General features: G+C 66.9%; 53 protein-coding genes and 2 tRNA genes. 18 read left to right on the top strand and 37 right to left on the bottom strand.

Annotation, left to right across the window (positions count from 1 at the left end; translation table 11 throughout):
* Positions 1 to 576 precede the first annotated feature (576 nt).
* Positions 577 to 1,212: an outer membrane protein gene (locus ASE91_RS06955; RefSeq protein ID WP_056624245.1), complete on the bottom strand. Its 636-nt coding sequence runs from the start codon at positions 1,210 to 1,212 to the stop codon at positions 577 to 579.
* Between the two features lie 316 nt (positions 1,213 to 1,528).
* Here ASE91_RS06955 and ASE91_RS06950 point away from each other — a divergent pair, with 316 nt between their 5' ends.
* Positions 1,529 to 2,839 carry an NAD(P)/FAD-dependent oxidoreductase gene (locus tag ASE91_RS06950; RefSeq protein WP_082453871.1) on the top strand — a complete coding sequence of 437 codons (1,311 nt, stop codon included), beginning with the start codon at positions 1,529 to 1,531 and terminating at the stop codon, positions 2,837 to 2,839.
* A gap of 297 nt (positions 2,840 to 3,136) precedes the next feature.
* Here the strand turns inward: ASE91_RS06950 and ASE91_RS06945 are convergent, their stop codons facing one another.
* Positions 3,137 to 3,439 carry a hypothetical protein gene (locus tag ASE91_RS06945; protein ID WP_055995881.1) on the bottom strand — a complete coding sequence of 101 codons (303 nt, stop codon included), beginning with the start codon at positions 3,437 to 3,439 and terminating at the stop codon, positions 3,137 to 3,139.
* Between the two features lie 11 nt (positions 3,440 to 3,450).
* Positions 3,451 to 6,315, bottom strand: a complete 2,865-nt coding sequence (locus ASE91_RS06940; RefSeq protein WP_056624242.1) for a M16 family metallopeptidase — start codon at positions 6,313 to 6,315, stop codon at positions 3,451 to 3,453.
* 185 nt (positions 6,316 to 6,500) lie between these two features.
* Here ASE91_RS06940 and ASE91_RS19250 point away from each other — a divergent pair, with 185 nt between their 5' ends.
* Both ASE91_RS19250 and ASE91_RS06935 read left to right on the top strand, forming a co-directional pair.
* Positions 6,501 to 6,656 carry a hypothetical protein gene (locus ASE91_RS19250; RefSeq protein WP_156357711.1) on the top strand — a complete coding sequence of 52 codons (156 nt, stop codon included), beginning with the start codon at positions 6,501 to 6,503 and terminating at the stop codon, positions 6,654 to 6,656.
* 78 nt (positions 6,657 to 6,734) lie between these two features.
* Complete coding sequence (locus ASE91_RS06935) at positions 6,735 to 7,190, top strand: hypothetical protein (RefSeq protein WP_156357710.1); 456 nt, start codon at positions 6,735 to 6,737, stop codon at positions 7,188 to 7,190.
* A 3-nt stretch (positions 7,191 to 7,193) separates the two neighbouring features.
* On the opposite strand, the gene ASE91_RS06930 is transcribed toward ASE91_RS06935, so the two are convergent.
* On the bottom strand, positions 7,194 to 8,192 hold the full coding sequence (locus ASE91_RS06930; protein WP_056624234.1) for a hypothetical protein: 999 nt from the start codon (positions 8,190 to 8,192) through the stop codon (positions 7,194 to 7,196).
* Positions 8,189 to 8,965, bottom strand: a complete 777-nt coding sequence (locus tag ASE91_RS06925) for a glycosyltransferase family A protein (protein WP_055995893.1) — start codon at positions 8,963 to 8,965, stop codon at positions 8,189 to 8,191. Before ASE91_RS06925 ends, ASE91_RS06930 begins: the two co-directional genes overlap by 4 nt.
* Before the next feature lie 77 nt (positions 8,966 to 9,042).
* Here ASE91_RS06925 and ASE91_RS06920 point away from each other — a divergent pair, with 77 nt between their 5' ends.
* Entirely contained in the window at positions 9,043 to 10,098 is a 1,056-nt protein-coding gene (locus ASE91_RS06920; protein WP_056624231.1) for a glycosyltransferase, read from the top strand.
* A complete protein-coding gene (locus ASE91_RS06915; RefSeq protein ID WP_056624227.1) occupies positions 10,095 to 10,865 on the top strand; it encodes a glycosyltransferase family 2 protein in 771 nt (256 codons plus the stop codon). The genes ASE91_RS06920 and ASE91_RS06915 overlap by 4 nt, the downstream gene beginning before the upstream one ends.
* Before the next feature lie 275 nt (positions 10,866 to 11,140).
* Here the strand turns inward: ASE91_RS06915 and ASE91_RS06910 are convergent, their stop codons facing one another.
* From ASE91_RS06910 to ASE91_RS06875, 8 genes are all read right to left on the bottom strand, one after another.
* Positions 11,141 to 11,338 carry a sulfurtransferase TusA family protein gene (locus ASE91_RS06910; protein ID WP_056624224.1) on the bottom strand — a complete coding sequence of 66 codons (198 nt, stop codon included), beginning with the start codon at positions 11,336 to 11,338 and terminating at the stop codon, positions 11,141 to 11,143.
* The gene (gene der / locus ASE91_RS06905; RefSeq protein WP_055995905.1) at positions 11,335 to 12,708 is read right to left on the bottom strand and encodes a ribosome biogenesis GTPase Der; all 1,374 of its coding nucleotides are present in this window, start codon (positions 12,706 to 12,708) and stop codon (positions 11,335 to 11,337) included. Before der ends, ASE91_RS06910 begins: the two co-directional genes overlap by 4 nt.
* Before the next feature lie 199 nt (positions 12,709 to 12,907).
* Positions 12,908 to 14,239: an outer membrane protein assembly factor BamB family protein gene (locus tag ASE91_RS06900; RefSeq protein WP_056624221.1), complete on the bottom strand. Its 1,332-nt coding sequence runs from the start codon at positions 14,237 to 14,239 to the stop codon at positions 12,908 to 12,910.
* A gap of 28 nt (positions 14,240 to 14,267) precedes the next feature.
* Positions 14,268 to 14,972, bottom strand: a complete 705-nt coding sequence (locus ASE91_RS06895; protein WP_056624218.1) for a tetratricopeptide repeat protein — start codon at positions 14,970 to 14,972, stop codon at positions 14,268 to 14,270.
* Positions 14,973 to 15,219: 247 nt separating this feature from the next.
* A complete protein-coding gene (gene panB / locus ASE91_RS06890) occupies positions 15,220 to 16,080 on the bottom strand; it encodes a 3-methyl-2-oxobutanoate hydroxymethyltransferase (protein ID WP_056624215.1) in 861 nt (286 codons plus the stop codon).
* Between the two features lie 24 nt (positions 16,081 to 16,104).
* Positions 16,105 to 16,545, bottom strand: a complete 441-nt coding sequence (locus ASE91_RS06885; RefSeq protein WP_056624211.1) for a hypothetical protein — start codon at positions 16,543 to 16,545, stop codon at positions 16,105 to 16,107.
* Positions 16,546 to 16,612: 67 nt separating this feature from the next.
* Positions 16,613 to 16,969, bottom strand: a complete 357-nt coding sequence (locus ASE91_RS06880) for an ArsC family reductase (RefSeq protein WP_056624209.1) — start codon at positions 16,967 to 16,969, stop codon at positions 16,613 to 16,615.
* Positions 16,970 to 17,027: 58 nt separating this feature from the next.
* Positions 17,028 to 18,776 (bottom strand): methyl-accepting chemotaxis protein, encoded by a 1,749-nt coding sequence (locus ASE91_RS06875; protein WP_056624205.1) that lies wholly within the window; start codon positions 18,774 to 18,776, stop codon positions 17,028 to 17,030.
* 192 nt (positions 18,777 to 18,968) lie between these two features.
* Between ASE91_RS06875 and ASE91_RS19910 the strand changes: the two genes are divergently transcribed.
* The gene (locus tag ASE91_RS19910) at positions 18,969 to 19,397 is read left to right on the top strand and encodes a hypothetical protein (RefSeq protein ID WP_055995928.1); all 429 of its coding nucleotides are present in this window, start codon (positions 18,969 to 18,971) and stop codon (positions 19,395 to 19,397) included.
* Between the two features lie 9 nt (positions 19,398 to 19,406).
* A complete protein-coding gene (locus tag ASE91_RS06865) occupies positions 19,407 to 20,225 on the top strand; it encodes a ferredoxin--NADP reductase (protein ID WP_056624202.1) in 819 nt (272 codons plus the stop codon).
* 98 nt (positions 20,226 to 20,323) lie between these two features.
* Here the strand turns inward: ASE91_RS06865 and ASE91_RS06860 are convergent, their stop codons facing one another.
* From ASE91_RS06860 to ASE91_RS06835, 6 genes are all read right to left on the bottom strand, one after another.
* Entirely contained in the window at positions 20,324 to 22,435 is a 2,112-nt protein-coding gene (locus ASE91_RS06860; RefSeq protein ID WP_056624199.1) for a TonB-dependent siderophore receptor, read from the bottom strand.
* Between the two features lie 78 nt (positions 22,436 to 22,513).
* On the bottom strand, positions 22,514 to 22,936 hold the full coding sequence (locus ASE91_RS06855; protein WP_235530367.1) for a GNAT family acetyltransferase: 423 nt from the start codon (positions 22,934 to 22,936) through the stop codon (positions 22,514 to 22,516).
* Positions 22,933 to 23,817 carry a hypothetical protein gene (locus ASE91_RS06850; protein ID WP_056624192.1) on the bottom strand — a complete coding sequence of 295 codons (885 nt, stop codon included), beginning with the start codon at positions 23,815 to 23,817 and terminating at the stop codon, positions 22,933 to 22,935. The genes ASE91_RS06855 and ASE91_RS06850 overlap by 4 nt, the downstream gene beginning before the upstream one ends.
* 63 nt (positions 23,818 to 23,880) lie before the next feature.
* The gene (locus tag ASE91_RS06845; RefSeq protein WP_056624190.1) at positions 23,881 to 24,492 is read right to left on the bottom strand and encodes a hypothetical protein; all 612 of its coding nucleotides are present in this window, start codon (positions 24,490 to 24,492) and stop codon (positions 23,881 to 23,883) included.
* Between the two features lie 74 nt (positions 24,493 to 24,566).
* A complete protein-coding gene (locus ASE91_RS06840) occupies positions 24,567 to 24,878 on the bottom strand; it encodes a hypothetical protein (RefSeq protein WP_056624187.1) in 312 nt (103 codons plus the stop codon).
* Positions 24,879 to 24,989: 111 nt separating this feature from the next.
* Complete coding sequence (locus tag ASE91_RS06835; RefSeq protein WP_056624184.1) at positions 24,990 to 25,730, bottom strand: Bax inhibitor-1/YccA family protein; 741 nt, start codon at positions 25,728 to 25,730, stop codon at positions 24,990 to 24,992.
* Between the two features lie 116 nt (positions 25,731 to 25,846).
* Between ASE91_RS06835 and thpR the strand changes: the two genes are divergently transcribed.
* The 4 genes from thpR (at position 25,847) to ASE91_RS06815 (ending at position 28,609) form a co-directional block, all read left to right on the top strand.
* The gene (gene thpR, locus ASE91_RS06830) at positions 25,847 to 26,398 is read left to right on the top strand and encodes an RNA 2',3'-cyclic phosphodiesterase (RefSeq protein WP_056624182.1); all 552 of its coding nucleotides are present in this window, start codon (positions 25,847 to 25,849) and stop codon (positions 26,396 to 26,398) included.
* A gap of 111 nt (positions 26,399 to 26,509) precedes the next feature.
* Positions 26,510 to 26,842, top strand: a complete 333-nt coding sequence (locus ASE91_RS06825) for a glycine zipper 2TM domain-containing protein (RefSeq protein ID WP_056624180.1) — start codon at positions 26,510 to 26,512, stop codon at positions 26,840 to 26,842.
* A 77-nt stretch (positions 26,843 to 26,919) separates the two neighbouring features.
* The gene (locus ASE91_RS06820; protein ID WP_056624178.1) at positions 26,920 to 27,345 is read left to right on the top strand and encodes an OsmC family protein; all 426 of its coding nucleotides are present in this window, start codon (positions 26,920 to 26,922) and stop codon (positions 27,343 to 27,345) included.
* 94 nt (positions 27,346 to 27,439) lie between these two features.
* The gene (locus ASE91_RS06815; RefSeq protein ID WP_056624176.1) at positions 27,440 to 28,609 is read left to right on the top strand and encodes a glycosyltransferase; all 1,170 of its coding nucleotides are present in this window, start codon (positions 27,440 to 27,442) and stop codon (positions 28,607 to 28,609) included.
* Here the strand turns inward: ASE91_RS06815 and ASE91_RS06810 are convergent.
* The 4 genes from ASE91_RS06810 to yajC are packed head-to-tail and all read right to left on the bottom strand — an operon-like array spanning position 28,597 to position 31,870.
* A complete protein-coding gene (locus ASE91_RS06810; RefSeq protein WP_056624174.1) occupies positions 28,597 to 28,968 on the bottom strand; it encodes an Mth938-like domain-containing protein in 372 nt (123 codons plus the stop codon). The two genes, ASE91_RS06815 and ASE91_RS06810, sit on opposite strands and share 13 nt — an antisense overlap.
* Positions 28,965 to 29,921: a protein translocase subunit SecF gene (gene secF, locus ASE91_RS06805; protein WP_056624171.1), complete on the bottom strand. Its 957-nt coding sequence runs from the start codon at positions 29,919 to 29,921 to the stop codon at positions 28,965 to 28,967. Before secF ends, ASE91_RS06810 begins: the two co-directional genes overlap by 4 nt.
* Positions 29,922 to 29,933: 12 nt before the next feature.
* The gene (gene secD, locus ASE91_RS06800; protein ID WP_056624169.1) at positions 29,934 to 31,526 is read right to left on the bottom strand and encodes a protein translocase subunit SecD; all 1,593 of its coding nucleotides are present in this window, start codon (positions 31,524 to 31,526) and stop codon (positions 29,934 to 29,936) included.
* Positions 31,526 to 31,870 (bottom strand): preprotein translocase subunit YajC, encoded by a 345-nt coding sequence (gene yajC, locus ASE91_RS06795; RefSeq protein WP_055995974.1) that lies wholly within the window; start codon positions 31,868 to 31,870, stop codon positions 31,526 to 31,528. Before yajC ends, secD begins: the two co-directional genes overlap by 1 nt.
* A gap of 159 nt (positions 31,871 to 32,029) precedes the next feature.
* Between yajC and ASE91_RS06790 the strand changes: the two genes are divergently transcribed.
* Positions 32,030 to 32,106: transfer RNA gene (locus ASE91_RS06790), tRNA-Pro, on the top strand.
* 31 nt (positions 32,107 to 32,137) lie between these two features.
* Here ASE91_RS06790 and ASE91_RS06785 read toward each other — a convergent pair.
* The 7 genes from ASE91_RS06785 to glmM all read right to left on the bottom strand — a co-directional run bounded on the left by ASE91_RS06785 (position 32,138) and on the right by glmM (position 40,309).
* Positions 32,138 to 34,486 carry a hypothetical protein gene (locus tag ASE91_RS06785; RefSeq protein WP_056624166.1) on the bottom strand — a complete coding sequence of 783 codons (2,349 nt, stop codon included), beginning with the start codon at positions 34,484 to 34,486 and terminating at the stop codon, positions 32,138 to 32,140.
* 22 nt (positions 34,487 to 34,508) lie between these two features.
* On the bottom strand, positions 34,509 to 35,609 hold the full coding sequence (gene folP / locus ASE91_RS06780) for a dihydropteroate synthase (RefSeq protein WP_235530366.1): 1,101 nt from the start codon (positions 35,607 to 35,609) through the stop codon (positions 34,509 to 34,511).
* Complete coding sequence (locus ASE91_RS06775; protein ID WP_082453864.1) at positions 35,585 to 36,730, bottom strand: site-specific DNA-methyltransferase; 1,146 nt, start codon at positions 36,728 to 36,730, stop codon at positions 35,585 to 35,587. The genes folP and ASE91_RS06775 overlap by 25 nt, the downstream gene beginning before the upstream one ends.
* A 177-nt stretch (positions 36,731 to 36,907) precedes the next feature.
* Positions 36,908 to 37,501: a ribonuclease HII gene (locus tag ASE91_RS06770; protein ID WP_056624160.1), complete on the bottom strand. Its 594-nt coding sequence runs from the start codon at positions 37,499 to 37,501 to the stop codon at positions 36,908 to 36,910.
* Positions 37,494 to 38,648 carry a bifunctional hydroxymethylpyrimidine kinase/phosphomethylpyrimidine kinase gene (thiD, locus tag ASE91_RS06765; RefSeq protein ID WP_056624157.1) on the bottom strand — a complete coding sequence of 385 codons (1,155 nt, stop codon included), beginning with the start codon at positions 38,646 to 38,648 and terminating at the stop codon, positions 37,494 to 37,496. The genes ASE91_RS06770 and thiD overlap by 8 nt, the downstream gene beginning before the upstream one ends.
* A gap of 141 nt (positions 38,649 to 38,789) precedes the next feature.
* Positions 38,790 to 38,966 carry a DUF1272 domain-containing protein gene (locus ASE91_RS18710; RefSeq protein ID WP_082449364.1) on the bottom strand — a complete coding sequence of 59 codons (177 nt, stop codon included), beginning with the start codon at positions 38,964 to 38,966 and terminating at the stop codon, positions 38,790 to 38,792.
* Complete coding sequence (gene glmM / locus ASE91_RS06760) at positions 38,966 to 40,309, bottom strand: phosphoglucosamine mutase (protein ID WP_056624154.1); 1,344 nt, start codon at positions 40,307 to 40,309, stop codon at positions 38,966 to 38,968. The genes ASE91_RS18710 and glmM overlap by 1 nt, the downstream gene beginning before the upstream one ends.
* 71 nt (positions 40,310 to 40,380) lie before the next feature.
* On the opposite strand from glmM, the gene ASE91_RS06755 reads away from it, so the two are divergent.
* On the top strand, positions 40,381 to 41,646 hold the full coding sequence (locus ASE91_RS06755) for a dicarboxylate/amino acid:cation symporter (protein ID WP_056624152.1): 1,266 nt from the start codon (positions 40,381 to 40,383) through the stop codon (positions 41,644 to 41,646).
* A gap of 161 nt (positions 41,647 to 41,807) precedes the next feature.
* Here ASE91_RS06755 and gorA read toward each other — a convergent pair whose 3' ends face one another.
* Together gorA and pgi are read right to left on the bottom strand one after the other, a co-directional pair.
* Positions 41,808 to 43,157 (bottom strand): glutathione-disulfide reductase, encoded by a 1,350-nt coding sequence (gene gorA, locus ASE91_RS06750; RefSeq protein WP_055995992.1) that lies wholly within the window; start codon positions 43,155 to 43,157, stop codon positions 41,808 to 41,810.
* A complete protein-coding gene (gene pgi / locus ASE91_RS06745) occupies positions 43,154 to 44,662 on the bottom strand; it encodes a glucose-6-phosphate isomerase (RefSeq protein ID WP_235530365.1) in 1,509 nt (502 codons plus the stop codon). Before pgi ends, gorA begins: the two co-directional genes overlap by 4 nt.
* 114 nt (positions 44,663 to 44,776) lie before the next feature.
* On the opposite strand from pgi, the gene lepB reads away from it, so the two are divergent.
* Together lepB and rnc are read left to right on the top strand one after the other, a co-directional pair.
* The gene (lepB, locus tag ASE91_RS06740; RefSeq protein ID WP_056624149.1) at positions 44,777 to 45,598 is read left to right on the top strand and encodes a signal peptidase I; all 822 of its coding nucleotides are present in this window, start codon (positions 44,777 to 44,779) and stop codon (positions 45,596 to 45,598) included.
* Positions 45,553 to 46,263, top strand: coding sequence for a ribonuclease III (rnc, locus tag ASE91_RS06735; protein ID WP_082453863.1), 711 nt, complete (start codon positions 45,553 to 45,555; stop codon positions 46,261 to 46,263). The genes lepB and rnc overlap by 46 nt, the downstream gene beginning before the upstream one ends.
* Before the next feature lie 45 nt (positions 46,264 to 46,308).
* On the opposite strand, the gene ASE91_RS06730 is transcribed toward rnc, so the two are convergent.
* The 3 genes from ASE91_RS06730 to ASE91_RS06720 form a co-directional block, all read right to left on the bottom strand.
* Positions 46,309 to 46,758 (bottom strand): hypothetical protein, encoded by a 450-nt coding sequence (locus ASE91_RS06730; protein WP_156357708.1) that lies wholly within the window; start codon positions 46,756 to 46,758, stop codon positions 46,309 to 46,311.
* 86 nt (positions 46,759 to 46,844) lie between these two features.
* On the bottom strand, positions 46,845 to 47,528 hold the full coding sequence (locus ASE91_RS06725) for a phosphatase PAP2 family protein (protein ID WP_056624146.1): 684 nt from the start codon (positions 47,526 to 47,528) through the stop codon (positions 46,845 to 46,847).
* A 55-nt stretch (positions 47,529 to 47,583) separates the two neighbouring features.
* Positions 47,584 to 49,410 carry a methyl-accepting chemotaxis protein gene (locus tag ASE91_RS06720; RefSeq protein WP_056624142.1) on the bottom strand — a complete coding sequence of 609 codons (1,827 nt, stop codon included), beginning with the start codon at positions 49,408 to 49,410 and terminating at the stop codon, positions 47,584 to 47,586.
* Between the two features lie 284 nt (positions 49,411 to 49,694).
* On the opposite strand from ASE91_RS06720, the gene ASE91_RS06715 reads away from it, so the two are divergent.
* Positions 49,695 to 52,139 (top strand): TonB-dependent receptor domain-containing protein, encoded by a 2,445-nt coding sequence (locus ASE91_RS06715; protein WP_056624251.1) that lies wholly within the window; start codon positions 49,695 to 49,697, stop codon positions 52,137 to 52,139.
* Positions 52,140 to 52,147: 8 nt separating this feature from the next.
* Here the strand turns inward: ASE91_RS06715 and ASE91_RS06710 are convergent.
* Positions 52,148 to 52,223, bottom strand: a tRNA-Lys gene (locus ASE91_RS06710).
* Between the two features lie 15 nt (positions 52,224 to 52,238).
* On the bottom strand, positions 52,239 to 52,715 hold the full coding sequence (gene folK / locus ASE91_RS06705) for a 2-amino-4-hydroxy-6-hydroxymethyldihydropteridine diphosphokinase (RefSeq protein WP_056624139.1): 477 nt from the start codon (positions 52,713 to 52,715) through the stop codon (positions 52,239 to 52,241).
* Positions 52,716 to 52,737: 22 nt separating this feature from the next.
* On the opposite strand from folK, the gene ASE91_RS06700 reads away from it, so the two are divergent.
* Both ASE91_RS06700 and ASE91_RS06695 read left to right on the top strand, forming a co-directional pair.
* Positions 52,738 to 53,457, top strand: coding sequence for a uracil-DNA glycosylase (locus ASE91_RS06700; RefSeq protein ID WP_082453859.1), 720 nt, complete (start codon positions 52,738 to 52,740; stop codon positions 53,455 to 53,457).
* A 65-nt stretch (positions 53,458 to 53,522) separates the two neighbouring features.
* On the top strand, positions 53,523 to 55,292 hold the full coding sequence (locus ASE91_RS06695) for a DUF885 domain-containing protein (protein ID WP_056624136.1): 1,770 nt from the start codon (positions 53,523 to 53,525) through the stop codon (positions 55,290 to 55,292).
* Positions 55,293 to 55,349: the final 57 nt, after the last annotated feature.

Below are 55,349 nucleotides of genomic sequence, written 5' to 3'. Positions count from 1 at the left end.
ATACGGCTTCCTTCCATTCCAACGAAAGGATCGCACCATCAAACCGTGGGATCAAACACCTAGATCGGTGATTTCACGCGGTGTCAAAAAGCGATCAACGCGATCGGCGACGGCGTTCGCGGCGAATCCTGCCCTCCCCTCCAGCCGATGCGCGATCAAGCGCGGCCGTGGCGGGGTCAGCCCCTCGATCCGAACCGTCACGGCCGGGTGGAATGTCGGGACCGCAGGGCGTCGCCGTCGCCTAGACGCGACCGCTGGTGCAGCGAAGGCTCACCGGCTACGCTGAACGGCTGCTGATACCTGTCCGCGTGGGGCTGGGCGATACCCGTTCCCGCATGCCCCGAAGCGCAACCGAACGCCCGTCGCTCACATTGGCTTGTGAAATAATCCGTTTGCACGGCAATCATGAACAGCAATGCAGTCAGCATCGTCGATCTTACCGGTCAGGTCGATCATGCACCTGGCCAGCAGATACCTCAAAGAAAAAGGCCCCGGACAATAGCCCGGAGCCTTATTCTGTACGCAGATACCGGGGCGGGTCCCGATACGCTGGACCCGCCCGAACCAGTCAGATGCTTAGAAGTGGGTCGTCAGACCCAGCATCGGACGGAAGCTGTGCGCCGAACCGAAGGTCGACACTTCACCGCGCAGGCGGACGCCCGAGTTGCCGGTGATGCCGCCGAGACCGATGTCCTTCGGACCGACTTCGAAACCGGCGCCGTAGGTCATTTCGTGATAGTCGCGGCTGGCGGTGCCGAACCGGTCGAAATTAACCCAGCGATAGCCGACCTTGCCGTAGATCAGGCCCGAGTCACCGGCGCGGAAGCCGAAACGGCCGGCTGCGCCGTAATCCCAATCGATGTCGCCCGACACGCCCTTCGAAACGCTGCCTTCGGCACCGACGAACACCGGGCCCAGCGGCACGTTGAAGCCGACGATACCTTCGACCAGTGCGCCGTTCAGCTTGTCGTTACGCGGAACCTGCGGGATGCCGGCATCGGTACGCTCGGAGTCGAACTGCTCCCAGCCACCCATGACGGCGACATAGGGTTCGAAACCGATGCCATTGGTGCCGTCCGGTGCGGTCACGGCGGGGGCGGGTTCGGTGGTGGTCGTCGTCGTGTCCTGCGTCGTGGTCGACATGTCCTGCGCGAAGGCAGGGACAGCCACGAAAGCGGCAGCGGCTGCAGCGACGGTGAAAAGCTTACGCATACAAAACCTCATCAGCGTTTACGGTCCCGGCATCGAAGTTGTGCCGGTTTGTCCGTGGCCCCTCTGAACCCGGCAGCACCGGCGAGGTTGCATTGCATCGCAACACTGGCGTCATGAAACTGGGATGTGTGGTATAACGGCCACGGTATCTTTCAGCGAGATGAACGAACCATGGCGGCACTGCCCGGACCATGGTGGCAATATGGCGAGGATGGTGCGACGTCGCGGCAACACCCGCAACGATCGCGGACCTGACGGGTTGGTAATCCGGTCGCAGGGTGCGGCCGGACCCGCAAAAATGGCGGATGGAGGCGGTATGCGACCCCAGATCATCATCTTGGGTGCCGGCTTTGGCGGGATCGCCGCGGCACAGGCGCTGCGAGGAACCGACGCCGATGTGACGCTGATCGACCGGACCAACCACCATCTGTTCCAGCCATTGCTGTATCAGGTGGCGGGCGCGGCGCTGTCGCCGGCGGACATCGCAACGGCCAATCGCGCTCTGCTGCGTCGCAATACAAACACGCGCATATTGATGGCGGAGGCATGCGGAGTCGACGCTGCCGCCAACGAACTCTGCCTTGCCGATGGACGGCGAATTCGCTTCGACTACCTGATCCTGGCAACCGGTGCGGGCTACAGCTTCTTCCGGAACGATGGCTGGCGCGACCATGCCTTCGTCCTCAAATCGATCGACGATGCGCTGGCGATCCGGGCAGCATTGCTGGGTGCGTTCGAGCGGGCCGAGCAATGCGACGACCCGGCCGAACTGCGACGCCTGCTGACCTTTGCCGTCGTCGGTGGCGGGCCGACCGGGGTCGAACTGGCCGGCACCATCGCCGAACTGGCGCGCACGACGCTGGCACGCGATTTCAGCCGGGTCGATCCGCGCGCGACGCGGGTGGTGTTGTGCGAGATGGGCGATCATATCCTCGGTGCGTTCGATCCGAAACTGTCGCAGGCGGCCCGTGCGATGCTCGAATCGCTCGGCGTCGAGGTACGGACCGGCGAGAAGGTGCAGGCGATCGACGAACGCGGACTGACGGTCGGCGACCAGCGGATCGATGCGGCGGCGGTGCTATGGGCGGCGGGAACCGAAGCACGCCCGGCGGCCGCATGGCTGTCGGCCGATGCTGCGCGCAACGGTGCGGTGAAGGTGCGGCCGGACTGCTCGGTGCCGGGCCATCCCAACATCTTCGCGATCGGCGATGTCGCCAGCTTCGATACCGGTGACGGCCCCCTGCCCGGCCTCGCGCCCGTCGCCAAGCAGCAGGGGCAGTTCGTCGGCGCGTTGCTGGCGGCGAAGATTGCCGGACGTACGCCGAGCGACACGTTCCGGTATCGCGATTACGGGACGATGGCGGTGATCGGCCGGTCGCGCGCGGTGGCGGAGATTGCCGGGCTGAAGCTGAACGGCTTCATCGCGTGGCTGGCATGGTCGCTGGTCCACCTGATGTTGCTGGTCGATTTCCGCAGCCGCGTATCGGTCTATGTCCACTGGGCGTGGTCGTGGTTCACTTACGGCCGGGGGGCGAGGCTGCTGACCGGCTATGCGCCCGATCCGGGGGATCGCCCGCGCACGGCGGGGTTGCCGGAGATCGAGGCGGAAGCGCGGGCGGCGGAGTAACCGAGACGCTCGTCGTACCCCCGCGCGGGCAAGGGTCCAGACACTGTGACCGGTTGCATGAATGACGGATCAGCCGTACCCCCGCGGAGGCGGGGGTCCAGAGCCAAGGGCGTTCCGCTCCGTTACCCTGGGTCCCCGCCTGCACGGGGATACACCCTGGGCTTAGGGCACAACCAATCGCAAACTGCCTGCCCGCCGTACCTGCGCGGGAATACGGTTTCGGACGCAGACACCACCAAACGCAAACGGCCCGCCCGCATCGAGTGCGGACGGGCCGTTTCCGTTATCGTCGCCCGATCAGCCGGCGCGATTGCCCGCCATCGGGAAGCTGCCGAACGCGCCTGCGCCGACCGTCCCCGAAATGGTGTCGCCCTCGACGGTCGCCTCGCAGTCGAGCGTCATCGGCATCGGCACGACGATCGCGACCTTCCACGACAGCTTGTCGCCATCGACCTTGCCATCGGTGATCTCGGTCGATCCCATCGCCCCGGAATAGCTGCCGGTGAAGCTGCCACCGTCGCTCTTGACGGTCAGCGTCGCCTGCTGGTCGCCCATCGGCGACTTGGTGATCGTGTTCCAGCTGCCATCGACATTCGCCATCTTCGCTCTCCTTACTTTGCCGCGGCGGCCGGAGCGGACGGCGGCGTTGCCGCTACCACCTCCACCGGCAGGCCGAGCGCGTCAAGCTGCGGTCGGACGGTCGCCGCATTGCCGACGACCACGTAAACGAAGCGATTGGGATCGAGTGCCCGCCGTGCCGCAGCGTCAAGCTGCGGGATGGTGAGCGCACGATATTTTTGCGGCAGGGTCGCCTGATAATTGTCGGGTCGGCCGAGGAAGTCGTTGGACTGCATCGCCCCGAGCACCGCACCTGCCGTTTCGTAGGTACCGGCAAGCTGACGGGTTTCGCCGTCGATCGACCGCTGGAACTCGACCCGGGTAACGCCCTGCTTGCCGAGGAAGCCGCTGATCTGTTCGCGCAGCGACGCGATCGCCGGACCGGTCTTGTCGGCCTGCACCGGTGCGTTGATGACATAGGGCACGGCATTCTGCATCAGGCGATAGCCACCGCCCGCGCCATAGGACCAGTGCTTCGCTTCGCGCAGGTCCATGTTGATCCGGCTGAGGAAGCCTGAACCGAGCACGGTGTTGGCGGTGGTGGCCGCCAGCGTGTCGGTCTTTGCCTCAAGGGGCGTCATCTGCGCCGCGACGATCAGCGATTGCGGCGAATCGGGGCGGTCGATCAGCACGATCTTGGGCGTCGTCACCGCTCGCAGCGGCGGGAAGGCCTTGGTCCCCGCCGGGCCGGTCGCGCGCCAGTCGCCAAGACCGGCGTTGAGCGCGGCCTGCACCTCGGCCAGCGGACGGTCGGACACGACGAAGACCTTCGCCTTGTCCGGCCGCAGCCACGCACCGCGCCATGCCATCAGATCGCCGCGGGTTAGCGACGCGACCGCCGCCGGATCACCGACGCCCGCCGCCAGCTTCGCATAAGGCGAATCCGCGCCGTAGAGCAGCGGCGGCAGGGCCATGTCGGCCAGCCCCTGCGGATTGGTCCGCTGCTGGCCGATCTGCGCCAGCACCTGACCGCGCACCCGCTCGATTTCCGCCGGATCGAACGCCGGATTGCGCAGCACATCGGCGAACAGCAGCGCCGAACTGTTCAGATTGGCGCTGGGCGTCGAGAAGCCGATCGTCGTCTGGTCGGCCGAATTGCCGCCATAGATCGACATGCCGAGCGTTTCCTTTACCTCGGCCAGCGCGATCGAATTGCGGGTGGTGGTGCCTTCGTCGAGCACCGCCATCGTCATGCCGGCAGTGCCGAGTTTGCCCGGCACGTCGGCGGCGATCCCGGCGTCGAAGGCCAACGACACCTGTGTGACCGGAACGGCGGTGCGCTGGGCGTAGACCAGTTCCATACCGTTGGCGAGGCGGCTGCGCGTTACGGTGGGGAACTGCAACTGGCCGCCGGCATCGGGCACGGCGGGCATCGCGCCGCGCGTACCCTTTGCCGGACCTTCGGCCGGAGCGGGTGCGCTGTTGTCGGCGACCTTGGGAACCGCCTTCGCCTCTTCATAGCCTTCTCGGGCACCGGGAACGACGACCAGCGTATAGGCCGGGCGCAACATCCACTTTTGCGCGGCGGCACGGGCACGGTCCGGCGTCATCGTCGCCAGCGCGGTCAGCTCCTTCTTATAGAAGCCCGGATCGTTCGAGTAGAGCTGCCCCTGCGCCAGCGCGACCGCCTTGCCGCCGAAGCCGCCGACCGACTCGAGACCGGAAATGGTGCCCGACACGTTGGTGGTGGCGACGCGCGCCACCTCGTCGGCGGTCGGGCCGGTGCGCAGATAGTCGGCGATGATCTGGTCCAGCTTCGCCTCGACCAGCTTCGCATCGACGCCGGGGCGGACCACCGCGCGGACGACGATCATCCCGGCCTGCGACAGCGACTGGACACCGGCCGACACCTGCACCGCCAGCTTGTCGCGCTTGACCAGTTCATTGTCGAGCCGCGACGAGGCAAGCCCGCCGAGCGCGGTCATCGCCACGTCGAGCGCGGGCGCTTCGGGATCGTTCAGGCCCGGCACCGGCCAGACCTTCATGATCATCGTCGCGGCGACGCGGTCCTTCATCTCCTCGCGCACCGGCGCGGCGAGCGTCGGCACGTCGATCCTGGGCAGGACCGATTCCGGCCCCTTCGGAATCGCACCGAAATATTTCTCGACCAGCGGACGAGCCGTCCTGGCGTCGATATCGCCCGCCAGCACCAGCACGGCATTGTTCGGACCGTAATGGCCACGGAACCAGTTCTTCACGTCGTCGAGGCTGGCGGCGTCGAGATCGGCCATCGAACCGATCACCGAATGACGATAGGGATGGCCGACCGGGAAGATACCCTCGGTCATCTTGTAGCGGACGAGGCCGTAGGGCTGGTTGTCGCCCTGCCGCTTTTCGTTCTGCACCACGCCGCGCTGTTCATCGAGCACGCCCTGCGTCACCGCGCCGAGCAGATAGCCCATACGGTCGGATTCGAGGAACAGCGCACGGTCGAGCGCCGGCTTCGGCACCGTTTCGAAATAATTGGTGCGGTCGTAGCTGGTGGTACCGTTCAGGTCGGTCGCACCGATCGAGCGCAGCGGGTCGAAGAAATCGCCCGGTGCGTTTTCCGAACCGTTGAACATCAGATGTTCGAACAAATGCGCGAACCCGGTCTTCCCCGCCGGCTCATGCTTCGACCCGACGTCGTACCATACCGACACCGCGACGATCGGTGCCTTGCGATCGGTGTGGGTGATGACGGTCAGGCCGTTGGGCAGCGTGAATTTTTCGTACGGAATGTTCACCGGCGCGACCAGTGCGGACAACGGCGCGGCCTTGATCGGCGCGGGCGCGGCGGCGGCGGTGGACTGGGCAAACGCACTGGGCCCGACAAGCGCCGTGGACGCGAGCAGGACGGACGCGACGGTACGAAACATGAAACCCCCCAACATTATCGATAAACGGAATGACGGTGTATGGGGTGGTTTTGTGTCGTGCAAGCGGCATCACGTTGCCGGTCGCCCTCTCCATTTTTACGCGCATGTAACTTATGATGTCTTGGGAGCGATCGCGCGGTTTGGCGGTTCTCATCCCGCGATCCGTGATTATGTTGCAACGCGCAATGACCATTCCATTCGAAACGCTTCGCACGACGCTGCCATGGGCCGACAAGGTCGACCGCCTGCTGGCGATCGGTTGGGAAGATATCGGCGGGCTTGTCCTGGCCATGGGGGGCATCGCCTTTCTTACTGCGGTCGGAGCGTTGCGATCACGGTGACCTTTCGCGCGGCAATTGCCGGCGCGTCGCGACATTTTGGCGGACATGTCTTGGTCCCGGTAGAAAGGTAAGTGCTTCATGATCCGAGCGATGACGGCCCTGCTGGGAGGGGCGCTGCTGGCCGCGTGCGGAACGTCGGGGAACAGCGTGCCGTCGACGAACGCGACGGAGCAGGTGGACCTGCGGCATCTGGTCGAGACGGAGATCGCTGGCAACGGGATCGAACGCTATCCGCTGGAGGGCACGGTGATCCCGACGCCATCGGATAAACAGTCGCGCTATGAGCTGTTGCGTCAGCGCAAGACCGCCGTCGGCACGATGATCGCGATCCTGCGCCAGCAGCGCGGCGACCGGTTCGTTTATGCCCGCACCGAAGTGGATTGTGACCGCAACCTGTTCCATGTCGTGGGGGTCGCCGATACGCGTGCGCATGTCGAAACCAACGTCGCCCATGACGGGCCATTGCGCCCGACCGCCGGGCTGCCGCTTCGGCAGGAACTGTCGCGCTTCATCTGCCAGCGGGCGCAGGCATAACGGCTATTCGCCCGCCGGCGGCACCGCCGGCGTGGCGATCTCCGCTTCGAACGCCGGATCGGGATCGGCCACGGGCAGGGTTCCGCGCCGGCGTTCGAAGCTGGTCAGCAGGAAGAACAGCAGGTTGCTGCCCTGCGTCAGCGCCCCGCCCGCCAGCAGCAATCCCGCCATCGCCGCGCGTGGGCCGTCGATGATGTGGCTCATTTCCAATGCCGCCGACAGGAACAGCAGGTCGCGATTGGGCACGATCGGCAGGCGGCTGATGACCATCTGTACGGTCAGGAAGGTGATCCACACGCCCCACGACTGATCGGGCAGCACCACCGCCCATTGCGTCGCCTGCAGCAGCACGACGATGAGGATACGGGCGACATGGATCGCCAACACGGTTCCGGCGACACGCCACGACACCGACAGGATCTGGCTCCGCAACCGCAACAGCAACGGCGTCAGGAACGCCGCGACCAGCAGCCCGGCAAGGATCACGCCCCCCGCCGAATGGAGCCAGTCGGCGATCCATTTCGCGCGACCGGTCGCCATGAAGATGATGAGCAATCCCGAGGTGATCGCCGCCGATGCCAGCGCGGACAGAATCGCATTGTCCTTGATCGCCAGCAGCAGCGTCCTCGACGCGATGCCGAGCCGCTGGCGTGCCCAGACGAACAAATAGAGTTCACCCGAATAGCCGACGAACGCCGAGTTGAAGACCCGCTTGCGCACGAATACCGGCAACGCCCCCGGCAGGGGTCGTCCGAGCAGGCGGCGGAAGATCCCGACCTCCGACACCGGCAGCGCCATGAACATCACGACGAACAGGATGTAGAACCACGGTGTGCGCGGCAGGGCGGCGGCGACGTTGCTCCACCCGATCGCGCGGACCTTCAGCACCAGCCACAACAGCACGCCAACGAAGAACAGCGCGCGGAACACCTTGCCTGCCCAGGCGGCGGCCGGGGTCTGCGACCATAGGTGCAGCCGCTGTCCGTGTTCGGCGAGGGTCAAGCGAACACTCCCGCCGCCCGCGAATCGGCGACGAACGTCTCGAACGCGGCGCGGGTCTCGGGATCGAGCCGGAAGCGCGAATGACGCCACGTGCCGCCGGGAAGCAGCGAACGCAGCGCATATTCGATCGCGGCGGCGGGCGTGTTGCGGACCCGGCGTTCGAAATGGGTCCGCTCCCAAGTGTTCGATCCGTGGAAGGCGCGAACGAACAGGCCGGGCGCGTCGAGCACGCCGATACGGTCGATCGGCCAAGCCCCAAGAAAGTCGGTATCCTCGCCGCGCCGTTTTTCGGGATAGCGTGCCAGCGGATCGGCGCGGTGGACGATGCTGCCGGGGACGCCCGGCTCCAGCGTGCCGACATAGGGGTGATCGAACCAGCCGGGCGCGTCGAGATGCATCAACGTGCCGCGCAGGACGCAGGCATCCTTGCCCTGTTCGAGCACCGCGACCTGACGCGCGAGCCGGTCGGGGTGATACCAGTCGTCATCGTCCCACTGTGCGACGATCAACCCGCGCGCGAGGTCGAGCGTGCGGTTGCGCAGACGTCCGAGCGTCGTCTCCGGCGTCTTGGCGACGCGGTCGTAGATCAGCCGGTCGGCGGGGATGTCGGCGAACAGCGGCGTATAATCCTGATCGCCGTCATCGACGACGACCAGTTCGCGGTTCGCCCAGCGTTGCCGCAGGAAACAGTCGACCGCCCGCCGTGCCAGCGCGGCACGGTTCGCGGTCACCATCACGCAGCTTACCCGCGCGCCGTCATCCGACCAGTTCATCGCCAGCGCCTTAGCCGCAGCATGCGCACTCGACAATCGGGTGGCGCTGTCGACCCCGCACTGGTAGCCGAACGGCGATGCGGATCATCTTCGTCCTGACCTATCCCAGCCATCACGGCGTCGCGGATACCGCCGAATGGCTCCGCTGGGACAATCGCGACAAGCGGATGCCGGGCATCCTGACCGAACTGGGCGTCGAGAGCGAGCTATGGGCACTGGCCCCCGCATCCCTCACTACCGTTGCGGCGCTGGACGGGGTCGCGCCCTACCCGATCCGGCTGTTCGCGCCGTCGAACCCGACGGCCAGGACGCGTGATCAGGTGAGCGATACGATGGTCGCGGCGGCGCGCACCGATCCGGCCGATCTGTTCGTGCTGGTCGGCAGCAATGGCGGGGCGGGGTTCGACCTGTTCGACCGGGTGCTGCGGCCCGATCGGCGGCGGTTCGCGGTCATCATCGGCGGCGATTACTGGAGCCGGATCGTGCCTGATGCCGCGTTCGTCTTTCCCGAAACATCGGTACAGGAGGCGAAGCTGACCCATCCCGGCTGGCGTTTCTGGCGGCGGTCGGTGCCGGCGGCACGGATGCAGCGGCTGCCCAAGACGATCGACACCGATCGCTTCGCGCCCATGGCGGCCGGGAAGCGGTTCGACGTGATCGCGACCAGCCGGTTGAGCCCGTACAAGAAGTTCGACGAGATCGCGGCGCTGGCCGAGACCATGCGGGTGGCGGTGATCGGCGACGGACCGCAGGCGGCGGAACTGCGCGCACGCTTTCCGAAGGTCGCATGGCTGGGGCACGTTCCCAACGGGCAGGTGCCGGCGATGCTGGCGCAGGCGCAGCTGTTCTTCCATGCCGGACGCCGCGACTATTTCCCGCGCGCCATTCCGGAGGCGATGGCGTGCGGTCTGCCGGTAGTGGCGTTCGACGACCGGATCGGAGCGGATGTCATTCCCGAGACGTGCGGGCTGCTGGTTCGGGACAATGACTATCGCGACAAGGTCGCTGCCCTGCTGGCCGACCCGGCGGCGGTCGAGGCGATGGGTGCGGCGGCGCGGGCACATGCGGTCGCGACGCACGGGCCGCGATCGTCGGAGGCGGCGTGTCGGACGCTGATCGAGGTCGCGGCGTGACGCGCTGGACGTTCGTCATCGCCTATTACAACGAAGTCGATTTCCTGCCGGCGACGCTGGCGGCGCTGGCAGGACAGACGGTGCCGTTTCGGCTGGTACTGGTCGATAACGGGTCGACCGACGGATCGGATGCGGTCGCGCGCGGGTTCGCCATGCCGGGGATCGAGGTCATCCATCGGTCCGAAGCGCGGCCGGGCAAGATCCACGCGCTGGAAACGGCGATGGCCGAATTGACCACCGAATTCTGTGCGTTCGGCGATGCCGATACCGATTACCCGCCGCACTATCTGGCCGAGGCCGAACGGGCGTTCGATGCCGACCGGCACGTCGTGGCGGTGATGGCGCTGGGCGTCGATGCGTCGGGGCAGCCGTTGCGGCGGGCGCTCTATTCGGGGATCGTGACGCGGCTGCTATCGAAGCAGACGCATACCGGTGGGTACGGACAGGCGTTTCGGACGCAGGCGCTGGTGGAGGCGGGCGGCTTTTCGGAAGCGCTCTGGCCCTATGTCCTGCTCGACCACGAGGTCATGCAGCGCGTCGCGAAGCTCGGCCGGGTGGTCTATCCCTTCCGCTTCTGGGCAACGCCGTCGCCGCGTCGGTCGGACCGGCGGCGGGTGCGGTGGACGCTGGCCGAGCGGGTCCTGTATCATGCGACGCCGTTTGCGGCGAAGGACTGGTATTTCTACCGGTTCCTCGGGCCGCGGTTGAAGGCGCGGGGGATCACGCATCTGAATTTGCGGGATAAACCCTGGGAAGCGCAGCCGTAGCGGTTTCAAAGGTCACAAAAGTCACACTTGCGAGCGTTTTGTGGTGTCGTGAGATCGTGGCTTTGCGGGCGACGGCTTCGGCGGTGAGAAAGGACGCCGAAGGGTATGGCATGGTAAGACGGTTGTAGGACAGAGTCGTTTCTCGTCACCCGGGATCGCCCTCACCCTTCCCACCCGGCTGCGCCGGACGGGCCCCTTCTCTCTCCCGGTGGGAGAGGGAGGAAGCCGCGCAAGGGTCAGGGTGACGGGTCGGTGGGCGTGATGAGCCGCAGGCGTTACCGCTCTATTCGGAACAAGCCTTCGCGCACGACCTCCAGCCGCGCCCCGACCGCGCTCGCCGCGCTGGTCAGTTCACCGGCTGCCCTTGGGTCGTCGGCTTGGATCTCCACCATCGTCGCCCCGTCGCGCAGCGCCTTGGCCAGCCGGATGGCGGGCCAGGGGCAGCGCATGCCGCGGGCGTCGATATGGGTCACTTGCTGTGGTCGAAGGGGTTTTTCGGGGCGCGCATGTTCAACCGGACCGGGACCGCGCCGAAGCCGAATTCCTTGCGGATGCCGTTGATAAGATAGCGTTTATAGCTTTCGGGCAGCTGATCGACGCGGGTGCCGAACAGGACGAAGCTGGGCGGACGGATGTTGTTCTGCGTGATGTAGCGCATCTTGATGCGCTTGCCGCCGGGGGCGGGCGGCGGGTTGGCCTCCAGCGCGCGGTCGAACCAGCGGTTGAGCTGGCCGGTCGACACGCGGCGGCCCCATGCCTCGCGCGTTTCGAACGCGGCCTGCATCAGTACGTCGAGCCCCTTGCCGGTCGCGGCCGACACGGTCAGCAGCGGTACGCCGCGCGCCTGCGCTAGCCCTTCGTCGAGCGCGCCCTTCACGCCGTTGAACAGCGAAGAGGCATGTTCGGCGATGTCCCATTTGTTGAGCGCGATCACCAGCGCGCGGCCCTCTTGCAGCACGCGGTCGGCGATCTTGATGTCCTGCAGTTCGAGGCCACGCGTGCCGTCGAGCAGCAGCACGACGACCTCGGCAAAGTCGATCGCATGCAGCGCGTCGGCGACGGAGAGCTTTTCGAGCTTTTCCTGAACTCGCGCCTTCTTGCGCATCCCCGCCGTGTCGATCAGCCGGACCGGCCGGACGCGGCCATCGGGGGCGGTCCATTCCCAGTCAACCGCGATCGAATCGCGGGTGATGCCGGCTTCGGGACCGGTAATCAGACGGTCTTCGCCGACGAACCGGTTGATGAGCGTCGACTTGCCGGCATTCGGGCGACCGACGATCGCAAGTTTCAGGACGGCGGTTTCAGGGTCGAACTCGCCTTCATCCTCGGGCTCCGGCTCGTCCTCGCGTTCGACATAGGGGCGCAGCGCGTCGAACAGGTCGGCGACGCCCTCGCCATGTTCGGCCGACATCTGCACCGGATCGCCAAAGCCCAGCGCCAGCGATTCGAGCACGCCGTTCTCGCCCGCGCGACCCTCCGCCTTGTTGGCGACCAGCACGACCGTGCCGTCGGCCGAGCGCAGCCAGCGGGCGATTTCCTCGTCCAGCGGGGTGATGCCGGCGCGGGCGTCGATCATGAACAGCGCGACATCGGCCATTTCGACCGCCGCCTGCGTCTGCATCCGCATCCGCCCCGGCAGGGTCGCGGCGTCCTCATCCTCGAACCCCGCCGTGTCGACGATGGTGAAGTCGAGGCCGAGCAACGACGCCTCCCCCTCGCGCCTGTCGCGGGTCACGCCCGGCTGATCGTCGACCAGCGCCAGCCGCTTGCCGACCAGCCGGTTGAACAGCGTCGACTTGCCGACATTGGGACGGCCGATGATGGCGACGACGGGTAAAGGCATGGGAATTCCTGGGGTGCGGGGTTGCCGCGATAGTAGGGAAATTGGGTCGGGGGGTCGAGGGTGTGGTCGATACAGCCCGACCGTCATTCCGGCGAAGGCCGGAATCCACGGATGGGGTGACGATATCGCATGATCGCCAGCACCCGACACAATGGATTCCGGCCTTCGCCGGAATGACGATTGAGGACGATGGTCGGGCTTACTTCCAGGCGGTCAGCTGCCCCGCATCGTCGAGCAGGTAGAGCGTGCCGTTGGCGACGATCGGCGACAGCGAATAACCGGCCTTCGACCGGGTATCCTGCGTCGTGGTGATGCTGCCATCGGCGGTCGAGACCGACACCAGCTGCCCCTGCGTATTGGCGAGGAGCAGGCGGTTGCCGGCGAGGATCGGGCCGACCCAGCCGATCGGGTTCTTGCGCTTCTTGAGGTTGCGGAAGCCGGGCAGCTGCTGGACCCAGCGCAGCTTGCCGCTGCCGCGCGAGATGCACAGCAGGCGGGCATCGTCGGTGACGACGAAAATCCATTCGCCCGCGACCCATGGCGTCGAGATGCCGGCGAGATTCTGTTCCCACAACCGCTGGCCGGACGTCAGTTCGAGCGCGACCATGCGCCCGCCCTGCCCGACCGCATAGACGCGGCCATTGTCGATCACCGGTTCGGCATCGATATCGGCCAGTGCCGACACCGAGGTCGAGGCCGAGGTGCGCGACAGGCTGTCGCCCCAGACCGACCGGCCGTTTTCGTAGCGATAGGCGTTCAGTTCGCCCGACGAGAAGCCGGCGACGACGGTACCCTGAGCCGAGGCCGGGGCGGCGACGCCGAACACGCCCTGCGATTCGAGGCTGCCCGACTGGGTCCAGACGACCTTGCCATCGGTCTGGTCGAGCGCGAACAACTGGTTATCCTGGCTGACGACATAGACCTGTCCGTTGGTGACGGTCGGTGCGCCGCGCAACGGGCCGCCGGGCTTGGCGCGCCACACTTCCTTGCCATCGGCGGTGTCGAAGGCGACGACATCGCCAAGGCCATCGGTGGCGAAGGCGCGGTTGCCGTCGACCGACACGCCGCCGCCGAAGCGCGCGCGGCGGTTTTCGTCGCCCTTGACGGTGGGGGCGGTCCACACGGTCGCGCCGGTATCAGCGGTCATCGCCGTCACGAGGCCGTTGACGTCGATCACGTACAGCCGGCCATCGGCGACGACCGGCGCGGCGGCAAGGCGCGTACGGGTATCGCCGCCCTCGATCCGCACCGACCAGCGCTGGCTGAGCGTATCGGCCAGCGCGACATGGCCCATCGACTTCGACGGATTGCCGCCGGGCTGCGCCCAGTTGGCGTTGGTTTCGGCGAGCGGCAACACGACCTGAAGATTGGCGAGCGCCGGATCGACCTCCGCCAGATTTTCCGATGCGAGGATCGGCACGCGCTGGCCGACGATCGGGGTGCGCGCCGGGCCCTTGCCCTTCAAGGCGCCGCAACCGCCCAGCAGCGCCAACGCCGCGACCGCCGCCGAGAGTTTGAGATGGGTCTTCATCGAAGGGGTTCCGGAAACTGGAGAAGCGTTATTGCGCGGCGGTCTGGTTGGCCGACGCATCGACCGCGTCGACACCCAGCGACCCGGCCATCTGCACCGCCCGCCCGCGCACCGATTGCGGCACGCCATCGGTCTGCGCGATCAGGGCAAAGGTCTGGCCCGCCTGTTGCAGGTTGTTCTGGCGGAGATAGGCGACCGCCACCATCTCGCCCGCGCTGCCGAGCCACGGGCTGCCCTTGTCGGCGAGGCCGCGCAGCCGGTCGATGACCTGTTGCGGTTGCAGGCTGTCATATTCGACCGCGGTCTGGCGGACGAGCGCCATGTCGCGGAACGGCTGTGCCAGCGAGTCGTCGGCGGCGACCTTGCCAAAGGCGGCGGCCGCCCCCTTCAGGTCGTTCTTGGAGAGTAGCAAGTCGGCCTGCGTCAGCAGCGCGGTGGCGCGGACGGCGTCGCGATCGGACGTCGTCAGCTTCGCGACCTCGGCCGTGCCCTGCGCGACGCGGCCCTGTGCGATCTCGTCGAGCGCGGTGGCGAGCTTCTCCCCCTGTTCGGCGGCGAGGCTGTTCTGATGATGCTGCCACCAGGTCCAGCCGCCGAACGCCGCCAGCGCCGCCAGCACCGCGACGATGATCCACAGGCCGTAGCGGCGACCGATCGCGGTCATCTGCTCGCGACGCATTTCGTCATCGACTTCGCGGATGAAGGCATCGTTGTTCTGCGGGGTCAACGCCAAGGGAACAGCTCCAGAGGATGGGTCAAGCGCGCTCCTTTAGCCGAGCGTCGGCGGAAACGAAAGCGAATGGTCGTAGGGGTGGTGCCGGGGGGAGACCATGGCGGAGGGCGGGTGTTCAGGGGATGAACGGGGGCCTCCTTCGTCACCCCGTGCTTGACCGGGGGTCCCGCTTCCTCATCACGGCCGAGAGAAAGAAGAAGCGGGACCCCGGGTCAAGCCCGGGGTGACGGTTGGGTTGGGGTGCCGCTCAGTCCTTCGGCGCGTAGAGCTGGTCCGGTCCCGGAAAGACTCGCGAGCGGACGTCGTCGGCATAGGTCTGCACCGCTGTCGAAATGCGGCCGGCGATGTCGTCGAACGTCTTCACGAAGCGCGGGGTGCGTTCGAAGAAGCCGAGCATATCCTCGGCGACCAGCACCTGTCCGTCGCACTGCGCCGACGCGCCGATGCCGATCGTCGGCACCGTAATACGGTGGGTGATGTCGATCGCGATCGGTTCGACCACCCCCTCGATCACCACCGCGAAGGCCCCCGCCTCGGCGACGGCGACGGCATCGGCGACGATCTTCGCCGCTTCCTCCGGACTGCGGCCGCGTGCGCCATAGCCGCCGAGCTGGTTCACCGCCTGTGGCGTCAGGCCGACATGGCCCATCACCGGAATCCCGCGCTGCGACAGGAAGGCGACGGTGTCGGCCATCGCCGTGCCGCCCTCCAGCTTCACCGCCGCCGCGCCGGTCGCCTTGAGCAGCATCGCCGCGCTTTCGAATGCCTGTTGCGGACTGGCTTCATAGCTGCCGAAGGGGAGATCGATCACGACCAGCGCATGATAGCTGCCGCGCACGACCGCCGCGCCATGCGCCGCCATCATGTCGAGCGTGACCGGCACGGTCGACGGCAGCCCGTAGATCACCTGCCCCAGGCTGTCGCCGACCAGCAGCATGTCGCACCCCGCGTCCATCAGCTGCGCCATGCGCACGGTATAGGCGGTCAGCATCACCAGCGGGGTCTTGCCCTTGGCGGCGCGGATCGCGGGGATGGTCAGCCGCTTCATCGGCGCGGGGGTCGGCGTCGCGCGGCTGGTCGCGGTGTCGATGGTGAAGGTCGTGGACATGGCGAGCGTCCTAGCGGAACGGCCCTAGCGAAGCCACCCACGGGCGTCGGCATGGCGCGCGACCGCCAGCTGGGCCAGCGCGATGGCGAAGATCACCAGCGGAAACGGCACGACCGCCGCCGCGCCCTTGACCGCGATCAGATCGGTCGCGGCAAAGACCCAGCCGAACTGCACCGCGACCGCCAACAGCGACAGCGCGAGGAAAACGCTCGCGATCCGGCGCCGAAGCATCAGCGCGATCCCGCCGAGCAACCCGCCCCAGGTGGCGATGGCATAGATCCAGACGAACCAGCCGGGCAACGCGAGGAAAAAGCCGCGTTCATAGTCGGGCAACGCCGCCAGCTGCGCCGGCCCGGTCGTCGCATGGCCGTAAAAGGCGAAAACACCCGCCGCACCCCATAACGTCATCAGCAAGGCGACGACGCGAAACCAGAGCGGCGGCAAACGAAAAAGGGTTTCAGCCATGTCTCTCCCACAGGCAAATCGCTGCGGTATCGCCATCGGCCCCCGAGCAGCTGCAATCGTAGCGCAATCAGTTCGCCGAGAGCAATCGTCCGGCGTAGCGATCGGGTTTGAAACCGACCTCGATCCAGTCGTCCGCGACCAGCACCGGCCGGCGGATCATCGACGGTTGCGCCAGCATCAGGTCGATGGCGCGGTCGGCGGTCAGATCGGCCTTGTCGGCATCGGGCAGCTTGCGGAACGTCGTGCCCGACCGGTTGAGCAGCGCTTCCCACCCCAGCGCCACGACCCAGCGTTCGAGCGTCGCGCGGTCGATGCCGGCTTTCTTATAGTCATGGAACCGATGCGCGATGCCCTGCCCGTCGAGCCAGACGCGGGCCTTCTTCATCGTGTCGCAATTGGGGATGCCGTACAGCGTCAGGGTCACGGGTCGCCTCTTCGAAGGGTTGGCGTTCGCGTCTAGAGTGGCGACGCGCTGCCGTCGATCACGCCACCGCGCGCAGGATGCGGGGCTGGTCGCGGCCGGCGGTTTCCGCGACACTGAACCGGGCGACGTGGCGGGTGAGCGCTTCGGCTTCGCTGGCGAGGCTGCGCGCGGCGGCGGTGGCTTCCTCGACCATCGCGGCGTTCTGCTGCGTGACCGCGTCCATCTCGCTGACGGCGATGTTGACCTGTTGCAGCCCGGAGGATTGTTCGTCGGCCCCGCGGGCGATCGTCGCGACCAGATCGGCGATCTCGGCGATGCGCGCGACGATGCGTTCGAGCGCGCTGCCGGTCTGCCCGACCAGCGTGACGCCGATCTCGACCTGGCTGCCGCTGGCATGGATGCGCGACTTGACGTCGTTGGCGGCGTCGGCCGAACGCTGGGCCAGCGCGCGGACTTCGGAGGCGACGACTGCGAAGCCCTTGCCCGCATCGCCGGCGCGCGCGGCCTCGACGCCGGCGTTGAGGGCGAGCAGATTGGTCTGGAAGGCGATGCCGTCGATGACCGAGATGATTTCCGAAATCTCGTCCGATGCGCGCTTGATACCGCTCATCGCCGTCACCGCCTCGCGCACGATGCGAACGCCGTCCTCGGCATCGCCGCGAGTCGCGCTCATGGTCGTATTGGCCTGTGCCGCCCCCGCTGCCGTGCGCCGAACCGTGGCCGTGATCTGGTCGAGCGCGGCGGCGGTTTCCTCAAGGCTGGCCGCCTGTTGTTCGGTACGGCGCGACAGGTCGTCGGACGCGCTGCTGATCTCGGTCGCGCCGGTGCGGATGCCGCCCGCCGAGCGCGTGACCGAGCGCATCGCGTCGGCGACCGACGCCATCGCCGAGTCGAAATCGCTGCCGATCTTGACGAAGGTACCCGACAATTTGCCGCCGATCCGGGTGTCGAGCCGGCCATGGGCCAGCGCGTCGAGCCCCGATCCGACCGTCGCGACCACGCGCTGCTGCTCGGCCTCGCGATCGGCGGCGACGATCGCCGCGTCGCGGAATGTTTCGAGCGCGGCGGCCATTTCGCCCACCTCATCGATGCGGTCGCGGCCGGGAATCGGAGTCGCGGTGTCGCCGGCCGCAAGCGCGCGCATCCGGGCCGACAGTGCCTCGACCGGTTGCGAGATCGAGCGGCCGATGCGGAAGGCGACGAAGGCGACGACCAGCAGCACGGCCAGCGCGAGGGCGCTCTGATACAGCGCCGCGCTCCATACCGCCGCGTTGACGCTGTCGAGATACACACCCGAGCCGATCACCCAGCCCCATGGCTTGAACCCGGCGACATAGGACAGCTTCGGTTCGTCATGCGACTTGTCGGGGGTCTTCCACATATAGCGGACGAAGCCCTCACCCCGGGCCTTCACGACATTCGCCATCTCGACGAAATGTGCCTTGCCGGTGGCGTCGCGGTTGTTGGTCAGGTCGGTATTGTCGAGTTCGGGCTTGGTCGGGTGCATCAGCATCGTCGGATGCAGATCGTTGACCCAGAAATACTCTTTCCCTTCGTACCGCATGTCCTTCAGCGTCGACAGCGCGGCCCGCTGTGCCTCGGCACGGCTCATCCGCCCGGCCAGTTCGGCGTTATGATAATAGGCGACGACCGACCGCGCGGTTTCGACGACCTGTCGTGTATTGCGCTCGATATCGGCGTGCATGATCGCCGACATGCGAAACAGACTGATACACAGCAGCGCGACAAGTCCGATCGCCGCCATTGCACCGATCAAGTTGACGCGACCCCGGACCTTCAACTTCATTGCACCGCCCTTTTCCCTCGTCGGGGCACGATGCGCCGAATTGCTGAATATCTTCTTTACAGGTCGCCGATCCCGTCCGCGCGTCGCCCCTTCGGCCGATTGCGACAAAGTGCCGGTCCGCTGCACGACAGCCATTGACGACCGCAAACCCTGCCGATAGCGTCTGCGAATGAGTATCAATAGCGAGGCTCTATGTACGATCTGATCGACCGGCCGGTATCGATATTGTCGAACGGCGACCGCTTCCTGCTCGAAGCGATCCGGCTTTGGGTGGCGGCGCGCAGTGCGTGCCAGAACCCGTCCGCACTGCTGGCGGCACGCTTTGCACAGGCGGGCGCGCTCGACGCGCTGGGCGATTTCGACGCGTGGATGACGCAGTTGTCGGGCCATGCCCGCGTACCGATCCAGATCAACTGTAAATGCGGGCTTGTGACCGATGATGAATCGGTTCTCTTGACCTTGGCGCGCGATCTCGTAACGGGTCGCGATGCGAAGGCACGGACCACGCTTTCGCTGCTGGTCGCCGACGGGGCGATCGCACCAACCTTTTGCGCGCTGGCCCGGACAGCGGCGATGCTCGGCCAGATCGGGCTGCCGCCGGGGACCAGCGTCAAGACGTAAGGATTATCGATGACCGACCGCACCGCCGTCGTCCACGGCCTCGAACCCACCAACGCGCTCAGCGTCGAGCGCGTGCGTTCGGTGCGTCACTGGAACGAGCATCTGTTCAGCTTCACGATCACCCGCCCGGCGAGCTTCCGCTTCCGTTCGGGCGAATTCGTGATGATCGGCCTGCCCGGCGACAACGGCAAGCCGTTGCTGCGCGCCTATTCGATCGCCAGCCCGGCCTATGCCGAGGAGCTGGAGTTCCTGTCGATCAAGGTGCAGGACGGCCCGCTGACCAGCAGGCTGCAACAGATCGTGCCGGGCGACGAAGTCTATCTGGGCAAGAAGCCGACCGGCACGCTGGTCACCGACGCGCTGAAGCCCGGCAGCCGCCTGTTCATGCTGTCGACCGGTACCGGCCTTGCCCCGTTCCTGTCGCTGATCCGCGACCCCGACGTGTATGAGATGTATTCGTCGATCGTCGTCGTCCATTCGGTGCGCCGCGTGTCCGACCTCGCCTTCCGCACGACGATGGAGGCGAACCTTGCCGGCGATCCGCTGGTCGAGGATCAGGCGGCGCAGCAGTTCACCTATGTTCCGACGGTGACGCGCGAGGAATTCCACACCACCGGCCGCATCGACGCGCTGGTCGAGAACGGGACGCTGTTCAGCGCCCGCATCGGGGGGGCGCAGGCGTTCGACCCGGCGACCGACCGCATCATGCTGTGCGGATCGACCGAGATGATCCGCGACTTTTCGGAATATCTGGAAGGTCTGGGGTTCGAGGAAGGGTCGAACGCGAAGCCCGGCGACTATGTGATCGAACGCGCGTTCGTGGGCTGACCGTTTGATACTCCGTTTGGTTCGAACAGCTTCGAACCAAACGGCAAGATGACAAACGGGACGAAGGGAGGGGGCGGCACCACCGCCCCCTTTCCGCGTCAGTAGCTGACCCGGATCGTTCCCAGCACCGTCCGCGGCGCGTTGAAGAACCCCTGATCGAAGTTGATCGCGTTCAGCACCTTCGCATCGTTGACGTTGCGGACATTGGCGCTGAGTGAGACGCGATCGGTCAGATCGTAACGCGCGAGCAGGTCGAACGTGGCATAGCCATCCTGCGTGATCCGGATCGGCGTGGTGGTGTTCGGCACCAATGCACCCGGTTCGAGGTAGATGCGACTCTGATACTGACCCGATGCGCCCAGCTTCAGCGCCGGCAGCATCGTCGGCGACCACACGATATTGAGCCGCCCGGTATTGCGCGGCACGAACGTGCGCACCGCCTGGTCGTCGTCGCCGCGCACCCGCATCACCGTGTATCCGCCGGTGGCCTGCACGCCCGGCGCGACCTGTCCGCTGAATTCGAACTCGATCCCCTGCGACTTGGCATTGACGCCGCGATAGAGCGTCTGACCGATCGTCGCGTCGAAGCCCGCCGCCTCGGCAGTATTCTTTTGCCGTGCCTGAAACACCGCGATGCTGGCGTTCAGCCGGCCGCCGAGCCATTCGCCCTTCAGCCCGGCTTCCAGATTGTCGCCCTCGATCGGGTCGAGCAACCGGCGGTTCGCGTCGACCTGGGTCTGCGGATTGAAGATCGTCGCGAAGCTGGCATAGGCGCTGATATTGCTCGCCAGATCGAACGTCGCCCCGACGAACGGCAGGAAGCGCGCCCGGTCATAATCGGTCGGCGCGCCATAGGAGATGCCTTCGCTGAACGCGCGGGTCGCGTTGGCGCCGACCATCACCTTGACCCGCTCGGCCGGGTTCAGCCGGATCAGGCCGTACACCGTTTCGCGCCGCTGCCGGGTCGCAAGGCTGGGGTCATACGCGGTCGGGAAATTCGGTTCGGGGAAACTGCCGTCGAACGCCGTCGCCAGCGGCAGCGAAAGATTGATGGCGGCGGTATCGTAGCTCGACCCCTGCTCATAGGCTTGCGCGCTGCGGTTCATGCCGAACATCACGTCATGCGTCCGGCCGAACAGCGTCGCCGTGCCGGCCAGATGCGCGTCGATGGTCAGGTTGCGGGTTTCGGCGCGAAATGCCCCCGGATAGCTGAGGATGCCAAGGCCGGTCGCGCGATCGGGATTGCCAAAGACGTAGAACAGACGGTCGTCCTCGCTGATCGCCCGGCGCAGGACGCTGAGCTTGGCCGTCCAGTCGCCGAAGCGATGGGTCACGTCGCCGAAGATCTGGCGGTCGGTGACGTTCCACTGCGCCCAATCGGGACCGGTGTTGGTCGAGCGGGCATGGTCGATGCGGGTGCCGTCGGTGTAATAGAGCGGCAGCGATCCCCACATCGCCCCGCGCGTGCCGTGATCCTGATGGCCGTATCCGGCGCTGACCACCGTATCGGGGCCGAGATCGGCCTCGACGATCCCATAGCCGGTCCAGCGGCGCAGATGGTAGCGATCGAGATAGCTGTCGCTGTCGACGAACGCGCCGACCGCGCGCGCCCGCACATTGCCTTCCCGGGTCAGCGGCACGCTGACATCGGCGTCGAGGCGCAGCGCATCGAACGATCCGTACTGGACGCTGGCCGATGCCTTCAGATCGCGGGTCGGGCGCTTGCGGACGAAGTTGATGACCGCCGACGGGTTGCCGGTCGACGACAACAAGCCGGGCGCGCCGCGCACGACCTCGATCCGGTCGTAGATCGCGGTATCGACCGATCCGGTCTGCACTTCGAAGGCGAAGGGCAGGCCGATGCCGTCGATCTGGAACGTCTGGATATCGAAGCCGCGCGCCGAATAATAGAAGCGGTCGGTTTCCTGCGCCTGCACCGTCACGCCGGGGACGGTCGTCAGCAGCGCGTTGGCGTCGTTCAGCTGAAAGTCGTCGATCTGGGCCCGCGTCACCACGCTAACCGACTGCGGCGTCTCACGCTGGCTGAGCGACAGGCGGGTGGCGGTGGTCTGCGCCTTGACCGCATAGTCGGCGCTGCCCTCGGTCCGCTGGCCGGTGACGACGATATCGTCACCACGCTGCGGATCCTCGGTCGGCGGCACTTCCGGAACGGCGGTGGCGGCGGCGAGAAGGATGGCGAAAGCGGACATACGAAGCGATTCCCTGAATGTTTCGCGCCGGGTACGCCGCCATACCTGCTTTTGCAAGTGACTATCAGTAGCTGAAGATCAGGTCGATCCGTCCGCCGTCAGGAAGCGGCCGAGAACGATGACGTCCTGCCGCGTCAGCCCTATCGCATGGTAAAAGCCGAGGGCGGCGTCGTTGTCGCTGCGGACCATCAACTGGAGCTTCGGCGTGCCCGCGTCGCGCAGCCAGTCCTCCGCTGCGGTGAACAACGCGCGGCCGATGCCCTGCCCCTGACGATCGGGCGCGACCGCAAGGTAATAGAGCCAGCCACGATGCCCGTCGTGGCCGACCATGACGCTCCCGATCGTGTGGCCTTCCTCGCGGGCGAGCAGGATCGTCGACGTCGCACCCGACAGCGCCCGCGCGACATCGGCATGGGGGTCGTTCCATGGCCGGGTCAGCCCGCACGACTGCCACAATGCGACCACCCGGTCGGCATCGTCGGCGATGGCGGGCGCAATCACCGGGCGATGCAGGTGCTGCCCGCCCATAAAGCGGTGACATTGTCCCTGGCGTCATAGGTGCCCGACAGGCCGCCGCTGGTGAATTCGCGGCCAAGGCTGGTTTCCTCGACCGGCGCGTCGATCGACGAATCGACCGTCGCCCGCTTCGCGCCGATGCCGACGCCGCTCATCGTCGTTAGCCCACGCCCGCGCGCCGACCAACCCACGAAGCGACCTTCCTGAAAATAGACGGCGATCTTCGGATAGGTGGCGATGTCGAGCGGGCCTTCGCCGCATGTCTCGTTGCGCGATCGTTCGGGCAGGCTCTGGGTCGCCGCTTCGACCACACGCAACACGATCTCGCTGGGGCTGCCGAAGGGGAGCGCGCGGCTGCTGGCCCCGGCGACGGTTTGCAGGCCGTCGGGGGCGAGGTTTAGCGCGATCGCGTTGCGCGCCGCTGCCTCCGCCCCGGCCGGCGCATCGCAGCGGACTCGGCGGACCGGTCCACCGTCCGCCATCATGTCGAGCGTACCCCCCTCGCCCAGCGCCAGCCGGTAGCGGCGCTGTTCGGTGATGCCACCACGGTCGCCGACGATATCGATATCGACCGCCCCGGCATCGGCGAGGGTGATGCCGCGCACCGGCAGCTCGCGGTCGCCCATCGTGATCGCGTTCGCCGCGACGACCAGCCGGTTAGCCCCGGCGGGATCGGCGGCACAGGCGGCACCGTAGCTGTCCCATATCCCGACGAACCGGGTCGGGATCGTCACCAGCGTTTCGGGGGTGGGCGACGGCATCGGCAGGATCGGATCGTCCTGCGTCAGATTGACCGACGCATCGGGTTCATCGGCCTGTCCGCATGCCGCCAGCAACGCCAGCATCCCGATCGTCCACCGCCGCATCGCTTGACTCCCGTACCTTTTGGTTCGGCAGGACTGCCGGATTTGCCAGCGCGACGAAAGGGGTCAGCGCGGCGACGGCGCCGATCCGACCGCCACGACCGGCGGCGTGAACGATGCGAAATAGGCCTTGGCCGGCAATTCGATTACCGTCACTCGTCCGGCATTGGCGCGTTCGAGCGACTGGGTGAAGGAGCGCGGCTTCTTCATCAGTTTCCGGTCCTCGACCACGGTCAGGCCCGATCGACGCGCGGCTTCGGCGACGAAATGGACGCAGTTGCGGCGGTTCAGGTTATAGTGCGAATCGCCGTTTTCGCCCCATTCGTCGATCAGCGACCGGACGGCGGCATATTGCGCATCGCTCAGCACGACCGAGAAATGCGCGTTGCTGCGGTCGATATAGGATGGTTTGGGGCGGTCGATCCGCCCGCCGACCGATCCGGTCAACAATGCAGGGGTGATCGCCTTGGCAGTAAAGCCATAGGTGCCATCGGCTGCCGGCCCGCCAGCATCGGGCGTGCCCGAAAAGCTGAAGAACGCATGCGGAAAGCTCTGCCCGAATTCCTGCGACCAGAAGGTGATCGTCACCGCCGCGTGCGCCGGGACGACGGCCTGCACCGCCAGCAGCAGCGCCGCGATGACCCGCAGCACGGGTCGGAACCACCGATCGGTCGTCATGCCCCCTTGCATACCGAACGCGGCGTGCCGGCACCAGCCGACACGCCGCGTCGTTTACAGTCGGTACCGTACGGTCAGTCGGCCTTGCCGTCGCGGGCCAGCTTCGCTTCCTGTTCGGGATCGTATCCCGACGAGGGTGCGGGGCCGTTGTTGTGGATCGGCTGGGTCGAGGCGGGCGGGTCCGACGCGTCCATCGATTCGTCGAGACCGCGGTCGAGCCGCGCCTCGCTATCGCCGGGATCGCTTTCCATCCGCCCGGCGATGCTGTGATCGCCGCCCGCGTCGCCCTGACCCCGCGGGGTGTGCGCTTCGCTTTCGTCGCCGTCGGGGGCGACCGACAGCGACGAAAGCGCCTTGTCGTCGATTCCCATGGTGTCGTTGGTCATATCCCTCACTCCTTCGGGACAAAAACGAAACGATCGCCCGACGCGTTCCCCGCATATGAAAAGACCCGGCGGTTTCCCGCCGGGCCCTTCATGCCGTCATCGGTGACCGGATCAGTCGCGGTTGCCCATGAACGACAGCAGGAACTGGAACATGTTCACGAAGTCGAGGTACAGCGACAACGCACCCATGATCACGGCCTTGCCAGCGAAGTCGGTGCCGGCGACCTGGTAATACAGACCCTTGATCCGCTGCGTATCATAAGCGGTCAGACCCGCGAACAACAGCACGCCGATCGCACTGATGACCATGCTCATCATGCCCGACTGGAAGAACAGGTTCAGCAACGACGCCACGATCAGGCCGACCAGACCCATGATCAGGAACGTACCGAACCCGGTCAGGTCGCGCTTCGTCGTATATCCATAGAGGCTGAGCGACAGGAACGACACCGTGGTCGCGAAGAAGGTCAGCGCGATCGACGCTCCGGTGTAGCGCAGGAAGATCGTCGACATCGACAGACCCATGATCGCCGCGAATGCCCAGAACAGACCCTGTGCCGCACCGGTCGACAGACGGTTGATGCCGAAGCTCAACACCATCACGAAGATCAGCGGCGAGAAGATGATCGCATATTTCAGGATACCGGGCTGGTAGAACACCGCCGCCGCCGGCGAGGTGTCGCCACCCCACGAAAACAACAGCGCGACAATGCCGGTCAACAGCACGCCCGACGCCATGTAGTTATACACCGAAAGCATGTAGGACCGCAGCCCTTCGTCGCGCGCCATGTCACGGTCGCGCGTACGAGTGATCGGTGCGGCCGACGTCCGGGGATCGGACCAGTTCGCCATTGTAAACTCCTCTTCCCGGCACTCATGCCGGCTGTTCGAAATATCGTCCGCCACCGTGGCGATTTCAAGCCAAACGCGGAGAGCAACATTTTGTTACGCTGCCGGGAGAATCCGCCATGCACCGTCTGTTTATCGCCCTTCGCCCGCCCGCCAAGATGCGTGACGCGCTGTTCGACATCCAGGACGGGGTCGAGGCGGCGCGGTGGCAGGACGACGAGCAACTGCACCTGACGCTGCGCTATATCGGCGACGTCGAACGGCCGGTGGCGGAGGATATCGCACTGGCATTGCAGGCGGTTCGCGCACCGGCTTTCGATCTGGCGCTGTCGGGTGTCGGACAGTTCGATGCGGGCCGGCGTGGCCGCGCGCTGTGGGCGGGGGTGACGCCGCACGACACGGTTATGGCGCTGCATCGCAAGGTCGATCACGCCCTCGTCCGTCTCGGCCTGTCGCCCGAGGGTCGGGCGTTCCTGCCCCACATCACGCTGGCGCGACTCAACAAATCGAGCGGGCCGACCGAACCGTTCCTTGGCGCGAATGCCGGACTGGCGTCACCGGCGATGCGATTCGATCACTTCATCCTGTACGAAAGCCACCTCGGCAATGCCGGCGCATGGTACGAGGCGGTGGCGCGCTATCCACTCGATCTGCCCGTGACAAGCGGCTGACGGATCGTCCCGTCGCGGGACGGGCGCAAGCTGTCGTTTCGTTCATGAAACCGTCAGGCGAAGGGTGCGTTAAACTGGCCGACAACGACATGGACGAAAGGACATTCCCCCATGCGCAATATCATGTTGGCTCTCGCCGCTGCATCGCTGATGGCTCCCGTCGGCGCGACCTATTCGAAGCATGGCATCTCGGTCGGCAAATCCGAGGCCGAGGCACAGCGTCGCCAGAAGTATCGCGAATGGCGCGGTCGGGACGGTCGCCGCTATTGCCGCAAGCCCAATGGCACCACCGGTCTGGTCGTCGGTGGTGTGGCCGGGGCGCTGGTCGGACGGACGATCGACAGCCGTGGTGACCGTACGCTCGGCACCCTGCTCGGCGCTGGCGCAGGCGCACTTGCCGGCCGCGAGATCGAGCGGAGCGGCAGCCGTGGCCGCTGCCGTTGAACCTTATCGGGCGTGAAGAATTCTGAGGGGCGGGTCCGGCGACGGGCCCGCCCTTTTCCCATCGCAAAGGTTCCCGCATGATCCGCAGTGCATCCGCCCGTTACGAAGGTCTTGGCAAGGACGGCAAAGGCCATGTCTCGACCCAGTCCGGCGTACTCGACAACCAGCAATATAGCTTCAACACCCGGTTCGAGGACGGCAAGGGCACCAATCCGGAAGAACTGATCGCTGCGGCCCATGCCAGCTGCTTCACCATGGCGCTGAGCTTCGCACTGGCCGGTGCCGGCTATAGCGACGGCACGCTGGAAACCACGGCAAAGGTCACGCTGGACAAGGATGGCGACGGGTTCAAGGTGACCAAGTCGGCACTGACCCTGATCGCCAGCGTCCCTGGCATCGATCAGGCGAAGTTCGAGGAAATCGCGGCCGGTGCCAAGGCAGGCTGCCCGATCTCGAAGCTGCTGAATGCCGAGATCAAGCTGGACCACACGCTGAACGCATGATGCGAACCGGGCCGGGGCAAGGTGCTCCGGCCCTTTTTCTTGCCGCCCCGATTTGCGGCAAAGCCTTCATCCTTTTCGGCTATGACGCTGTCGCATGCTGCGCGTTCTGACCCTGGCCACGCTGTTCCCCGATGCCACCCGGCCCAATTTCGGGGTGTTCGTGGAACGGCAGACATTGGGCCTGGCCGCACTGGGTGACGTCGAGGTTCGGGTCGTCGCCCCGATCGGCATCCCGCCCTTCCCCCTCTCGCTCCACCCGGGCTACCGTTCGCTCGCGCGCCTGCCGTTGCGCAAGGACTGGAAAGGTCTGGCAGTCGATCGTCCGCGTTTTGTGAACCTGCCCGCGACACGGGGGCGGTTCCATGTCGGCGCGCTGGTCCGGTGCCTGACCCCGCATCTCGACGCGCTGCGCGAGACGTTTCGCTTCGATGTGATCGATGCCCAGTTTTTCTTTCCCGACGGACCGGCGGCGGTGGCGCTGGGGCGGCGCTATGGCGTGCCGGTGTCGATCAAGGCGCGCGGGGCCGATATCCATCATTGGGGCCATGCCCCGGCGACCGCGGCGCAGGTCCGCGCGGCCGGCGAGCGTGCCGATGGCTTGCTGGCCGTCTCGCAGTCGATGGCCGACGATATCGCCGCCGCCGGGATCGACCGTCCGGTTCGGGTCCATCGCACCGGGATCGACCACAGCCGGTTCGGCACGATCGATCGGGCGGCGGCGAAGGCGCGATTGCGGGTCACCGGCCCGATGGTCGTATCGCTCGGCGCGCTGATCCCGCGGAAAGGCCACCGCATCGTGCTGGAGGCGGTGGCGGCATTACCCGGCGTCGCCCTATGGATGGTCGGTGGTGGCCCCGATCGGGCGTCGCTGGCAGCGCGCATCGCCGAACTGGGCGTCGGCGACCGGGTCCGGCTGTGCGGCGCCATGCCGCACGACGCGCTCCCCGACCTGCTGGCGGCAGCGGACGTCATGGCGCTGGCGTCGTCCTCGGAAGGGCTGGCCAATGCCTGGGTCGAGGCACTCGCCAGCGGGACGCCGATCGTTATTCCCGATGCCGGGGCGGCGCGCGAAGTGGTCACCCGTCCCGCTGCGGGGCGAATCGTAGCGCGCGATGCGGCGTCTTTCGCGCAAGGGATTGCGGCGATATTGTCGCAAACCGCCGATCCGGCGGCGACGCGAGCGACGGTCGATGCCTATAGCTGGGAGAGGAATGCGTCCGAGCTACGCGACCATCTGGCCGGACTGGTCGATCAGAAGGGGTAGAAGGCCGCCGCGATCCAGCGACCTTCGTCGCGCAATACGCCCCATGCGCGCGCCGCCGCCCGGCTATCCATCGCCTCGATCCCCAGCCCCCGCGCATCGAGCGCGCGGACCAGCGGGCGCGGCGGCTGGCGCAGGGTAGCGCCGGTGCCGAGCAGCAGGAATTCCGGCACCGGATCGATCGACAGTATCGCCGCCAGCGCATCGGCGTTCAGTGCCTCGAACGCGGGCGGCTGCCACAGATCGGCGCGCTGCGGCGTCATCAGCAGCGCCGGGTAGATGCCGTCATCGACCCGGAACCCGCCGGTGGTCAGGCCTGAAACGACCGGACCGTCGCCCTTGCGGGTCCGGTCGAGTTTCACCGTGTTCCCTTTTGCGGGACCGGCTCCTTGACCGTCCCCTCCCCCACCGGCGCGCCGGGCTGCAGGCCCAGCGAGATCAGCAGCGACGACGACACGTAGATCGACGAATAGGTACCGACGATCACGCCGAGGATCATCGCGGCGGTGAAGCCACGCAGCACATGGCCGCCGAACACGATCAGCGCGGTCAGCGCCAACAGGATGGTCAGCGAGGTCATGACCGTCCGCGGCAACGTTTCGTTGACCGACAGATCGATCAGCTCGCGCATCCCCATCTTGCGGTATTTACGCATGTTTTCGCGGATACGGTCGTCGATCACCATCTTGTCGTTGATCGAATAGCCGATGATGGTCAGCACCGCCGCGACGATGGTCAGGTCGAAGGGCATCTGCGTCAGCGCGAAAAAGCCGAGCGTCATCAGCACGTCGTGGATGATCGCGACCGCGGTCGACACGCCGAACTGCCATTCGTACCGGAACCACGAAAAGATCGCGATGCCGACGATGGCCAGCAACACGGCCAGCACACCGTTGGTCACCAGCTCGTCGGACACCTTGCCCGACACGGTCGAGTAGTTGCTGAACGTCGCGCCGGGGAATTCGGTCGACAGCGCGGTCTTCACGCGTTCGACGAGCCGGTCGGTCGCGCCCGCGTCGCCTTCGGGTACCGGCAGGCGGATCGACACGAGCGTCGGATCGCCGAATTGCTGGATCGCGGGTTCACCCACCCCCAGCCGCTCGATGGTTGCGCGTACCCGGTCGATCGCCGGCGGGGTGGCGAATTTCTCTTCGATCGCGACGCCGCCCATGAAGTCGACGCCGAAATTGAGGCCACGGACGAACACCAGCCCGACCGCGAGGATGCTGAGGATCAGCGTGACGGTGAACGCGATCTTCCGCACCGCGACGAAGCGGATGTTGGTGTTGTCGGGGACCAGCTTGATGAGACGCATGACGGCCGGGCCTTAGATATGGATGTCGGTCGGACGGTTGCGGCGCATCCATCCGGCGACCAGCATCCGCGTGAAGGTGACGGCGGTGAACACCGAACTGGCGATGCCGAGCAGCAGCACGACCGCGAAGCCGCGAATCGGACCGGAGCCGAGGATCAGCATGATCCCGCCGGCGATCGCGTGGGTCACGTTCGCCTCGAAGATCGTACGGCTGGCTTCCTTGTACCCCAGTTCGAGCGACTGGAGCACCGAACGCCCGCGCCGCCGTTCCTCGCGGATGCGTTCGTTGATGAGCACGTTCGCGTCGACCGCGGTACCGATGGTCAGCACGAAGCCGGCGATGCCGGGCAGCGTCAGCGTCGCTTTCAGGAACGCCATCACCGCAAGGATCATCAGGATGTTCAGCACGACGGCGATCGTCGAATAGATGCCGAACCGGCCATAGGTCATGACCATGAACGCGATGACCGCGACGGTTGCGATGATCGCGGCGGTGACGCCTGCCTTGATCGAATCAGCCCCCAGTTCGGGGCTGACGGTGCTTTCCTGGACGACGGTCAGGTCGACCGGCAGCTTGCCCGAACGCAGCGCGATCGACAGCTGGTTGGCGCTGTCGACGGTGAAACCACCGCTGATCGTCGCGCTTCCGCCAAGGATCGGTTCGTTGATGTTCGGCGCGGAAATGACCGAATTGTCGACGATGATCGCAAACGGCTTGCCGGTATTTTCCTGCGTCACTTTCGCGAAGCGGCGACCGCCTTCGGAATCGAAATTGATCGTGACGTTGGGCTGGCCGTTCTGGTCATAGGTCTGCCGCGCATCGGCGAGCTGATCGCCCGAGATGATCGTCGACCGCTTGACCGCAATGCCGCCGCCCTGCGCCGGATAGGGCAGGATCTGGCTGCCGGCCGGTGCCTGTCCACGGGCAACCGCCTGCGGATCGGCGGTCAGGTCGACCAGCTTGAATTCGAGCCGCGCGGTCTTGCCGAGCAGGTCCTTCAGCGCCTTCGGATCGGACAGGCCGGGGACCTGCACGACGATGCGGTTGGTGCCCTGCTGGATGATCGTCGGTTCGCGGGTGCCCAGTTCGTCGATACGGCGGCGTACGACCTCGGTCGCGTCCTTCATAGCATTCTCGACGGTCAGCCGCAGGCCGGCCTGGGTCGGGGTCAGCACGAAGCGCGTGGTGTCGCGCACTTCGATGTCCCATTCGCGCTGGCCGGTCATGCCCGCGCCGCCGCCGGTCAGGCTGAGCAGCTTTTCGCGTGCGGCATCGACCTGGCTCGCGTCGCGGACCATGAAGCTGATCTGCCCGCCCCGCGTCGAGATATCGCCGATCGCGACGCGCGGCTGGCGGCGCATCTCGGTCGAAATGCGTTCGCGCATCGCCTCGATCTGGGTCGCGGCGACGTCTTCGGTCTTCGCTTCGAGCAGGATGTAGCTGCCTCCCGCCAGATCGAGGCCAAGATTGATCGTCTGCGACGCATACCATGAAGGCAGCTTTGCCCGCATGGATTCGGGCAGCAGACTCGGGATGGCGAACAGCGACAACAGGATGACGGATGCCCAGATGGCGATCCGTTTCCAGCGCGGAAAGTCGAGCATCAGTCGTTCGCGGGTTTGGCGCCGGCGGGCGGCGTGACTTCGGCGATGGTCGCCTTGACCACGCGGACGCGGGTGTTGGCGGCGATCTCGACCTCGACGAACGTGTCCTCGACCTTGGTCACCTTGCCGATGATGCCGCCGGCGGTGACGATGCTGTCGCCGCGCTTCACGGCGGCGATCGACGCCTGCAGCGTCTTCATCCGCTTCGACTGCGGACGGATCAACAGGAAGTAGAAGGCGACGAAGATCAGCAGCAGCGGCGCGACGCCGATCAGCGTGCCGAAGATACCACCCGATGCCGCGGGCGCGGCGGCGGACTGGGCGAAAGCGGAAGGTACGAGCATTGCTGGCCTGAATGTCCGAGATAGCGGACGCCGCGAACACGGCATCCTGTCAATTGCGGGCAGCTATCATCTGCACGGGTCGCACGCAACATTTGCCCGCTCGCACGCTTCGGGCTTGCATGGGCCGAAAAGCAGGCCTAAAGGCACGCCCTCTCTGATCGGGGCGTAGCGCAGCCTGGTAGCGCATCACACTGGGGGTGTGGGGGTCGCAGGTTCGAATCCTGTCGCCCCGACCAGAGAGTTCGGACGAATCACTCGCCCTCCCCCTTATTTCGCCGGCACTTTTACCCGCAGCACCGCGTCGGGCGCGTCGTGCAGCCGCAGGGTCAGCATGTCCTGCGTGACGGGCACATCGACCGATCCCCCGACGAACCCGGCGGGCAGCGGCGTCGCATTCTTCATGTCCGGGGTCGTCCCGATCGCGGCGACGACGAACAGGTCGCGGCCGCTCACCGTACAGCGTTCGCGACAGGCGATGCCTGTCAGCACCGGCAGGCGGACCAGCGTCCCCAGCGGCTGCCACGCCCCCGCCGCACCGCCGCGCCATGCCCGGAAGCGCAGCGATCCCGCCGCGCCCGCGCCGAACGCCGCTTGCGGCGCGATCGTCGCCACCGCGATATCGTCGCCGATCCGCTGTACCGCGCCGGACGCGATGGTCAGCCGCCTGGCGACATCACCGTTCGCAATCTCGATTCCGTCCTCGCCGCCGCCGAGACCACCGGCGATGCGGGTCGAGAAGGTGAGCGTCGCACCGGTCGGCACCAGCCCGTCGGGCAGGTCGATCGGCAACGCGCCAGCGGGCCGCGCATAGGCGACACGCCGGTCGAGCAACGTCGCGACCGGCCGTGCCGGCGCGACCGTTACGGCCACCGTTGCGGTACGACCATCGCGTAGTTGCACCGCCGCGCCGTCCGCCGGTTCGGTCACCGCCTGCCCGGCGGTCAGCGTCAGCCGATCGCCCTCCCCGACCCGCGTCAGCGCACCCGCCGCGAAGCGCGTACCGCCCAGCGTCAGTCCCGTCACCTGATCGAGCCGTGCCCCCTCCAGCACGCCGTCCCGGTCGCCGGCATGGATGGTGAACCGATCGAGCCGGCTCGGCTCGGCGCGACCGGTCAGCGCAATCTGATCGGGGGCGACCGCGCCGAATCGAACGACGGTCAGCGTCAGCGTCCCCGGCCGGGTCTTGACGAGGGGCAGCGTCACGTCGAGCACGTCGGGCGCGGCCGACTTCCACGTCAGCGAGCGACTGAGCCCACCCGCATCGCGCAGCGTCAGCCCGGCGACGCATGCCGCCGCCCCGCCGCGCAGCACCAGCGGATGGTCGCGCCCGACGATCACCGTCGCATCGGGCTGCGCGGTCCACGCACCGGGACCGTCCAGCTGCGCCGGCACGCGCGGACCGCTGAACGCGTCGAAGCCCCAGCGTCCCTGTACCACCGCCTCGGTCACCGGCCCCGCCACCTGCGACCCGCCATTGGCCAGCACCAGCCCGCCACGCTCGGCATCGGCGGTCAGCGGCAGTGTCGACACCCGGCCATCGGCGGCGGTGACGCGCAGCACCAGATCGCGCGCATAATCGGTGGCGAACAGCAGCGACGCGTCATCGATCGGCAGCACCAGATCGGGCTTTGCCAGACAGAGTGCCCCCGGCGCACTCGACCGCCACAAAGGCGGCGGTGCGGCGCCGATCGGCGGCAATGGCGCGACCAGCACCGATCGAGGATTCTGGAAAGACGGGGCGCTGTTCAATTGCAGGTGGATCGCCTGCCCCTGCCCCAGCGCCAATGCGGGAAGATATTGATATTGCGCGGTCCGAAACGCCCCGAAGAGCCGCGCCAGATCGCGCGCCAGCCCGATATAGGGGCTGTAATAGCCTGCCCCGCCCTCGCGCGTCGCCGCCACGCGGTACGCAAGGTCGACCGGGGTGCCGGTGAGCGTTTCGGTCAGCGTCGCGCCGCGCTGCGCCTGCAACACCAGCGAGTCGCGCTGCTGGGTCAGGCACGCCGCCTGCAACGCGCGCTGGCGCAGCAGGCAGTCGGCGTTCAGCTTGATCCGCAGCGCATCGGCCAGCACCGGCGCGGCGGTGGCCAGCCGTTCGGGCGCGCGCTCTCCGATCCGGCCGATCGCGCCGACGAACGCATCCAGCCGCTGCCGGTCGAGCGACGCCTGATACAGATCCTGCGCCGCGCGTACGAACACGCCCGGCCGCCCGCGCACCGCGCCGCGCACCGCCGAAAAGCCGCCGCCCGCTTCGGGGGCGAGGAACAACAGCACCTGCTCGGCACCCTCGGGCACCGTCACGGTCAGGACGTTCTTCTTCTTGTTCCACGTCTCGACCGACGTGAACCAGTCCTTGGGCGGCGGATTGGTCGCCCCGCGCAGGAAAGCGACGACCAGCAGATAGCGCGCCGATTGATCGGCAGGCAGCAACGCCTTCGCCGTCAGCGTATCGCCCCCGCGCAGCGCCGGAACCGCCGCGACCGGCAGGTCGACGTCGCCCCGCCGGACCATGACCGACACGTCGGGACCGGCCAGATCGAAGCCGTTCTGCTGGGCATGGGCCGTATCGGCGAACAGCGCCGAGAGCGCGGCGAGCAACAGGAGAACGCGAACCATGCCCGCCCCTATAGCGGACGCCCTATGGCGCGACCAAGGCCGCATCGCGCAAGCCGCGCCATACCCGGATCGCCTGCACCGTTTCCGCCACGTCGTGGACCCGCACGATCTGCGCGCCGCGCTCGACCCCGGCCAGCGCCAGCGCGACCGATCCGCCCAGCCGCTGGTCGGCCGGTGCCTCGTTCGACAGCGCACCGATGATCCGCTTGCGACTGGCACCCAGCATCACCGGACAGCCAAGGCCATGGAACAGCGCCAGCCCGTTCACCAGCGCCAGATTGTCCGAAAGTGCCTTGCCGAAGCCGATGCCCGGATCGACGATGATCTTCGCCCGGTCGACTCCAGCGGCGACGACCGCCTCGACCCGCGCCTCCAGCCAGTCGAACACGTCGAGCAGCGGGTCGCGATAGCCGTCGCCGCCATGCGGGCCCTGTGCCGGGGCGGGCGAATGCATCAGCACCACCGGACAACAGCTCGCCGCGACCACCGCCAGCGCGCGCGGATCATAGGCGAGCGCGGCGACATCGTTGACCAGATGCGCGCCCGCCGCCAGCGTCGCCGCAATCACCGCCGCCTTGCGCGTGTCGACCGAGATCGCGACCCCCGCCGCCGCCAGCCGCTCCACGACCGGCACGACGCGGGCGATCTCATCGCCTTCCCATACCGTCGCCGCCCCCGGTTTGGTCGATTCGCCGCCCAGGTCGATCAGCGCCGCCCCCGCCGCCGCCATCGCGACGCCGACCGCCGCTGCGCCGGCCGGATCGTCGACATGGCGTCCGCCATCGGAAAAACTGTCCGGGGTAACGTTCAGGATCGCCATGACCTGCGGCTGATCGAAGCGCAGCACGCGGTCGCCGAGCATCAGCGGCGCACGGGGCGAGGTGATCCGTCGGTGCAGCAGCCGCGCCCGTTCGGCCTTGGCCGGCGACAGGCTGGCCACCCATGGTTCGAACGTCTCGACCGGGACGACCGACCGCTCGCCACCACGTTCGCGCACCTCATAGGCGGCGAACCACAGCATCCCGCCCGCCAGCCGCAGCGCGCCGCCATCGGGCAACCCGACCGGCGTATCGACGAAACGGACCGGGCGGAGATACATCAGGGCTGCGTCGCGAGCAGCCATTGCTGGCGCAGCGCATCGACCGGGGTCAGCCCGTTCGGCCCCTCGCTATGCCAGAAGGTCCAGCCATTGCACGTCGGCGCATGTTGCAACGTCGAACCGAGCTTGTGGATCGACCCGGCCGCACCGCAATCGGACAGCAACGAGCCATCGGCCAGCACCGTCGCGCGGAACCGGCGCTTCGCGTCGGTCACGATCGACCCGGCGGGCAGCAGGCCGTTTTCGACCAGTACCCCGAACGCCACGCGCGGCGGCCTGGTCGGCGCGCGCATTGCCCGGATCGCCGATTCGTCGAGTGGCAGCGCCGCCTCGATCCGCGCCGCCGCCGCCTCGACATAGGTCGCGTCGCGCTCGATACCGATGAAATGCCGTCCCAGCCGCTTGGCGACCGCACCGGTCGTGCCGGTGCCGAAGAACGGGTCGAGCACGACGTCGCCGGGATTGGTCGATGCCAGCAGCACGCGGTACAGCAAAGCCTCGGGCTTCTGGGTCGGATGGACCTTGGTCCCGTCCTTGCGCAGCCGCTCCGGCCCGCCGCAGATCGGAAATTCCCAGTCGGACCGCATCTGCAGTTCGTCGTTCAGCGTCTTCATCTGGCGATAGTTGAAGGTGTAGCGCGCCTTCTCACCCATCGATGCCCAGATCATCGTCTCATGCGCGTTGGTGAAGCGCGTGCCCTTGAAATTGGGCATCGGGTTCGATTTGCGCCACACGATGTCGTTGAGGATCCAGAAGCCCTGATCCTGCACGATCGACCCGACGCGGTAAATATTGTGATAGCTGCCGATGACCCAGATCGTACCGGCGGGCTTCAGGATACGACGCGCCTCGGTCAGCCAGTCGCGGGTGAACTTGTCATAGGCGGCGAAGCTGTCGAACTTGTCCCAATCGTCGTCGACCGCATCGACCTGGCTGCCATCGGGCCGCAGCAGGTCGCCGCCCAGTTGCAGATTGTAGGGCGGATCGGCGAAGATGCAGTCGATCGAGTTCGCCGGGAGCGAGCGCATCGCGTCGATGCAATCGTCCATCAGAATACGGTCGAGCGGCAGCGTGACCGTCGCGGGGGCCTTTGCCCGGATTTTCGTCGCTACCATCGTCGCCAGTCCCCCTTGAATCGGCTCCATTTCGGGGAATCGGCGAGTCGCGGTCAAGAGGGAATGCTTGACTCTCGTCCCGTGCCGGATTCGTTCCGGCGACGAATCGAGTCGCGGAAGAGCAGATGTTGAGTCTGCCGGAGTCGACAGGACTCAAGATGTGGTAGGAAACGGTTCGTCGCAAATCCTCCCCGGCACGGGGAGGAATTAAAGCAGCATCGCCTGCGCGACCGGCGCGAAACTCCGGCGATGCAGCGGCGTCGGCCCCAGCGTGCGCAGCGCGTCCAGATGCACCTTCGCGCCATAGCCCTTGTTCGACGCCCATCCGTATCCTGGATGCTCCACGTCTGCAGCGATCATCATTGCGTCGCGCGTCTGTTTGGCGACGATCGACGCTGCCGCGATCGACAGGCTGATCGCATCGCCGCCGATCACCGCGACGCTCGGGTACGACCAGTTGGGACAGCGATTGCCATCGACCAGCACCATACCACACGCCATGCCGAGCGCATCGACGGCGCGTTCCATGGCGAGCATCGTCGCCCACAGGATGTTCAACCGGTCGATTTCCTCGACGGTCGCGATCCCGACGCCGATCGTCGCGCAGTCGAGCAGCCGGGCATGCAGATCGGCACGGCGCTTTGCGCTCAACTGCTTCGAATCGTTGAGGCCGTCGGGGATGCAATCGCGGTCGAGCACCACCGCCGCCGCGACCACCGGTCCGGCCAGCGGGCCGCGACCCGCTTCGTCCACCCCCGCCACCGGCCCGACATGGCGCGCCTCGTGGCTCCAGTCAGGCATCGGCGATGCGCCATGGCGGAAAACGCCGCATCTCACCAGCCTGATACAGGCAGACCTCGTTACCCGCCGGATCGAACAGCCGCGCCTCGCGCCAGCCCCATGGCCGGTCGACCGGCTCCTGCGCGAACGATACGCCCTGCCCGCGCAGATAATGGACGATCACGTCGAGATCGCCGACCTCGAAATAGACCGCAGGCACCTTGCGTTCCTCGGTCATCTCGATGGAGAAGGTCGCCCCGCCCTCGGTCTCGAACCGGGCATAGCGGCGGCTGGAGCGGACGATGGGTTTCAACCCCAACAGGCGGTAGAAATGCTCGCTGGCCGGCACGTCGTTGGCCGGCACCGTCACCTGATTGAGCATCGGCGACCAGCGCGACTGGTTGAGGTCGAGCCGCACCCCCTGCTGCGCCATCGGCCCCGCCCCGCGCCCCAGCTCGTCGGCCCCCAGCATGGCGATGCGCACGAAGCTGCGCGCGCGGCCGATCGCTTCGGCCAGCGTCCATTCCTTCGCGAGTTCGCACGCGATGGCGGTCGACAGCGTACAGCCAGTGCCGTGCGTCGCCATGCCGTCGACGCGCGGTGCCGACCATTCGACCAGCGGCGCGGTGCCGGGTTTGCGCTGGTGCAGGCGGTCGATCACGACTTCGCCCTCGCCATGCCCGCCCTTCTCCAACAGCGCGCAGCCGTGACCCAGCACCGCATCGGCCCCGCCCAGCGCCTTCAGTTCGGGCAGGTTGGGCGTCGCTACCGTCGCCACCGCCATCAGCCGTTCGAACGCCGCGACCGTGGCTTCGTCGGCCAGCCGCGCGCCGCTGGTCGCGATCATCACCGGGTCGAAGACGACAGGAATGCCGGGCAGGTCACGCAACCGGTCGGCCAGCGCATGGGCGGTGCGCGCCGATCCGATCATGCCGATCTTGATCGCATCGACCCCGATATCGCGGACCACCGCATCGATCTGCGCCATGACCATGTCGGTCGGGACGGCATGGACGGCATCGACGCCCAGCGTGTTCTGCGCGGTGATCGCAGTGATCGCGGTCATGGCGTGGCAGCCGAGCATCGTCGCGGTCTTGATATCCGCCTGGATACCGGCGCCCCCGCCGGAGTCGGAGCCGGCGACGATCAGAATGCGGGGTGTGGTCATGGGGTTGGCGTTAGCAGCGGTAAGGAGCCGTTAAAAGTCCTCCCCGCCTGCGGGGAGNGTGCCACGCAACGCTACCGGCCCGTGTGCCGACGTCCCCCTCCACCGTCCTGCGGACGGTCCCCCTCCCCGTGCCGGGGAGGATTATTTGCGGCGCGTCGGTCGGTCGACCAACTCGCCTTTGCAGTTCGGGCACACCTCATCCAGTTCGTCCGCGCAATCGGCGCAAAAGGTGCATTCGCGCGAACAGATGAACGCGCCGTGCGCTGCGGCCGGCAACGGCGCGGCGCAGCGTTCGCACGCGGGCTTCATGTCCAGCATCAGGCCGCCGCCTGCCGCACCGCGTCGCAGATGCGATCGACGACCTGTTCGACATGCCCGGCATCGTCACCCTCGGCCATGACCCGGATCACCGGCTCGGTCCCCGAAGCCCGCAGCACCAGCCGCCCGCGCCCGGCCAGTTCGGCCTCGACCCCCGCCACGACATCCCTGACGCGCGGATCGTCGAGCGGCTTGCCGCCGGCAAAGCGGACATTCTTGAGCAATTGCGGCAACGGGTCGAACCGGTGCAGCACTTCGCTGGCCGGCGCCCCGGCGCGTTGCACTTCGGCCAGCACCTGCAACGCCGCGACCAGCCCGTCGCCGGTCGTCGCATAGTCGGACAGGATGATATGCCCCGACTGTTCGCCGCCGACATTATAGCCCGACGTCCGCATCTTTTCGAGGACGTGCCGGTCGCCGACCGCGGTGCGGACCAGCCCCAGCCCCTGCGCCGACAGATGCCGCTCCAGCCCCAGATTCGACATGACCGTCGCGACCAGCCCGCCGCCCTTCAGCCGCCCGGCGCGTGCCCAGCTGGCGGCGATCGTCGCCATCAACTGGTCGCCATCGATCACTCGGCCCGCTTCATCGACAACGATAAGACGGTCGGCATCCCCGTCCAGCGCGATGCCGATCTGCGCACCCGATGCCACGACCGTTTCGGAAAGCAGTTGCGGCGCGGTCGATCCGACGCCGTCGTTGATGTTCTTGCCATCCGGCGTCACGCCGATCGCGATCACCTCCGCCCCCAATTCCCACAGGGCAGCAGGTGCGACGTTGTACGCCGCACCATTGGCGCAATCGAGCACCAGCTTCATCCCGTCGAGCCGGAGGTTTTCGGGGAACGTCGCCTTGGCGAAGTGGATGTAGCGGCCGCGCGCGTCCTCGATCCGCTTGGCGCGGCCGATATTGCCCGGCGCCGACAGCTCGATCTCGTCGCTGTCGATCAACGCCTCGATCGCCAGTTCGTCGGCATCGGACAGCTTGTACCCGTCCGGCCCGAACAGCTTGATGCCATTGTCGTGGAACGGATTGTGGCTGGCGGAGATCATGACGCCCATGTCGGCGCGCATCGAATGGGTCAGCATCGCCACCGCCGGGGTCGGCATCGGCCCGACCAGCACCACGTCCATGCCGACCGAGGTGAAGCCCGCGACCATCGCGTTTTCGAGCATATAGCCTGACAGCCGCGTGTCCTTACCGATCACCACCCGGTGGCGGTGATCGCCGCGCCGGAAATGCGCACCGGCCGCCATGCCGATCCGCATCGCCATTTCGGCGGTCATCGGCCGCGTGTTGGTCAGGCCGCGTATACCGTCGGTCCCGAAATATTTCCTTGCCATCGTCTCATACGCCTTCAGGTTGAGCCTTTGCGTGGCGCGGCTATTACCGCCACTTTGTTAAAAGGGCGAGCATGTCGCAGGCGACACGAATTTTGGCGGGATTGGGTGCCGGGCTGGCGCTGGGCATCGTGCTGGCCGGGCAATCGCCCGCCACCGCGCTGTCGGGCATCGCCATCGCCGAACCGATCGGGACCGCATGGCTGAATGCGCTGCGCATGACGATCGTGCCGCTGGTGGTGGCGCTGCTCATCACCGGCATCGCGCAGACGGCGGAGGCGGCGCGGGCCGGGCGGATCGCGACGCGGTCGTTGCTGCTGTTCATCATCATCCTGTGGACATCGTCGGCACTGGGGGCGCTGGTCACGCTGTCGCTGCTCGATATCTTCCCGCTCGGCGAAACCGCGGCGCAGGCGCTGCGGGCGACCTTCGGCACCGCCGCCCCGGCCGCGAAGGTCCCGCCCTTCACCGATTTCCTCGTCGCGATCGTGCCGACCAATCCGGTATCGGCAGCGGCGAACGACCAGTTCCTGCCACTGATCCTGTTCACGCTAGTGTTCGGCTTCGCGATGACCCGGTTGCCGCAGGACAATCGCCATGTGCTGGTCCGGTTGTTCCAGGCGATTGCCGACACGATGCTGATCGTCATCAACTGGGTATTGTGGCTGGGACCGATCGGCGTGTTCGCCCTGGGGTACGTCGTGGGCGCGCGCGCCGGCACCGCGGCGTTCGGGGCGCTGGTCCATTATGTGCTGGTGCTGATGGCGGTCGGCCTGTCGATCTGGCTGCTTGCCTATCCGCTCGCGCGGTTCGGCGGACGGGTGTCGATCGGCCGTTTCCTGAAAGGCACCGCCCCGGCACAGGCCGTCGCGATCTCGACGCAAAGCTCGCTCGCGTCATTGCCGGCGATGCTCAAGGGGTCGGGCGACCTCGGCGTACCCGTTGCGACCTCGGGCGTGGTGCTGCCGATGGCGGTGGCACTGTTTCGCGCGACGGGGCCGGCGATGAACCTCGGCGTCGCGCTCTATGTCGCGCATGTGTTCGGCGTGCCGCTGGGTGCGGGGCAGATCGCGGCGGGGATCGCGGCGGGGGCGATCACCACGATGGGCGCGGCGAGTTTGCCGGGGCAGATCAGCTTCGTCTCCTCGATCGCGCCGATCGCGGTGGCGATGGGCGTGCCGGTCGAACCACTGGCGCTGCTGGTCGCGGTGGAGACGCTGCCGGATATCGTTCGGACGCTGGGGAATGTAACGATGAACGTCGCGGTGACGACGGTGATCGGCGAGCGCGTCGGGGGTGAGCGAATGACCGAGGCCGATGCGATTCTGGCGGAAGGCTAAGTTCCTCCCCGCTCCGTGGGGAGGGGGACCGGCCGCAGAACGGTGGAGGGGGTTGTCCGCATACGGAACGGTAGCGTTACGTGGACGCCCCCCTCCACCAGCTTCGCTGGTCCCCCTCCCCCTTGCCGGGAGGATTTGCCGGGACCCAGCCGGAACGCCCCCTACTTCATCAGCACCAGTTCTTCGGCCATGGTCGGGTGCAGCGCCACGGTCTGGTCGAACTGATCCTTGGTCAGCCCGGCCTTCACCGCGATCGCCGCCGCCTGCAAGATCTCCGGCGCATCCGGCCCGATCATGTGCAGCCCGACGATCCGCCCGGTCACGTCGTCGCAGATCATCTTGTACAGCGCGCGTTCGTTGCGCCCGGCCAGCACGTTCTTCATCGGGCGGAAGTCGGATAGATAGACCTTGACCGATCCCAGCTTCGACTTCGCCTCGCCTTCGGTCATGCCGACGCCCGCCATCGGCGGATGACTGAACACCGCCGCCGGGATGCAGTCATAGTCGATCGTCACGTCCTTGCCGCCATAGGTCCGGTCGGCGAACGCCTGTCCCTCGCGAATGGCGACCGGGGTCAGCTGTACGCGGTTGGTCACGTCGCCGACCGCATAGATCGACGGACAGGTCGATTGCGCATGATCGTCGACCTGCACCGCGCCCTTGTCGTCCAGCGTGACGCCCGCCGACTCCAGCCCCAACCCGTCGGTATTGGGCACGCGCCCGGTCGCGAACATCACCATGTCGACCGTCACCGGCTCATGGCCCGACATCCTGACCGTCAGGCAGCCATCCTCGCCCTTCTCGATCCCCTCGAACGCGGCGTGGAAGCGAAACTCGATCCCCTTGGTCATCGAGATTTGCAGCAACCGGTCGCGGATCGATTCGTCGTAACCGCGCAGGATCACGTCGGTGCGGTTGATCAGGGTCACGTGTGCGCCGAACTGGTGGAACACGCCGGCAAATTCATTGGCGATATAGCCCGCGCCCGCGATCAGGATGCGCTTGGGAATCGCGTCGAGATGAAAGGCTTCGTTCGACGTGATGCCGTGTTCGGCACCCGGGCAATCGGGCACCGCCGGCCGCGCACCCACCGCGATCAGGATGCGTTCGGCGGTCACTTCGCGCCCGCTCGCCAGCTTCACCGAATGCGGGCCGGTGACGGTCGCGCGCTCATGGATGATCTCGACGCCGTGATTTTCCAGCGTGGCCGTATAGGCGCCGTTGATCCGGTCGACCTCGCTCAGCACATTGTCGCGCAGCCGTTGCCAGCTGAAGTTGCACTGCGCCGGCACGTCCCATCCGAACGCGTTCGCATCGCGCAGATCCTCGGCGAAATGCGCGCCGTACACCAGCAGCTTCTTCGGAACGCAGCCGCGAATGACGCAGGTGCCGCCGACGCGATATTCCTCGGCCACCGCCACTTTCGCACCGTGCGCTGCCGACACGCGGGCGGCGCGGGTACCGCCCGATCCCGCGCCAATAACGAAAAGGTCGTACTCGTAATCGCTCATGCAAGTCCTGCCCGTGCCAGAAGGTCGTTGGTCGACGCATCGAACGTCTGACCACCGCGATCGGCTGCCTTCGCCATTTCCTTGCCCAGCTCGACGCCGAACTGGTCGAACGGATTGATGCCGAGCAGCGCCGCGTTCACGAAGGTCCGTGCCTCGTAGAATGCGATCAGCGCCCCCAGTGCGCGGGCGTCGAGATCCTGCAACAGGATCGTCGACGACGGCCGGTCGCCGGCATAGGCGCGCGCCGGATCGTCGTTATGCTTGCCCGCCATCAACGCCGCGCCCTGTGCGAACGCATTCAGCAGCAACTGCCGGTGATGGCCGGGGTCGAGCGTGTCGCCCGCCTCTACCACCGCGACGAATTCGAGGGGGACGATCCGCGTCCCCTGATGCAGCAGCTGGAACACCGCATGCTGTGCATCGGTGCCCACGCCACCCCAGGTGATCGCCGCCGAATTGCGGCCGAGCGGCTCGCCGGCTGCCGTCACCGACTTGCCGTTCGATTCCATTTCGAGCTGTTGCAAATACGACGGCAGCAGCCGCAGCCGCTCGTCATAGGCAAAGGTCGCACGCGTCTCGCACCCTGCCACCTGCGAATAATACAGGTCGGCAAAGGCAGCGAGGACCGGTGCGTTCTCGTGAAGGTCGGCAAGGCGGAAGTGGCGGTCCATCTCAGCCGCGCCTTCCAGCAATTCTTCATAGGCCTGGAAGCCCAGCGCCAGCGCGAACGGAAAGCCGATCGACGACCACAGCGAATAGCGTCCGCCGACACTCTCCATGAATGGCAGCACGCGGGTTTCGTCGACGCCCCATTCCACCGCCTTGTCCGGCGCGGCGGTCAGCGCGATGACGCGGCCATAGGGGTCCTCGACCCCGCCTTCGCTCATCCATGCCAGCGCCGACCCGGCGTTCAGCATCGTCTCGGTGGTGGTGAAGGTCTTGGACGCGATGACCAGCAGCGTGGCGGCCGGATCGAAGCCCTTGAGCGCCTCCTCCATCGCCAAACCGTCGACGTTCGACACGATCGCGACGTCGTACTTGTCCTCGTCGCGACCCAGCGCGTCGAAGATCAGGTCGGGGCCGAGCGCCGATCCACCGATGCCGACGTGCAGGATGTGGCGGACCGGGCCGAACGCATCGGCCTCGATCGCGTCGATCACCTGCCGCATCCGCGCCTGGAACGCGCGCGCCTGCGCGACGTCCTCGGGATTGCCCTCGCCACGTTCGGCGGTGTGGGTCGCAGCGCGGCCCTCGGTGACGTTAATGACCTGTCCGCTGAACAGTGCGTCGCGTTTGGCGGCCAGTTCCATCGTCGTCGCCAGCCCGGCAAAGGCCGAGAGCGCGGCATCGTCGAGATGCGTCTTGGCAAAATCGAAATGGATGCCGCCGACGTCGAGCGTCAGCTTGCCCAAACGGTCGGGGTCGTTCGCGAACAGTTCGGTCAGCCCGGTTTGCTTCAACGCTTCGATCGCGGACCAGTCCTGCATCGCCATATCGTGCCTCATCTGTCGTCGGTTGACTTGCCGACTGCCCTAGGGCGGATGACCGGGGCAGGTCCACACCCTTCTATCGTCACCCAACCGCTTGACGCCCCGCCCCGCCCCCCGCATGGGCGAAGCATGGCTCTCGACACCGTCCCCGCGACTCCCGCCAGCTCCAAGCCGAAGCGTTCGGAAGGGGCGGACCTGATGGTCTTCCTGCTGAAGCTGGCGATCGTGGTGTTCATCATCCGATCGTTCCTGTTCTCGCCCTTTTCGATTCCGTCGGGGTCGATGCAGCCGCGACTGCTGATCGGCGACTATCTGTTCATCACCAAATGGAATTACGGCTATTCGCGCTATTCGCTGCCGTGGAACCTGCCGCTGATCCCGGGCCGCATCCTGCCGCGCACGCCGGCACGGGGCGACGTGGTGGTGTTCAAGGCGCCGCCGACCGCCAGACAGGATTATATCAAGCGCGTGATCGGCATTCCCGGCGACACGGTGCAGATGCGCGGCGGCCAGCTGTTCCTGAACGGAAAGGCGATTACGAAGCAGCGTATGCCCGATTTCGTCGTGCCGGTGTCGCCCAACACCGACTGCGCGTATGAATTCCAGCGCGTCGTCGCCGAAAAGCCGGTCTGCGCCTATCCGCAATTCCGTGAGACGCTGCCGGGCGGAAAGAGCTACAACGTCCTCGACCTCGGCACGACCGAAGCCGACGATACCGGCGTGTTCACCGTGCCGACCGGCCACGCGTTCCTGATGGGCGACAATCGCGACGACAGCGCCGACAGCCGCTTCCCCGCGCGCGAAGGCGGCGGGATCGGCATCGTGCCGCTCCAGAATATCGAGGGCAAGGCGGTCGTGAACTTCTTCTCGACCGATGGCTCGGCGCAGTGGCTGCTGCCATGGACATGGGTTTCGGCGGCACGGTGGAGCCGGATCGGGGAAGGCTTCTGAGCGACGCCCTGACCCGCTGGGTCGAACAGGCGCTGGGCCGCGCCCCGACCCGCATCGACGAATATCAGCGGGCGCTGACCCATGGCAGCACCGCGCAGGCGACCTATGAGCGGCTCGAGTTTCTCGGCGACCGCGTGCTTGGCCTGTCGGTCGCCGAATGGCTGTACGAACGCTTTCCCGCCGAAAGCGAGGGCGCGCTGTCGAAACGGTTCAACGCGCTGGTCACCGGCGCGGTCTGTGCCGACATCGCGCGGGCGATCGGCGTCGTTCCGCATCTGAAGCTCGGCAAGCAGGCGCGCGACGATGGCGCAGGCGACAGCGACAATGTGCTGGGCGACGTGATGGAGGCGCTGATCGGTGCCTTCTATCTCGACCACGGCCACGATGCCGCGCGCGCGCTGGTCCGCAGCCTCTGGTCGTCGAGGATCGATGCGCAGCTGCGCGTACCGCGCCACCCGAAATCGGCGTTGCAGGAATGGGCCGCCGCGCATAACCGCCGCCCACCCGAATATGCGATCGTCGACAAGAGCGGCCCCGGCCACGCGCCGCGCTTCACCGTCCGCGTGACGATCGGCAAACTCGCCGCGGTCGAGGCGACCGGCACGTCGAAGCAGGAGGCCGAAACCGCAGCAGCAAAGGCGATGCTGGCGCAACTGGGCGGATAGGCCGGTCCCGCTGCCCGGCGCCGGACAGCGCCAGGCCCCGTCGCCCTATTTCGCCGCGCCGGTCTGCTTGTCGAACTCCGCCTTGGTCACGTTCAGCATCAGCCGGTTGCCCTTGACCGCGAACACGTCCGCCGGGATCATCGCCCGCGAACCGCCCGACAGCAGCTGGACACCCTCGGGCTTCACCGCCTCGATCGTGCCGAGCGCCGCGCCCGAGGAATCATACACGTTCGCACCGACCAGCAGATCGGCGGCGACGGCCGGAACCATGCGATTGGTGTTGCGCCGCGTCGGTCGGGCGTTGGTGGTCGTGCCGGCTTCGTCGCGCAGATTGTCGAGCGCGAATTGCTGATCGCGATCGCTGGTCGCGCTGCGCGACGTATCGTTGCCCAACCGGCCGTCGGTCGACGGAGCCGCGCCGCCGGGGGTCTGGGCCTGCGCCGCGCCCGCGCCGAATATCAGCGCTGCCGCGACCAAAGCGAACCTTGCCGTCATGCTTCTCTCCTATGTCTATCGCATCGAACGATATTATTTGCGCTAACGCTACGCCCACGCGCCCGACGTGGCAAAGGTTTCCGTCGTTACCGGCCGGCCAGCACCCACAACTCGATCCGCCACCACCCGATCGCCCACAGCGCGCCGAACAGCCAACCGGCCAGAACGTCGCTGGGCCAATGCACGCCCAGATAGACCCGGCTGACCCCGATCGCGACGACCAGCAGCACCGCCGCGGTCATCGCAAAGGCACGCGCCGCCGGACGCCGCAACAACGGCCATGCCAGCGTCGCCAGCGTCAGATAGACGATCGCCGAATTGGCGGCGTGGCCGCTGGGGAAACTGTTCGACGTTTCCGTCATCAGATGCGGGACCAGATCGGGCCGTGCCCGCGCCACCCCATGCTTGAGCGCCACGTTGGCGAGCATGCCGCCGGTACAGGCCAGCGCGACCAGCGCCCCGGTGCGCCACCGCCCCATGCTGGCCAACAGCAGCGTGACGAAGACGATGACGATCGTCAGCACGGTCGTGCTGCCCAGCGCCGTGACGTCGCGCACCATCGACGCGAAGCGCGCGGAGCCGACCGGCGCGCCATCGGTCCCGCGCAGTGCCAGCAGCAACCGCCGGTCGAGCGTAAAGGTATCGCCCTCCACGACCCGCGTTCCCAGAAAGAACAGGACCAGCAGTAGGCATCCGGCGATCGCGACGCCGATGATGCTCCATGGCATATGACGGGACGGACGGGGTTCGGACTGCAACGGATCGATCATGCCCGAACGAACGCGGCACGCGACGAAACGGACGCCCGTTGCCGCGTAAATTGCTTCAGGCAGCGGCCGGCAACGCCGCCGGTTCGATCGCGCCCGGAATGCGGAACTGCGCCAGCGACCGCGCAAGGGCATCGGCCCCGGTCAACAACCGGGCCAGCGTCTCGCCCGCCTCGCCCGCCGCCACCGCGTTGCGTTCGGTGACGCCGGCGATGTCGCGCATCCGCGCGTCCACGTCCTGCACGTCGCGCGCCTGCCGCTCGGCCGCGCCCGCCAAATCGGTGACCAGCGTCGACATCTCCTTCACATCGCGCAGGATCAGGGCCAGCTTGCCGCTGGCCGCCCCGACCAGATCGACGCCCTCGACCGCGCAGGACCGGGCGGAGGACAGCGACTGGGCAATATCGTGACTCGCCACCCGCAACCGCGTGGCGAGCTGGCTGACTTCCCGTGCGACGACCGCGAAACCATTGCCCGCCGCGCCGGCGCGGGCCGCCTCCATCTGCGCGTTGAGGGCCAGCAGATGCGTCTGTTCGGCGATCGACCGGACCAGCCCGCCGATCGCGCCGATCTGTTCCGAACTCTCGTCGATCCGTGCCATCGCCCGCACCGCCTCCGCTACGGTCCGACGCGACTGTTCGGCGGCCTGCCCGGTCGAATGCGCGACCTCGGCGACCCGCCGAACCCCGACGGTGTTGCGGTCGATCAGGGCCGTGACCTGCGTCAATCGATCGCCGACCACGCCGATCGCGTCCGACTGTTCGATGGTCCGCTGGGTCAGTTGTTCCGCGACGACGACGACGCTGCGAGTCTCGCAGTCGACCGCCCGCACCATTTGGTCGACCCTGGCCAGCAAGCCACCCAGTTGCGCCAGCGCCGAATCATAATCCTGTTTCAGCACCGCCGCATCGCCCGACAGCCCGGCGTGCAGGCGGAAGGTCAGGTCGCCCCGTGCGATCGCTGCCAGCCCCGCGCCGATGATGCGGATGGTATCGCGGTCGCGCTTGGCATCGATCCGGACGCGCCGGGCCGCGTCCTCGGCGTCGCGCGCATGGGCGTCGGTCAACCGCCTCGCTTCGGCTTCCAGCCGTTCGTTCTCGATGCCGGCAACGCGGAATACCTCCAGCGACCGGGCAATCCGTCCGATCTCGTCGCGCCGCTTGCGATGCTCCGGCGATACGCTCCCCGCGAAATCGCGCCGTGCCAGCGCATCGACGATGCCGGTCAGCCGGGCCAGCGGGACCGCGATCGACTGCGTCAGCAGCCATCCCATGGCCGCCGCGATCGCCATCAGGCCAATACCGCCCCCGCCCAGCGCGACAAAGGCCTGGGTCATGGTCTCGTGCAATTCCGCCGCGCGGATGGCGATGCGCCGTTCCTCGCTGTCACGTACCGCTTCGACCATCTTGTTAATGTATGTGACGCGCGCCTTTGCACCGGCCGCGATCAGCACGTGCGCCGCTCGTTCCCGCCCGCCCGGCTCCCGCGCCATCGTTACCAGCGGGTCGCTGTAATGCCGGCTCCAATCGGCAAAGGCGACAACCGCGTCGCGCAGCAAGGCGCGTTGTTCCGGTCGATCGACCAGCGTCGACAAGGTCCGCATCGACCCGACGAACTGCGCGCGCCCTTCGTAATAGGTGTCGAGATAGTCGAAATTGCCGGTCAACAGCACGCCGCGCAGTTGCGAGTTGACGCGGATCACGCCCTTTTCGGCGACATGCGACAGGCGGATGATCTTGGCGCTTTGCTGGTTCAGGTTCGCTGCACGTTGGATCGAATCAATCTGATGCGCGACCAGCGCGATCATCGCGATCGCGGTCGCCAGCAGGATGCCGAACGCGATCGTCAGCTTCGCGCGGGTGGAGCCGTCCCGAAACCGGATCATTGCTCTTTGTACCCGCATCAACGGTCACATCCCCCTCTGCCGGTCTCATGGCCGTTGGCACCGACCGGACCGGTCAGGACGCCGGTCTCGCAATGCCATTCTCGCGATCAGAATAAGGGAAGATGGCTAACAAGCTCCTAACGCGGCAACGACTTGCCCTGCCAAGATCAAGCGTGCCTGTTACCGCTGGATTTTCATGACCAATATTTCCATCCATTACGCTCTTAACCAAACAACAAATAAATCCTGCCAGATCGCATCAATAGCATTCGGGGAGGATGAAGATGGGTTTGGGTTTGTCGACGACGGCACTGGCATGGGTATTGGCCGCGGCACCGGCGCTCCCTGCGGAGCCGCCGCAGCAACCGGCGGGTGCGGATACCGTGACGACCGGCGTCGCCAAGGGCCGCGACCGGCTCGACAGCGCGACCTCGACCAGCGTCCTGCGCGAAGCCGAGATCGCCAAGCTCGCACCGCGTTCGATCGGCGAATTGCTGCGCGACATTCCCGGCGTGCTGGCGGAGGCGCCGACCGGCGACGGCATCTCGAACATCACCATTCGCGGCCTGCCGCTTTCGTCCTCGGGCGCGAAGTTCATCCAGTTGCAGGAAGACGGCCTGCCGGTGATGGAGTTCGGCGACATCGTCGGTGCCAGCGCCGACACCGCGCTCCGCGTCGATCTGAACCTCGCGCAGGTCGAGGCGATCCGCGGCGGCTCCGCCTCGACGTTTGCGTCGAACGCGCCGGGGGGGATTATCAACTTCATATCGAAGACCGGCGAGCGGGACGGCGGCGCGGTGGCGCTGAGCGCGGGTCTCGATTTCGACCAGTATCGTGCCGATTTCGACTATGGTCGCCGGATCGACGCGCAGACCCGTTTTCATATCGGCGGCTTCTATCGCCAGGGCGAGGGCGTGCGCCGCATCGGTTTCGACGGGCAGCGCGGCGGCCAGATCAAGGCGAACATCACCCGCGAATTCGCCGGCGGCTATATCCGGTTGTACGGCAAATATCTCGACGACCGCTCGCCATCCTATGATTCGGTGCCGCTGAGCATTTCGGGCAGCAACGACGACCCCGAACTTCGCGCCGTCGCTGGTTTCGATCCGACCCGCGACACGCTGTCGACCCGCGCGCTGCAATCCTTCGTCGTGCTCGACGAACGCAACCAGCCGATCGTCGAGGATATCCGCAAGGGCCAGCACGTCCGGCAACTGGCATTCGGCGTCGAAACCGCGATGACGCTCAGCGACTGGACGGTCATCGACCGCTTCCGCGTGTCGAGCCGCAGCGGCGGGCTGGTCGGCCCCTTCACCGCGCTGTACCTGACCCCGGCGGCGGCCCTCGCCCGGCTCGGCGCGACCGGCGGCAGCTTCCGCTACGCCAGCGGCGCGAACGCCGGCAAGGCGATCGCCGATCCGACCGCGCTCAACGGCAACGGGCTGATCGGCATCTACAATATCCGCGACCGGCGGCAGGCCGATGTCGGTAACGTCACCAACGACCTGCGCGCCAGCCGGGTGTGGAAGGTCGGCGACGGCGACCTGACCACCACCGCCGGCTTCTATGCCGCGCGGCAGGCGATCGACACCTCGATCCTGTACGGCACCGCGATTACCGAGGTGAAGGGCGGCGGCGATGCCGAGCTGCTCGACGTGTTCACCAGCACCGGCGCGGCGCGCACCGCGGGCGGCATCTATGCCTATAACCCGTTGTCGGGCACGCAGCGCCGTACCCTGCGGCTGAACTACAGCGTCAACGCGCCGTTCGCGTCGGCCAATTACAAGATCGGCCGCGTGTCGATCGGCGGCAGCCTGCGCTACGACATCGGCAGTGCCAGGGGGCAGGTCTTCGGCGTCGAACTGGGCGGTGGCCGGGTCGGACAGGTCGCCCGCGACATCGATGGCGACGGCGTGATCTCCGCGCCCGAACAGCGCGTCGGCGTGACCCCGACGGCACCGGGGCTGGTCGACTATCGCTATCGGTACCTGTCCTATTCGACCGGCGTGAACTTCCGCATCGCCGAGCCGCTGGCGGTGTTCGCCCGCTACAGCCATGGCGCGCGGGCCAATGCCGACCGCATCACCTTCGGTTCGGTCATCGACAATGCGACCGGGCGGCTCGCCATTCCGTCCGCCGCCTACGACCCGGTCAAGCAGGCCGAGATCGGCGTGAAATACCGTCAGCCGAACCTGACGCTGAACCTGACCGGCTTCCATGTCGACGCGCAGGATTCGAACATCAACACCTCGACCGGGGCGGTGATCGCCCGCGACTACAATGCGAAGGGTCTGGAATTCGAAGGCGGGTTCCGCATGGGGCTGTTCAGCCTGAACGGCGGCGCGACCTATACCGACGCCACCATCGTCCGCGACCGGGTGGATCCGACCGTCAACGGCAACAAGCCACGCCATCAGGCCAGCCTGATCTTTCAGGCGACGCCGCAGATCAGCACCGACCGGTTCGCGGTAGGCGCGGTGTTGATCGGCACCACCGACAGCTTCGCGCAGGACGTCAACCTGCTGAAGATGCCGGGCTATGTCACCACCAACGCCTTTGCACAGGTCCATGCGACCGACCGGCTGCTGCTGTCGCTCAACGCCACCAACCTGTTCGACGTGGTGGCGCTGACCGGCATCGACGAGGATCGCATCCCGACCAGCGGCATCGTGCGCGGACGCCTGCTCAACGGCCGCGCCATTTCGGCCACGGCACGGTTCGATTTCTGAAGGTGCGGTGGTGAGCCCGTCGGGATTCGAACCCGAGACCTACAGATTAAAAGTCCGTTGCTCTACCAACTGAGCTACGGGCCCACGAAGCGACGTCCCCTAATCTCGCGGGCGGGCGCGGTCAACCAGATGATGGAGTTGCCGCACCGTCCGCCCGCTCACCGGATCGCGCCAGTCGCGCGCGATCCGGACGAGCGGACCGAGCACGAAGTCGCGCTCGCGAAAGCTGATATGCGGCACGGTCAGCCCCGGCCCCGACCAGCATCCCCCCGACCACAGGACGATGTCGAGGTCGAGGACGCGCGATCCCCAGCGCCGTCCGCGCCGCCGCCCGAACGCCTGCTCGATCGCCTTCAGCCGGATCAGCAGCGCTGCTGGCGACAGATCGCTGTCGATCAGCACCGCCGTGTTGGCATAACGCCGCAGCGACGGCCCCAGCGGCGCGCTGCCGATGACCGGCGCGACCGCGCTTACCCCCTCCAGCGCCGCGATCGCCGCGCGGATCGTGGCGACCGAACCGCCATGCCGCCCCCGCCGGTTCGATCCGATCGCTATCGCATAGGTTGAGGTCGTCATCGCCCGCGCCTATCGCGCGGACATGGAAATCACCACCCCCGCCCCGCTCCACCCCGACGCCGCCGCCCATGACCCGCTCGAAGCCGCTCCCGCCGCCGAACCGTCCGCTGCCGAGCCGTCGCGCGACTGCCCGCGCTGCCCGCGCCTTGTCGACCTGCGCGAAAAACTGCGCGTCGAACATCCGACATGGTGGAACGCGCCGGTGCCGGTGCTGGCCGATCCCGATCCGTGGCTGGCGATCATCGGCCTCGCGCCGGGGTTGCAGGGTGCCAACCGCACCGCCCGGCCGTTTACCGGCGACCGGTCGGGGCCGCTGTTCTGGGACACGCTGATCGCCGCCGGGCTGGCCGAGGGCAGCTATAGTGGCCGGGTCGAGGACGCGCCGGTGCCCCGGGGGATCGCGATCATCAACGCGGTCCGCTGCCTGCCGCCCGAGAACAAGCCGTCGCCGGAGGAAATCCGCACGTGCCGCCCGTTCCTCGACGCCGATCTGGCGGCGATGCCGTCGCTGCGCGTCGTCGTCGCGCTGGGCGCCATCGCGCACCAGTCGGCGGTCAAGGTCCTTGGCGGTCGCCTGCCCAAGGCGCCGTTCGCGCATCTGGCCGAACATGCCATGCCCGGCGGGCGGACGCTGATCGATAGCTATCACTGCTCGCGCTACAACCAGAATACCGGGCGACTGACGCCCGAGATGTTCGCGGCGGTCTTCGCCCGTGCGATCGAACTGCGCGAGGCACGCTGAATCCGCTTGTGCGGCGGCACCGGCCCGGTAGCGTGGCCGGCAGAGAATATAGGGGAAATTGCCACATGGATCGCCGCCATTTCGTCGCGCTGATGGCGCTCGCGCCGCTGGCCGGCAGCTTTCCGGCGCTGGCGCAAAGCGGCCCGGCCGGCGATTTCGCGCGGCTGTCGAAACGCTATCTCGACGGCATGGCGAAGCTGCATCCGGGCTATGCCACCGCGCTCGGCAATCACGCCCATGACAGCGAGGTCGAGGACCTGTCCGCCGCCGGTCGCGCCCGCGACGCGGCGTTCCTGCGCGCGACGCTGCTCGAACTGAACGCCATCCCGCGCGACACGCTGTCGCGCGACGATCAGGTCGATGCCGCGCTGCTCGACAACGACCTGCGCTATCAATTGTGGACGCTCGAAGTCCTGCAACCCTTTGCGTGGGACCCGCAGGGCGCGGCCGGCACCATTTCCGGCGGCCTGTACGCGCTGGCCGCGCGCGACTTCGCGCCGTGGCCGCAGCGGCTGCGCGCGGCGACGCGGCGGATGGAGCAGGTGCCGGCCATGTATGCACAGATGCGCGCCAGCATCGTCCCCGAACGCGTTCCCGCCATCTACGCCACCACCGTCGCCAAACAGAATGACGGCATCCTGCAGATCGTCGAGACGATGCTCGCGCCGCATCGCACCACGCTGAACCGCGGCGACCGCGCGAAGTTCGATCGCGGCGTCGCGACGTTGAAGGCCGCAACCGCCGAACAGCAGCGCTGGCTCGATACGGTGCTGGTGCCCGCCGCCAAGGGCGAGTTCCGCCTGTCGCCCGAACTGTACGATCAGAAGGTAAAGTTCGCACTCCTGTCGCCGCTGTCGCGGACCGAGATCAAGGCCCGCGCCGTCCGCGCCGCCGCCGACACCCGTGCCGAGATGTACGAACAGGCGCGCATCGTACTGCGCGGCCGTCCGAAGGCCCCGGCCACCCCCGCCAAACCAACCCCGGCGCAGCAACAAAAGGCGATCGAGGCCGCGCTGGAAATGAGCTACGCCCGCCGCCCGACCCGGTCGCAGGTGATGTCGAAGGCGCGCGCGACGCTGGAACAGGCGACGGCATTCGTGCGTGAGAAGAAGCTGGTGCGGGTCCCGACCACCCCGGTCCAGATCATCGAGATGCCGAAATTCCAGCAGGGCGTCGCCGTCGCCTATTGCGACAGCCCCGGCCCGCTCGAAAAGAATCTCGGCACCTTCTATGCCGTGTCGCCGATCCCGGCCGACTGGACCGAGGCGCAGACGACCTCGTTCCTGCGCGAATATAACGACTATATGCTCCACGACCTGTCGATCCATGAGGCGATGCCGGGCCATTATCTTCAGATCGCGCACAGCAACGAGAACAAATCGGTGCTGCGCGCGGTATTGTCGTCGGGTCCGTTCGTCGAAGGCTGGGCGGTCTATGCCGAACGGCTGATGGCCGACGCCGACTATCTCGACGGCGATCCGCTGTTCAAGCTGACCGTGCTCAAGATGCGGATGCGATCGATCACCAACACGCTGCTCGACATCGGCATCCATACCGAGGGGCTGACCGAAGCACAGGCGATGAAGCTGATGATGGAAGGTGCGTTCCAGCAGGAGCGTGAGGCTGCCGGCAAATGGACCCGCGCGCGGCTGGGGTCGACACAGTTGCTCAGCTATTTCGTCGGCTATAGCGAGCATATGGACATGCGCCGCGAGGCCGAACGGCGCGCGGGCGGCGGGTTCGACCTGATGCGCTACAACAATAGCGCGATCTCGCACGGATCGCCGCCGGTGCGGTTCGTCCGCGCGCTGATGTTCGACGAGCCGATCGCCTAGGTGTTTAGTCCCGGCATCTGGTGGATCGGGTTGACGATGAACCGGTCTGGCTCTGAC

The organism is Sphingomonas sp. Leaf62, from assembly GCF_001421915.1.
Taxonomy (GTDB): Bacteria; Pseudomonadota; Alphaproteobacteria; order Sphingomonadales; family Sphingomonadaceae; genus Sphingomonas.
This window is presented reverse-complemented; position numbering and strand designations above follow the sequence as displayed.

What these genes read in the sequence shown, in the direction of transcription:
- ASE91_RS06955 (WP_056624245.1), bottom strand. Translation starts at nt 1,212, where the DNA reads ATGCGTAAGCTTTTCACCGTCGCTGCAGCCGCTGCCGCTTTCGTGGCT.
- ASE91_RS06950 (WP_082453871.1), top strand. Translation starts at nt 1,529, where the DNA reads ATGCGACCCCAGATCATCATCTTGGGTGCCGGCTTTGGCGGGATCGCC.
- ASE91_RS06945 (WP_055995881.1), bottom strand. Translation starts at nt 3,439, where the DNA reads ATGGCGAATGTCGATGGCAGCTGGAACACGATCACCAAGTCGCCGATG.
- ASE91_RS06940 (WP_056624242.1), bottom strand. Translation starts at nt 6,315, where the DNA reads ATGTTTCGTACCGTCGCGTCCGTCCTGCTCGCGTCCACGGCGCTTGTC.
- ASE91_RS19250 (WP_156357711.1), top strand. Translation starts at nt 6,501, where the DNA reads ATGACCATTCCATTCGAAACGCTTCGCACGACGCTGCCATGGGCCGAC.
- ASE91_RS06935 (WP_156357710.1), top strand. Translation starts at nt 6,735, where the DNA reads ATGATCCGAGCGATGACGGCCCTGCTGGGAGGGGCGCTGCTGGCCGCG.
- ASE91_RS06925 (WP_055995893.1), bottom strand. Translation starts at nt 8,965, where the DNA reads ATGAACTGGTCGGATGACGGCGCGCGGGTAAGCTGCGTGATGGTGACC.
- ASE91_RS06920 (WP_056624231.1), top strand. Translation starts at nt 9,043, where the DNA reads ATGCGGATCATCTTCGTCCTGACCTATCCCAGCCATCACGGCGTCGCG.
- der (WP_055995905.1), bottom strand. Translation starts at nt 12,708, where the DNA reads ATGCCTTTACCCGTCGTCGCCATCATCGGCCGTCCCAATGTCGGCAAG.
- ASE91_RS06900 (WP_056624221.1), bottom strand. Translation starts at nt 14,239, where the DNA reads ATGAAGACCCATCTCAAACTCTCGGCGGCGGTCGCGGCGTTGGCGCTG.
- panB (WP_056624215.1), bottom strand. Translation starts at nt 16,080, where the DNA reads ATGTCCACGACCTTCACCATCGACACCGCGACCAGCCGCGCGACGCCG.
- ASE91_RS06885 (WP_056624211.1), bottom strand. Translation starts at nt 16,545, where the DNA reads ATGGCTGAAACCCTTTTTCGTTTGCCGCCGCTCTGGTTTCGCGTCGTC.
- ASE91_RS06875 (WP_056624205.1), bottom strand. Translation starts at nt 18,776, where the DNA reads ATGAAGTTGAAGGTCCGGGGTCGCGTCAACTTGATCGGTGCAATGGCG.
- ASE91_RS19910 (WP_055995928.1), top strand. Translation starts at nt 18,969, where the DNA reads ATGTACGATCTGATCGACCGGCCGGTATCGATATTGTCGAACGGCGAC.
- ASE91_RS06865 (WP_056624202.1), top strand. Translation starts at nt 19,407, where the DNA reads ATGACCGACCGCACCGCCGTCGTCCACGGCCTCGAACCCACCAACGCG.
- ASE91_RS06860 (WP_056624199.1), bottom strand. Translation starts at nt 22,435, where the DNA reads ATGTCCGCTTTCGCCATCCTTCTCGCCGCCGCCACCGCCGTTCCGGAA.
- ASE91_RS06850 (WP_056624192.1), bottom strand. Translation starts at nt 23,817, where the DNA reads ATGCGGCGGTGGACGATCGGGATGCTGGCGTTGCTGGCGGCATGCGGA.
- ASE91_RS06845 (WP_056624190.1), bottom strand. Translation starts at nt 24,492, where the DNA reads ATGACGACCGATCGGTGGTTCCGACCCGTGCTGCGGGTCATCGCGGCG.
- ASE91_RS06840 (WP_056624187.1), bottom strand. Translation starts at nt 24,878, where the DNA reads ATGACCAACGACACCATGGGAATCGACGACAAGGCGCTTTCGTCGCTG.
- ASE91_RS06835 (WP_056624184.1), bottom strand. Translation starts at nt 25,730, where the DNA reads ATGGCGAACTGGTCCGATCCCCGGACGTCGGCCGCACCGATCACTCGT.
- thpR (WP_056624182.1), top strand. Translation starts at nt 25,847, where the DNA reads ATGCACCGTCTGTTTATCGCCCTTCGCCCGCCCGCCAAGATGCGTGAC.
- ASE91_RS06825 (WP_056624180.1), top strand. Translation starts at nt 26,510, where the DNA reads ATGCGCAATATCATGTTGGCTCTCGCCGCTGCATCGCTGATGGCTCCC.
- ASE91_RS06820 (WP_056624178.1), top strand. Translation starts at nt 26,920, where the DNA reads ATGATCCGCAGTGCATCCGCCCGTTACGAAGGTCTTGGCAAGGACGGC.
- ASE91_RS06815 (WP_056624176.1), top strand. Translation starts at nt 27,440, where the DNA reads ATGCTGCGCGTTCTGACCCTGGCCACGCTGTTCCCCGATGCCACCCGG.
- secF (WP_056624171.1), bottom strand. Translation starts at nt 29,921, where the DNA reads ATGCGTCTCATCAAGCTGGTCCCCGACAACACCAACATCCGCTTCGTC.
- secD (WP_056624169.1), bottom strand. Translation starts at nt 31,526, where the DNA reads ATGCTCGACTTTCCGCGCTGGAAACGGATCGCCATCTGGGCATCCGTC.
- yajC (WP_055995974.1), bottom strand. Translation starts at nt 31,870, where the DNA reads ATGCTCGTACCTTCCGCTTTCGCCCAGTCCGCCGCCGCGCCCGCGGCA.
- ASE91_RS06785 (WP_056624166.1), bottom strand. Translation starts at nt 34,486, where the DNA reads ATGGTTCGCGTTCTCCTGTTGCTCGCCGCGCTCTCGGCGCTGTTCGCC.
- folP (WP_235530366.1), bottom strand. Translation starts at nt 35,609, where the DNA reads ATGGCTGCTCGCGACGCAGCCCTGATGTATCTCCGCCCGGTCCGTTTC.
- ASE91_RS06775 (WP_082453864.1), bottom strand. Translation starts at nt 36,730, where the DNA reads ATGGAGCCGATTCAAGGGGGACTGGCGACGATGGTAGCGACGAAAATC.
- ASE91_RS06770 (WP_056624160.1), bottom strand. Translation starts at nt 37,501, where the DNA reads ATGCCTGACTGGAGCCACGAGGCGCGCCATGTCGGGCCGGTGGCGGGG.
- thiD (WP_056624157.1), bottom strand. Translation starts at nt 38,648, where the DNA reads ATGACCACACCCCGCATTCTGATCGTCGCCGGCTCCGACTCCGGCGGG.
- ASE91_RS18710 (WP_082449364.1), bottom strand. Translation starts at nt 38,966, where the DNA reads ATGCTGGACATGAAGCCCGCGTGCGAACGCTGCGCCGCGCCGTTGCCG.
- glmM (WP_056624154.1), bottom strand. Translation starts at nt 40,309, where the DNA reads ATGGCAAGGAAATATTTCGGGACCGACGGTATACGCGGCCTGACCAAC.
- ASE91_RS06755 (WP_056624152.1), top strand. Translation starts at nt 40,381, where the DNA reads ATGTCGCAGGCGACACGAATTTTGGCGGGATTGGGTGCCGGGCTGGCG.
- gorA (WP_055995992.1), bottom strand. Translation starts at nt 43,157, where the DNA reads ATGAGCGATTACGAGTACGACCTTTTCGTTATTGGCGCGGGATCGGGC.
- pgi (WP_235530365.1), bottom strand. Translation starts at nt 44,662, where the DNA reads ATGAGGCACGATATGGCGATGCAGGACTGGTCCGCGATCGAAGCGTTG.
- lepB (WP_056624149.1), top strand. Translation starts at nt 44,777, where the DNA reads ATGGCTCTCGACACCGTCCCCGCGACTCCCGCCAGCTCCAAGCCGAAG.
- rnc (WP_082453863.1), top strand. Translation starts at nt 45,553, where the DNA reads ATGGGTTTCGGCGGCACGGTGGAGCCGGATCGGGGAAGGCTTCTGAGC.
- ASE91_RS06730 (WP_156357708.1), bottom strand. Translation starts at nt 46,758, where the DNA reads ATGACGGCAAGGTTCGCTTTGGTCGCGGCAGCGCTGATATTCGGCGCG.
- ASE91_RS06725 (WP_056624146.1), bottom strand. Translation starts at nt 47,528, where the DNA reads ATGATCGATCCGTTGCAGTCCGAACCCCGTCCGTCCCGTCATATGCCA.
- ASE91_RS06720 (WP_056624142.1), bottom strand. Translation starts at nt 49,410, where the DNA reads ATGATCCGGTTTCGGGACGGCTCCACCCGCGCGAAGCTGACGATCGCG.
- ASE91_RS06715 (WP_056624251.1), top strand. Translation starts at nt 49,695, where the DNA reads ATGGGTTTGGGTTTGTCGACGACGGCACTGGCATGGGTATTGGCCGCG.
- folK (WP_056624139.1), bottom strand. Translation starts at nt 52,715, where the DNA reads ATGACGACCTCAACCTATGCGATAGCGATCGGATCGAACCGGCGGGGG.
- ASE91_RS06700 (WP_082453859.1), top strand. Translation starts at nt 52,738, where the DNA reads ATGGAAATCACCACCCCCGCCCCGCTCCACCCCGACGCCGCCGCCCAT.
- ASE91_RS06695 (WP_056624136.1), top strand. Translation starts at nt 53,523, where the DNA reads ATGGATCGCCGCCATTTCGTCGCGCTGATGGCGCTCGCGCCGCTGGCC.